Source organism: Frondihabitans sp. Leaf304 (assembly GCF_001423105.1).
Lineage (GTDB): Bacteria > Actinomycetota > Actinomycetes > Actinomycetales > Microbacteriaceae > Frondihabitans.
The window spans coordinates 1527450-1583278 of sequence record NZ_LMNV01000002.1 but is presented as its reverse complement, the minus strand read 5'-3'; the positions used below and the strand labels follow the sequence as shown (position 1 = coordinate 1583278).

Below are 55829 nucleotides of genomic sequence, written 5' to 3'. Positions count from 1 at the left end.
ACGCTGTGCCGGCCACCTCCGGCCTCCACGGTCGTACGAAGATCACGTCGCGCGCTGTGCGTCGGGTCGTGTCGGCCGTCACCGCGGACGCCCTCAGCGTCAGTGCGTCCGACGTCTCGGTGGAACTCACCGACGACAACGGCTCGCTCACCGTGATCGCCAAGACACCCATCCACATCAGCCCCCTCGGCGTCGTCGGGCGTCGCTCGAACGGAACACTGCTCGAGCGTCTGACCGCGGCCCAGACCACCATCCGCAACCGATGCCTGGAGCTCACCGGCTCCTCCGTCGGGCGGGTCGACCTCCGAATCACGGGTGTCGAACTCCGAGAACGAAAGAGGGTCTCATGACCAGCCCGGCGATCTACCGGCGAGTTGTTCGCCGTGAGACCCATTCCTCCCGATCGGGCATCGCCATCGCACTGGCCGTCCTTCTGATCGTGGTGTTCGCCTGGTTCGGCGTGGAATCCGTGTTGGCCGCTCTGGGCCAGCCGGCACTCCTCGTCTCGCCGAAAGACGCCGTGGTCGCTGCGCTCGGCGCCGTGAGTGGCCCGGTCGGCCTCCTCACCGCCGGAGGCGCCGTCGTCGCCGTGATCGGGCTCGTTCTCATCGTCGTCTCGCTCGCCCCCGGGCGAAAAGGGCGTCGAGGTTCGGTCTCCGAGCGCACTGCATCGGTGGTCGACGATCGGGTCATCGCGCAGAGCGTGGCCCAGACCGGCGCCTACGCCGGAGACATCGATCCCGACCAGGTGAAGGTCACCGTCGGCAAGCGCACCGTCGACGTCGACGTCACACCGACGTCGGGCCGTGCGGCGGACGTCCGCAGCATCGAGGAGGCCGTGAACGACGAGCTGAAGTCGTACGACTACAGCCCGAGCCTCCGCTCTCGGGTTCGCGTCTCTGAGAAAGGAACCCTGAGCTGATGACCAACACGAATCGCTTCCTCAACCGCGCCCTCGTCTTCGTGATCGGGCTCGTCCTCCTCCTCGCCGGCGGCGCAGTCGCCGTCGGTGCCCTCCTGCCCGACGTGCAGAAGCCGGTGTCGCAGGGTGCCGACGACGCCACGGGGCCGACGTCCGATGCCCTCTCGGGTGGCCAGCCCTGGATCCTCTGGGTCGTGGCGGCCGCAGCCCTCGTGCTGATCGTGCTGCTCCTCTGGTTCATCTTTCGTCAGGGGCATGGCCGCACGAACACGCTCCTCACCGTCGACAGCGGCGAGGGTCGCGACAAGACGACCGGCGGCAGCCTGAGCGTCGACGCCAAGGTGGCCGAGCAGGTTCTCGAAGAGAGCCTGACCCGCGATCCCGGAATCATCTCGGTCGACGTCACTGCATTCGAGGTCAAGAAGCAGAGTGTGCTTCGCGTCACCGTGCAGACCCGCCGCGGCGTCTCGCCCGTCGACATCGGCGCCACCGTCGACAAGGCGGTTGCCGAGTGGGATGCCCTCCTCGGCACTCAGACGCCGATCGTCGTGCAGATCGTCGGCGGTCTCCGTGCCCAGATGAGCGGAACCGCTCGCGTCGTCTGATCTCGAGTCTCCGTCGAGAGGGGCTCGGGTACTCCGGGCCCCTCTCTCAACTCACCACGTGAACAAAGGTTTTTCATGAGCACAGGCAAGCGCCCTGTCAGCCGGTCCACCGCCGAACAGCGCGGTCAGAAGGCACAGACTTACCCCGCCACCTCCCGGCTCCTTGCCGAGGTCTTCGGCACATTCCTGCTGGTCTTCGGCGGCGTCGGCACGGCCCTGTACGCCTCCGCGTTCCCCACCAGCGCCAACACGCTCGGTGTGGGTTTCGTCGGCGTCGCCCTGGCCTTCGGGCTGACGGTCATGGCCGGCATCTACGCCGTCGGTCACATCTCGGGCGGGCATTTCAACCCCGCCGTCACGGTCGGTCTGGCCATCGCCGGTCGCACCGAGTGGCGTCACGTGCCCGGATACGTCGTCGCCCAGATCGTCGGCGGTGCGCTGGCTTCCAGCGCGCTCGCCGTCATCGCCGCGGGCGGCCCCGGAGACTACTTCGCCGCGGCCCGCGACAGTGGATTCGCGTCGAACGGGTTCGGAGACGCCTCACCCGGAGGCTTCGGGCTCGGAGCGGTCTTCCTCACCGAGGTCATCCTCACGGGCGTCTTCGTGGCATTGATCCTCTCGATCACCGCCAAGCCCGAATACAAGGCTGTCGCTCCGCTCGGAATCGGCCTGACGCTCACCCTGATCCACCTGATCAGCATTCCCATCAGCAACACGTCTGTAAACCCGGCCCGTTCCATCGCCGCCGCACTGTACGGCGGGCCCACCGCGCTCTCGCAGCTCTGGGTCTTCCTCGTCGCTCCGCTCGTCGGCGCCGCGATCGCCGGGATCCTCCACCGCCAGCTGTCGCGAACCCGCGCCCTGGCCCTCACCGACTAGGCCCTCACCCGCCGAGTCCCATCCTGCTATTCCGCTTCACCGAAGGAGAACCGAATGTCCGACACCGTCACGGGAGACGCCACCCGTCCGCAGCCCTCCCCAGTCGACCTCACCGGAATCGACGCCACCCACGGTGCCGACGAGAGCCCGGCCCAGCTGCTCAGCACGACGGTGGCCGAGACCGCCTCCGGAGTGACCGGCGTGCACCACCTGGGTGGCCTCGCCGCCCGAACCCTCGACCGAGCCAGCCGGCAGATCCGCGGCACGTCGAGTGCACCGGGCGTCACGGTGTCCGAAGAGGACGGCGTCACCACGGTCGACCTCGACCTCGTCGTCGAGTACCCCCACCCCGTCGACAAGGTCGTCGAGACCACGCGCGACCAGGTGAGCCGGGCGGCGACGCAGCTCGTCTCCGGCAGCGTCGTGGTCAACATCACTGTGACCGACATTCACGGGCCGTACGACAAGGATCCTGCGGTTCTGGACGCCATCGACCGTGCCGGTGAGAAGGCGGGCGAGCTGAAAGACAAGGCTGGCGATCTCGCCGAGCAGGCCGGCGACAAGGCGGGCGAGTTGAAAGACAAGGCCGGCGATCTCGCCGAGCAGGCCGGCGACAAGGCGGGCGAGCTGAGAGACAAGGCCAGTGACAAGGCGGGCGAGCTGCAGGCGCAGGCTGGCGATCTCAAGGCCGATGCCGACGCCAAGGTCGACGACCTCCGGGCGCAGGCCGACACGAAGATCGGCGAGATGCGGAACGGAGCCGCCGACCTCGTCGAGCAGGCCGGCGCGAAAGCCAGCGAGCTCAAGGCGCAGGCTGACGACAAGGTCGCCGACTTCTCCGCAAAGGCCGACGAGCGCGTAGCCGACTTCCAGGCCAAGGCGGAAGCCACGGCCGACGAGGTGGCGGCGGCTGCGGACGACCGCTCCGGTGCTGATGCCGTCTCGACCCCGAGCGCTGTCTCGACCCCGGAGGCCGTCTCAACCCTCGACGAGCTCGAGGCGAAGGCGGACGAGAAGCTCGACGAACTCGACGAGAAAGCCGACGAGAAGCTCGACGAACTCGATGCCAAGGCGGACGAGAAGCTCGCCGAGATCGATGCTCAGGCCGACGCGCCCCGAGTGCAGCTCGACGCGAAGGCGACTTCCGCCAGTGACGAGACGCGGGCGTGAAGACCCGCTCGTTCAGCGCGGGGCAGCGACGCCGGCCCCGCGCGGTCTGGGCAGCACTGATCACCGGCGTGATCGTGTCTGTGGTGATCGTGGCCGGGATCCTTCTTCCCGTTCTCGGTCTGATCGGCGCGGCTGACGCCACCACGTTCGGAGCCCTGCGCGTTCCCGTCGGGGCGATCACCGCTGCGATCGTGATCAGCTACCTCGTCGGGCTCGGATTCCTCGTGCTGACATTCGTCGCCCGCATCGGGGCGCTGGCCTGGATCACCGCTGTCGCAGCCATCATCGCGACTCTCGTCGGTTCGCTCTGGCCCCTGGTCGCCACGGCCTTCGCCAGCGTCGACCAGGTGCAGGATGTCATTCCGTTCATCCAGCAGCTCATCGGTCAGTTCACCGGCAACAATTAGCCGATCCCTCCTCAGAAAGCAGGCACTCCGTGCGCAAGATCCTTCTCATCGTCCTTTGTTTCTTCTTCCCGTTCATCGCGGTGCTCCTGGTCGACGGCCCCAGTATCAAGGTGCTTTGGGCGTTCCTGCTGCAGCTTCTCGGTCACGTGCCCGGCGTCATCTACGGCATCTACCGCGTCACTCGTAACTGAGCTGCGGGCCTGCGCCTGACGGTCTCGCCGAGATCGCACTTGTGGTCGTCCTGAACCGACCGCAATTGCGATCTCGGCGCGCGCTTTCGCTCTCGAGCGGTGCGAGATGGCCGAATCTCCGGCTGCGGGCCCTGTTCGACGTAATTAGGGCCATCTCGCCGCGCGCCGCCCAGCGCCACGCCGTTCCGGCGCGGGAACAGGCCACGGCCTAGCCGACTACCGTTGTCTCAGAGGTCGGAGGCACCGACCCGCCACAAGGAGGCACCTGTGTTCGAACCGGAGAACCTGCGCGATTGGATCGGCCTGCCGGTCGTCGACCAGAGCGGCGACAAAGTCGGCACGCTCGAGAGCCTGTACTTCGACACCTCCACCGACCAGCCGGCATTCGCCACGGTCGAAACTGGTGTGCTCGGCGGCAAGAAGCTCGTCTTCGTCCCGCTTCAGGGCGCCACCGTTGCGCCGAAGCACCTCAAGGTGGAATTCGGCAAGAAGAAGATCAAAGACGCACCGTTCATCGCGACCGACGGCGAGCTGCAGGCAGCCGACGAGCCCGCGATCTACACGTACTACGAGGTGCCGTACCAGACGGGTTCCGGCGGCGAGCGTCGCCTCGGCCGCCGCTAGAACGACTCACAGCGCAGGATGCGAGCCGGACGGCTTGGATTCTGCGCTGTGTTCGTTAAGCGCGGGGCGGCCCGAGGGCCGCGTCGCACCCAAGAAATTCAGCCGGTGTTCTGAAGGCCGGCGGCGATGCCATTGACGGTCAGCAGCAACAGGCGGTGGTCGGCGTCAGCCGGATCCTTCTCCACCGATCGACGGATGCCGCGCAACGCACGAAGCTGCAACAGCGACAGGGCATCGACGTAGGGGCTGCGGAGGCGCACAGCGCGGCTGAGCACAGGGCGACCGCCGAGCACATCCGTCGATCCACTGATCTTGATGACCCAGTCACGGGTCAGTGTCATCTCGTCCATCACGGCGTCCGTGAGGTCGGCACGGTCGGCGAGAGCCAGATACTGGCGCGCAATCGTCTCGTCGGTCTTCGCGAGCGACATCTCGACGTTCTTGATCATGGCGGCGAACAGCGGCCAGTTGGCGAACGCGTCGCGGAGCACATCGACGTCGCCGATCGACTCGAGCGCCGACCCGAGGCCGTACCAGCCGGCCAGGTTGATCCGGGCTTGCGACCACGAGAACACCCACGGGATCGCCCGGAGGTCTTCGAGCGATTCGACCGACAGGCCGCGGCGGGCCGGGCGGGAGCCGAGCGCGAGCAGGCCGATCTCTTCCATCGGGGTGACGGCCGCGAACCACTTCGCGAATCCGTCGGCCTTGATGAGGGCGAAGAAGCGCTCGCGCGATGCCGCGTCCATCTGCTCGGCGAGCGACCCGTAGCGGGCGGCCGCGTCGGCGTTGAGCTTCTCGTTCGACGGGCTCGACGCCATCAGCGTCGCGGCCGCCATCTGCTCGATATGGCGCGCGGCGATCGTCTTGTCGCCGTACTGGGCGAAGATGACCTCGCCCTGCTCGGTGATCTTGAAGCGACCGTCGACCGATCCGGGAGGCTGAGCCATGACGGCCTCGTTCGCTGGCCCGCCGCCTCGGCCCATTGCGCCGCCGCGTCCGTGGAACAGCGTCAGCTCGATGTCGTTCGACTCGGCCCAGTCGGCGATCCGCGCCTGCGCGTCGTAGAGGGCGAAGGTCGCCGACACGGGCCCGACGTCTTTCGACGAGTCGGAGTAGCCGAGCATGACCTCGACCTTGCGGCCCGTGGCTTCGAGGCGTGCCTGGTACGGCTCGCTTGCGAGAGCCTCGCTCAGGATCCGAGTGCTCGCCGACAGGTCGGCGAACGTCTCGAACAGCGGAATCACGTCGAGCACGGGTGCGGCTTCGCCGGATCCTGAAGCGATCTCCGCCAGCGCGAACACGTTCTCGATGTCGGCGGACGACTGCGTGAACGACACGATGTACCGAGCGGCCGCGCGATGCCCGTAGCGCTTCTGCAGCGAGGCGATGGTGCGGAAGACCTCGAGCACCTCGACGGTCATTGGGCTGAGCTCGCCGCCCGCCCGCACCTCGGCGAGGGCGTTGCGGTGCACCTGCGAGTGCTGGCGCACCTCGAGTTCGGCGAGGTGGAAGCCGAACGTCTCGACCTGCCAGATCAGCCCCTGCAGCTCGCCGTAGGCGGCGCGGTGGGCCCCGGCGTCGCGGAGAGACAACTGGATGGTGCGCAGCTCGTCGAGCAGCACGTCGGGGGAGGAGTAGCCGAGGGCGTCGCCGCGGCGGGTGGCCTCGATGCGCGCCGAGATGAAGAGGAGCGCGCGGCGGTGGGTCTCTTGCGGCGAGCGGAGCCCGATGCGTCCGGCGAGGTCGGGGTCGAGGGCGTACTGCGCGTCGGAGAGAGCAGTGAGGCCTGCGCTGGGCGGGGTGTCGTCCTCGTCGAGCGTGAGAGTGCCGCCGATGCGCGACGCGGCGCGGTAGAGGCCGAGGAGCACGTGCTCGGCAGCGATCTCGGCGGCCTGGCGCGTCACGTCGGCGGTCACGTGCGGGTTGCCGTCGCGGTCGCCGCCGATCCAGCTCGAGAGGCGGAGGAACGCGGGGGCGACGGGCGGCTTAGCCCCGGCGTCAGGCCCCTGCAGACGGTCGTCGAGCAGGCGGTAGACGCGCGGCACGACCTCGAACAGGGTCTGGTCGAAGATGTTCATCGCCGTGCGGACCTCGTCGAGAGGGGTCGGCCGGGTCGTCCGGATCGGCGAGGTGCGCCACAGAGTGTCGATCTCTTCGAGCAGCCGGCGCTCGACGGCAGCGGTCTCGACGTCGTTCTCGCTCCGGTCGCGCGCCTCGAGCAGGTCGCTGATGCGGCGGATGCCCGAAGCGACGGCGCGGCGGCGGGCCTCGGTCGGGTGAGCGGTCAGCACGGGCTGGAAGCGGAGATTCTGCAGGCGCTCGGCGGCCTGCTCGGCTCCGACCTCGTCGGTCAGCAGATCGAGGGTCGCGGTGAGCGAGTCGGAGGCCGACCCGGCGGTCGACCCGCGGCGGCGCAGAACGCGCACGCGGTGGTGCTCCTCGGCGAGGTTCGACAGGTGGAAGTAACAGGTGAACGCGCGAGCGACCTCTTCGGCGCGCTCCTGATCGAGGCTGTCGATGTGCTGCTGCGCGGCCTCGACCGAGGCATCGGCGTCGCCCTCGTAGGCGGCGATCACGGAGCGGCGGACGCGCTCGACGTCGGCGAGCAGATCGGCGCCACCCGACTCGGTGAGCACGCGGCCGAGCAGGTTGCCGAGGTAGCTGACGTCTTCGCGCAGAGACGCGTCGACCGCGCCCCGCACGTCTTCGCGGCTGTGGCCGTCGCCGCGTCGGGCGCCTTCGAATACGGTCATGGCAGATTCCTTCGGAGGCGTCGGGTCGTCACCCCTAATAGTTACCACGAGTCGGCGGGACGTTACGTCGCTCGCTCTTCCGGCTCCATTTGCAAATTGGAAGGAGATCCGCGACGTCGACCCCGCCCGATCCGCATGACTTCGTCGCCGGCCGCGCGTTTCTCCTTCAAATTCGGAAGCAGGCCCGGCGGAGTCAGCGCAGCCGCCCCAGCACGCCGCGCACGAACGCGTCCTTGCCCCGCGTGAACGGCGGGTACGCGATGCGCAGAGTGTCGGGGTGCAGCGGCTTCGACAGCACGGCTTTCTCGTGGCTGAACGTCAGCAGTCCGCGCTCGCCGTGATAGGCGCCCATGCCGCTGGTGCCGACGCCGCCGAACGGCAGACCGGCGACCGACAGGTGCGCCGAGGGAGCGCCGAACGAGACGGCTCCTGACGACGTGTCTTCCAGGATCCTGCGCCTCGCCTCTTCCGACTCGGTGAACGCGTAGAGGGCGAGCGGCTTCGGACGCGACCGGATGACGCGAATCGCCTCGTCGAGGTCGCGCACCTCGACGATCGGCAGGATCGGCCCGAAGATCTCGTTCTGCATGATCTCGTCGTCGAGGCTCACGCCCGAGAGGATGGTCGGTTCGAGGTACCGGGTGGCGCGATGGTGCCGGCCGCCGAGCACCGCACCGCCTGTCGGCTCTCCGTCGGGGCCGCTCTCCGGGAGCAGAGCGACGAGCCTGTCGAACTGCGCGTCCGAGACGATGCGACCGTAGCTGTGGCTGACGGCCGGATCGTCCCCGTAGAAACCGTGGATCGCCTGCGCGACAGCCTCGATGAGGCTGGGCGCGAGCGCGGGAGTGGTCAGGATGTAGTCGGGCGCGACGCAGGTCTGCCCCGCGTTCATGAACTTGCCCCAGGCGATGCGTTTCGCGGCGACGTGCAGGTCGACCGTGTCGTCGATCCACACCGGCGACTTGCCCCCGAGTTCGAGCGTGACCGGTGTCAGCTGCTCGGCCGCGGCCCTGGCGACGATCCGCCCGACGCGCTCGCCCCCGGTGAAGAAGATGTGGTCGAACCGCTGTTCGAGCAGCTCCGTCGTCGCGTCGGCACCGCCCTCGATCACGGCAACGGCTTCAGGATCCAAGTGCTCACCGACAAGACGGGCGAGAGTCGCCGAGGTGGCCGGCGCCAACTCGCTCGGCTTCAGCACGACCGAGTTTCCGGCCGCGAGTGCCCCCACCAGCGGGTCGAGGAGGAGCTGCACCGGGTAGTTCCACGGCGCGATGATCAGGACGACCCCGAGCGGCTCGCGGACGATCCGCGCGGTCGCCGGCGCGATGAGAAGCGGCACCGGGCTGCGCTTCGGCAGCAGCCACTCGCGCAGATGAGCCAGCGCATGGTCGATCTCGGCCACGACGATGTCGATCTCGGTGAGGCGCGCCTCGTCGGCGTTCTTGTGCAGGTCGTCGAACAGCGCCTGCTCGAGGTCGGCGGAGTGGTCGACGAGCAACGCGCGCAGGGCCGTCAGCTGAGCCGTGCGCCAGGCGAGCGGCTTGGTGCGGCCCGCGTCGAACGCGTCTCGCAGGCGGGTGACGGTGAGAGCGGCGTCGGTCATGCCTCATCCTCGCGCGTGCGGGTGCGAATTCGGCCGCGGCGCCGCGAATTTGCGAGCGATTCGGTGGGTGAGCCAGGCAGCGGCGCCGAAAAATGGGGCGGGGCACCGGGATCGCTCTCAAATTGGCGCCGGAGCCGCCGTGCCGCCGGGGCCGCCGGGGCTGCCCAGGCCGCGCGCCCGTCAGCGCTCCCGAGCCCTCAGCGCGGCGCGTTCAGCCAGGGCCTCAGCAGCCGCGTCGCCAGCGGCAGCACCCAGTACGCCATGATCGGCGTCAGCGTCAGCGTCGTGATCAGCACCTTCGGCAGGATCGGCAGCGACGTCCAGCCCGGGATCAGCAGCGTGGTCAGGTAGGTGAAGAGCAGGTTGACCGGGAAGAAGCCGACCCAGATGCTCGTCGCCTGCTTCCAGCGCGGCGGCGGCACCGCGCTGGCATCCGAACCCGACCCGGCGCCCCGGGCTCCGTTCTCGTGGGAGTCGAACCACCCCTCGATGCCTGTCCGCTTCTCGACACGCGACTCGACGACGAGGTCGCGGCCCTCGGCGAGCCAGGCAGTCCGCTCGGGCGAGGATTCCCATCGGTCGAGGAGGTCGGGATCCGCGAAGCGATACAGCATGTGCCACTCGTCGCTGGTGCCGTGCGAACGCACCCACCCCGATCCGAGGAATCCCGGATAGCGATTGGCGAGATTCACCCCGGCCTGCACCCAGCCGGTGGCTTCGGGAATCCGATCCGACTGGACGATACGGGTGATAGACACGGTGACGGGAGTGGCCGGGGGCGCTTGTGGCGCAGTGGCGGTCCGCGTCTCTTCTGGAGACATGCTGACGATTCTCGCCGACGCGTGTTTCGGGCTCATTACCTCCCTTGCTGGGCGGCTTCCGAGTAAGCACTGAGTAGTCTCGGAGCCATGTCATCCGAACGCAGTGACGAGGTCGATCTCCTGATCGATGCGTGGGCCGGTCAGCTTCCCGAGACCGACTTCTCGCCCCTCGATGTGATGTCGCGCCTCCGCCGTGTGGCGCTGAACCTCAACACCGTTCGAGCCGCCGCCTTCAAGAGCGCCGGCCTCGCAATCTGGGAGTTCGACGTGCTCGCCGCCCTGCGACGTGCCGGCGAGCCCTTTCAGCTCAGCCCCGCCCAGCTCGTCCGCATCACGATGGTCACGAGCGGCACGCTCACCAATCGGCTCGACCTACTCGAAGAGCGTGGGCTCGTCGAGCGCCGCAAGAACCCCGACGACGGTCGCGGCGTACTCGTGCACATGACCGATCCCGGTCGCGAGATGGTCGACCAGGCAATGCTGCAGCTCGTCGCCGAAGAAGAGGTGAAGCTCGCGCCGCTGACCCGCCAGGATCGCGCGCAGCTCATCGAGTTGCTTCGGCGGCTCGGCACCGACTCGAATCCGGCCGACCCGGCCTAGCTGGGCCCGCTACCGCGACGGGCGCACGGCGACGTCGCGCGAATCGGCCAAGGTCGCGCGCCGCGGCGCTGTGACACTGGCCGATTCACGCGACCTCGGCGGAGACACCCCCGCGAGCACACACCCTCACACCAGCCGGGCGGCCTCCAGCAGCGTCGCCCGCAGGATCTGCTCCATCTCGTCGAACTCGGCCTGACCGGCTATGAGGGGCGGCGCGAGCTGGATCACCGGGTTCGCGCGGTCGTCGGGCCGGCAGTAGAGGCCGTTCTCCATCAGCGCGCCGGGCAAGAACTGCTTGATGAGGAGCTCGCGTTCGGCCGCATCGAACGTCGTCTTGGATCCTTTGTCTTTGACCAGTTCGATGGCCCAGAAGTAGCCGTCACCGCGCACATCGCCGACGATGTCGAGGTCGAGCAGCTTCGACAGCGTCGCCCCGAAGGCACCCTCGTTGTCGAGCACGCGCTGGTTGAGGCCCTCTCGCTCGAAGAGGTCGAGGTTGGCCAGCGAGACGGCCGCCGAGACCGGGTGCCCGCCAAAGGTGTAGCCGTGCGGGAAGAAGTCGGTTCCGTGCAAGAAGGGCTCCATCACGCGCTCGTTGGCGATCATCGCGCCGATCGGTCCGTAGCCCGACGACATGCCCTTCGCGCAGGTGATGATGTCGGGCTCGTAGCCAAACTTCTCGCAGGCGAACATGGTGCCGTGGCGTCCGAACGCGCAGATGACCTCGTCGGAGACCAGCAGGACGTCGTACTTGTCGCAGATCTCGCGGACTCGAGCGAAGTATCCGGGCGGCGGCGTGTAGCAGCCTCCCGAGTTCTGCACCGGCTCGAGCACGACGGCCGCCACCGTGTCGGCGCCTTCGAACAGGATTGCCTCCTCGATTCGGTTGGCCGCCCAGAGTCCGAAGGCTCGTTCGTCGCCGTTCCACTCATCTGTGGCTCGGTAGAAGTCGGTGTTCGGCACGCGGAATCCGCCCGGAGTCAACGGCTCGAACGCCTGCTTCATCGCGGGGAGGCCGGTGATCGCCAGCGCTCCCTGCGTGGTGCCGTGGTACGCGGCCATCCGCGAGATGACCTTGTGCTTCTGCGGCTTGCCGGTCAGCTTGAAGTACTGCTTCGCGACCTTCCACGCGCTCTCGACGGCTTCGCCGCCGCCCGACGTGAAGAAGACCCGATTCAAGGATCCCGGTGCGTACGTCGCGAGACGCTCCGCCAGTTCGATCACGGGCCGGTTCGCATGGCCCCACACCGGAAAGTAGGCGAGCTTCTTGGCCTGCTCGGCGGCGGCATCGGCGAGTTCGTGGCGGCCGTGGCCGGCCTGGACGACGAAGAGGCCGGCAAGACCGTCGAGGATCCGCTGGCCGCGATCGTCCCACAGGTACATTCCTTCGGCGTGGTCGATCACCCGCATCGGCTTCGACTGGAACGGCGCCATCCGGGAGAAATGCATCCACAGGTGATCGCGACCGGCGGCCTCGAGCGGGGTGAAGTCGCTGTCGGTGCGGAGGAGCGCGTCGTTCGTCGTCGTCATCGGGCCATGGTGCCGGGCCCCTGCGCCGGCGGGAATCGACGTTCTGTCGCGCGGGGTGCGTCGCTCTGCCGTTCTGGCCGCGAGTGCCGCCTTTTGTCGCGCCACGATCGCGCCGCGCGGCATTTGGCGGCACTCGGCATGTGGCACCCGCCCCGCGGTGCCTCCCCTCGGCCTCAGAGCAGCGCGCGACCCCGAGTGCCGCGTATTGCCGCACCACGGCCGCGCGCCGCGGCATTTGGCGGCACTCGGTGCCCGGCCTGCCGGTGCGGAGGCGCGACCGAGTGACGCAGGGCCGCGAGTGCCGCCTAATGCCGTGGCAAGACGGCGGGCCGCGACAAATGGCGGCACTCGGTACCCGGCACGCGGCACTCGGCAACCGGCATTCGGCGGCAATCGGCCCCGCGGCCGCAGGCATGTTAGCGTAAACATTGCCCCCGATCGAAGGAGATCCACCGATGAGCAGCACCCCCGACTACGTCACCGCCATCACGCCCGGCACCGGTCGCCGAGCTGCGGCACGGTCGTGGCTGCACACCGACGCGCCGAGTCTCGATCTGTCGGGTGAGTGGGCATTCCGGCTCCTTCCGCACGCCGCCGGAGACACGGCCTTCGTCGATCCCGCCACGAGCGTCGACGATTGGGAGTCGATGGCCGTGCCGTCGCACTGGGTGCTCGGGCACGACGGCCGCTACGGTTCGCCGATCTACACGAACGTGCAGTTCCCGTTTCCGGTCGACCCTCCGTTCGTGCCCGACGCGAACCCCACCGGCGACTACCGCCGCGACTTCGAGATCCCCGGCGGACAGCCCGAGGGAGCTGCCGGCGGCAGTGCTGACGGCGCCGATGCCTGGACCGCCGCCGCCACGCACCTCCTTCGTTTCGACGGCGTCGAGTCCACCTACAAGGTGTGGCTGAACGGTGTCGAGATCGGCACGGGCGCGGGCAGTCGCCTGGCGCAGGAGTTCGACGTGACCGGCGTGCTGCGGCCGGGCCGGAACACGCTCGCCGTGCGGGTGCATCAGTGGTCGGCCGCGAGCTACGTCGAGGATCAGGATCAGTGGTGGCTGCCGGGCATCTTCCGCGAAGTCACGGTGGTGGCGCGGCCGGTGGGCGGGCTGGACGACGTGTGGCTGCGCACCGGATGGTCGGAGCGCGACGGCGGGTCGCTGGATCCTGAGATCCGTGCCGACGAGTCGGCATTCCCGGTGCGGCTCACGATCGCCGAGCTGGGAGTCGACGTGACCTGGGCGAGCCCGGCCGAGGTCGTCCCGCTGAGCGTGGAGGGCGCCGAGCCCTGGTCGGCCGAGTCGCCGCGCCTGTACGAGACGACCGTGACGAGCGTCGGCGAGACGGTGACCCAGCGTGTCGGCTTCCGCACGGTCCGCATCGACGGCGATCTGCTGCTGGTCAACGACCGTCGCCTCGTGTTCCACGGCATGAACCGGCACGAGTCGCACCCCGACCGTGGGCGCGTGTTCGACGAGCAGCACGCCCGCGACGATTTGGCGCGGATGAAGCGCTTCAACGTCAACGCGATCCGCACCAGCCACTACCCGCCGCACCCGCGCCTGCTCGACCTGTGTGACGAGCTCGGCCTCTGGGTCGTGCTCGAGTGCGATCTCGAGACGCACGGATTCGAGCGCGGAGCGTCGCAGAACGGGCTCGAGGGCTGGTGGGATCGTCCGGCCGACGCCTGGGTCGACAACCCGAGCGACGACCCGCGCTGGCGCGACGTCTACGTCGACCGCATGGAGCGCACCGTCGAGCGCGACAAGAACCACGCGAGCATCGTCATCTGGTCGCTCGGCAATGAGGCGGGCACCGGCACGAACCTCGCCGCCATGAGCGCCTGGGTGCACGACCGCGACCCCGAGCGTCCGGTGCACTACGAGGGTGACCGCACCGGCTCGTACACCGACGTCTACTCGCGCATGTACTCGTCGATTCCCGAGACGGAGTCGATCGGCAGCGACACCACCGAGCTCATCCAGGGGGCGACCGCGGCCGAGTCGGCTCGTCTCCGCCAGCGCCCGTTCCTCCTCTGCGAGTACGTGCACGCGATGGGAAACGGGCCCGGAGCGATCGACCAGTACGAAGACCTCGTCGACCGGTACCCGCGCCTGCACGGCGGCTTCGTCTGGGAGTGGCGCGACCACGGCATCCGCACCCGCACGGCCGATGGCACCGATTTCTTCGGCTACGGCGGCGACTTCGGCGAGGTGGTGCACGACGGCAACTTCGTGATGGACGGCATGATCCTCTCCGACGAGACGCCGACCCCGGGTCTCCACGAGTACGCGGCGGTCGTCGCGCCGTTCCGCTTCGCGTTCTCGGTCGAGAGCGAAGGATCCGGCCTCACCATCTCGAACCACCGCCACTCGCGCCCCTCCGACGATGTCCGCTTCGTCTGGCACGCCGAGGTCGACGGGGTCGAGGTCGCTTCGGGCGCCCTCGAGGTGCCGAGCATTGCAGCCGGCTCGTCGGTTGCCGTGCCGCTGCCGACGGTCGACGTGGGCGCCGACGGCGAGACCTGGCTGACCGTCGAGGCCGTCACGTCGGCCGACGCCGCGTGGGCTCCCGCCGGGCACGTCGTCGCGGCCGGGCAGCACGATCTGACGCCGCTTCGGTCGGCCAGGCCGCTGCGGTCGACGTTCGGCAGCCGTCCCGCTCGCTCGCTGCAGGCTCTTCCCGCGGGCGTGCACCGCCTCGGCCCCGCCGTCTTCGAGGGTGGCGAGCTCGTCGAGCTCGCCGGTCGGCCGGTCGCCGATCCGACCCTCGCGCTGTTCCGCGCACCCACCGACAACGACTCTCTTTCGCACGCCGGGCAGTACGACTCTGCCGGGGTGACGCCGAACTTCGGCACCGGCGAGCCCGGGTTCGCGCTGGGGCTCCTGTGGGAGGCGGCCGGTCTCGATCGGATGACCCGGCGGATCCTGCGTTCTGAATCGGACGGCACTTCGGTGCGGCAGCTAGCGCGCTACGCCGCAGCGGCGTCGCGCCATTCGGTCAGCGTCGAGACGACGTGGGAGGCCTCCGGCGACGACGTGCTGCTGAGCGTGGCGATCGCGTTCTCGTCGCGGTGGGATCTGATCCTGCCCCGCATCGGCATGCGCCTCGATCTTCCTGGAGCGGTCGACGAAGCGTCGTGGTTCGGCACCGGTCCGGGAGAGTCGTACCCGGACAGCATGCGTGCCGCCCGGGTGGGCCGGTTCGCCGCCGGGATCGACGAGCTGTCCGCCCAGTACGCGCGCCCCCAAGAGACCGGTCACCGCTCGGCGTTCCGATCGCTCGACCTTGCCGCAGAAGGCTCGCCCTGGCTGCGGGTCGCGGCGCTCGCCGACGAGGCCGGGCGCCGGCCGGGCTTCACGCTCTCACGGCACACCGCCGAGGAGATCGCGGGCGCCGCTCACCCGCACGAGCTCCCGACGTCGACCGGCACGCACCTGTACGTGGATGCGGCGCAGAACGGCCTCGGCTCCCGGGCGTGCGGCGTCGACGTGTGGCCCGAGTTCGCGCTGCGTCCTGAAGCGCGTGCGCTGAGGCTGGTGCTTTCGGCGCTGTAGCTGCGTGCCCGTGCAAATTTGAAGGAGAAACCGCCGCTCGGCAACCACTTCATGCGGATCGGGGGCCGCCCGCCCGTGTTTCTCCTTCAAATTCGGGCGGGCCCCAGTTGCGGTGCGGCGGCGCGACTTCTACTGTGAGCGGCATGCAACGGCCTCCGGGCGAGGCGGGCGGCACACGAGCTGTGCCGCCCTCTCCGGGGCTACCCCGGGGGACGAAGATCGACGAGAACACGACACCGCGAGAGGCCGAGCGCGCTTCGCGCGCCCTGCCTCCCGCACCGGCGGATGAGTCGTTCGGAGGCCGTTCGCAGCACGACGCCAACGCAGACATCGCGCACGAGCCGCCCGGCGCCACGCTCGCCGAGGTCGCCCGCGCGCTGGCCGATGCATTCCACGCGGCGCCGGAGTGGTCGGCGCCGAGCCTGCTGGCGGCCGGGTCGAGCGTCGTCGGGTCGCGCCGGGCGTTCGTTCGGGTGGCGGTGGGCGGGATCCTCGAGTCCTTGCCTCGCTCGCTGCCCGATTCGCCCCGCCTGCTCGCTCGCCTGATCCTCGACCTGCCGGGTTTCGTGGCGTCGTTCCGGCGAGGCACACGGCGAACGCCGGTCAGGATCCGCAGCCGCGCCATCGCTCCCACCCGCGCGGTGGGGCCGGGCCCGCGCGTCGACACCGTCGTCGACCTCGCGCGTCTGCTCGGCGTGACCGTGGGGCGCCTCGAGTGGTTCGCCGACACCCAGGGCTGGAACCGTCTCGCCGAAGAGGGACCGCTGCACCACTACCGCTACAAGTGGCGTGTTCGCCCGGGGCGGGTGCCTCGTCTGCTCGAGGTTCCGCTCGACCGGCTGCGGACGATGCAACGGATCATCCTCGACGAGCTGCTCACGCCGATGCCGCTGCACGACGCGGCGCACGGCTTCGTCGCGGGCCGCAGCGCGATCACCGGAGCGGCCGAGCACACCGGCCGCGACGTCGTGATCGGGCTCGACCTCGTCTCGTTCTTCGCATCGGTCACCGCGAAGCAGATCTACGGACTCTTCCGGCGGGCCGGCCTTCCCGAGACGGTCGCCCACCTGCTCACCGGAGTCTGCACGCACTCGGTTCCGCCGAGGGTGCTGCGCGCCATGCCCGCGGGCGGCTCGGCCTCGGCGCGGTTCGCCCTGCGTCAGGCGCTGTCGACGCCGCACCTGCCGCAGGGTGCGCCCTCGTCGCCGGCCCTCGCCAACCTGAGCCTGCAGCGCCTCGACTCGCGGCTCGCCGGCTGGGCCGACGCCTTCGGCGCCACCTACACGCGCTACGCCGATGACCTCGCGTTCTCGGGCGACGCCTCACTGGCCTCGATGGTGCGGGAGTTCGTCCGCGGGGCCACGGCGATCGTCGTCGACTCGGGTCACACGATCAATGCCCCGAAGACGAGGATCCGACGGGCGGGCACCCGGCAGACCGTCACCGGCATCGTGGTCAACGCCACCACTGCTCCCGGGCGTCGCGAGTATGACCGACTCCGGGCAGTCGTCCACAACTGCGTCACCCACGGGCCGGAGGGGCAGAACCGCGAGGGCCATCCGGCGTTCCGGCAGCAGCTGCTCGGCCGGATCGCGTGGGTGTCGCAGCTGCATCCGGAGCGTGGCGCCCGGCTGCGCCGCGAGTTCGAGCTCATCCGCTGGTGACTCGCGCGGCGAGATCGCGCTAGTGGTCGGGTGGATTCGACCACTACTGCGATCTCAGCGCCCGAAGGCCCGTCCAGCCCAGACGGGGGACTAGCGTAGAACGCCTCGTCCCCTAATCTGGGGGGATGACTTCGCCCGGATCTTCTGCGCCCGCGCTGCCCGATGCCCGCGCGACCATCGATGAGGCCGCGCGCACGATCGCCCTGTCGTCGGGCCTGACAGCGATCACGCTGCGCCGAATGGCGTCCGTCTCGAGCCTGTCGCCCGGGGTCATCGCCGCAGAAGAACCCTCGATGCACGCACTCGCCGCTCGCACCTTCTCCGACCTCGCGCTGAGCGAGCTGGGGCGAATCCGGGAGGTAGCAGCCGCGGCGTCGACCCCGCTGGAGGCGCTGCGGATCCTCGTGTCCGCCCTGCTCGCCACCGACCACAGCCTGTCGAAGACGATTTGGGCCGACGCCTGGAGCATCGGCCGCCACAACGACTTCGTGGCCGTGGCCGCCCGCGAGTGCATGACCACGTGGCAGGAGTTGGCGGTCTCGATCCTCGACGCCGGCAACGCCAGCGGCGACTTCCACGTGACGAATGCGCCTCTTGCCGCTCGTCAGTTCTTCGCTCTCATCGACAGCACGACGGTCTACGGGCTCGTCGGCTACCTGACCGAGGAGGAGCGCAGCCAGCTCGTCACCCGCTCGGTCGAGGTGAGTGTCGGACTCGCCGAGGGCACTCTCGCCGGGGGTAGCGTCGAGGGCTGACCGTGTCGCGGATCGCGGCGCGGGCGATCGAGAGGAGACGAGCACCATGGTCTACACCGCCCCGAGCGGCTTCACGACGAGGCCCGATCTCAAGGGCACCTTCGGCATGACGTCGTCGACGCACTGGCTTGCCACGGCTTCGGCCCAGGCCGTCCTCGAGCGGGGCGGGAACGCCTTCGATGCCGCCGTCGCGGGTGCGTTTGTGCTCCATGTGGTGGAGCCGCACCTCAACGGGCCGGGTGGCGACCTGGTCGCGCTGTTCGCGACTGCAGCCGACCCCTCGACTCCTGTCGTGCTCATGGGGCAGGGCCCCGCGCCCGCCGGTGCGACTGTCGAGCACTACCGATCGGAGGGCCTGGAGCTCGTCCCCGGGTCGGGGGCACTCGCCGCCACCGTCCCTGCCGCCGTCGACGCCTGGCTGCTGCTGCTGCAGGAGCACGGCACCTGGGAGCTCAGCGACGTGCTCTCGTACGCGATCGGCTATGCCCGCGACGGCCACCCGCTCACCGCCCGCGTTGCCACGACGATCGCCACCGTTGCCGATCTCTTCCGCGAGCACTGGCCGACCTCCGCCGACCGCTGGATGCCCGGGGGCCGCCTCCCGGCACCGGGCGAGCTGATTGTCAACGACGCCTACGCGGCCGTCTTGGAGAACCTCATCAGCGCAGGATCCGAGGGCGTCACCCGGGAGGACCGCATCGCGCTGGCCCGCACCGAGTGGGCCGAGGGTCAGGTGGCGCAGGCCATCGACCGCTTCGTGCGGACACCGCACCGCCACTCGACGGGAACAGATCACGCGGGCGTCATCCGCGCGTCCGATCTGGCCGCGTTCCGCGCGTCGTTCGAGGAGGCCGCGACCCTCTCGTTCCGCGGCGTGACGATCGCGAAGACCAAAGCCTGGGGTCAGGGGCCGGCCCTTCTGCAGGTGCTGGCCATGCTCGAGCCGCTCGCCGACGACCTGCTCGATCCGCAGACGGCAGCCGGGGCCCACACGATCATCGAGGCGCTGAAACTAGCCATGGCCGATCGCGAGGCCTACTACGGCGATCACGACGTCCCCCTCGATGCTCTGCTGTCAGAGGAGTACGCGACAGCCAGAAGGCAGCTCATCGGCGAGACGGCATCCCTCGAGGTGCGCCCCGGCCGGGTCGGTGGCGGAGGCTCCGAGATGCCTCCGATCCGCACCGGCTACCAGCCTCCCGCCGTCGCCGACGGTTCGGGATTCGCCGGTGTGGGGTTCGCTGGCGTCGGCGAGCCGACATTCGGCGACCTCGCTACAGCCCCGACGGGCGACACCCGTGGCGACACCTGCCACATCGACGTCGTCGACCGCTGGGGCAACATGGTCTCGGCGACTCCGTCGGGCGGCTGGTTGCAGTCGTCGCCGACGATTCCGGAGCTCGGCTTCTGTCTCGGCAGCCGCCTGCAGATGACCTGGCTGGAGGAGGGCACCGCATCGACGCTGACGCCGGGCCGCCGTCCGCGCACCACCCTGACGCCGACGCTGGTCTTCCACGACGGCCAGCCGATCGTCGCGCTCGGCTCACCGGGCGGCGACCAGCAAGACCAGTGGCAGTTGCTCTACCTGCTGCGGACCATCGTCGGCGGCTACTCGCCGCAGCAGGCGACCGATGCGCCGGCCCTCCACACGACGGCCTTCCCCGGCTCGTTCTGGCCGCGCACCTGGGAGCCCGGGGGCGTCGTGGTCGAAGACGCTCTGGGAGACGACGTGATCGACGGGCTCACTGCGCGGGGCCACGTCGTCACCCGGGCCGGCGACTGGAAGCTCGGCCGCCTCTCCAGCGTCAGTCGCGACCCGGAGACCGGCGTCGTCGGTGCTGCCGCGAACCCTCGGGGCGCGCAGGCGTACGCCGCGGGCCGCTGACGCTTTCTCCCGCGAGTGGGCGGGTGTCGCCCGCGAGTGGGCGGGTGTCGCCCGCGAGTCGGCGGGCGTTCTCAGGTGTCGGCGGGTGCTCCAGCGCCCGCCGACTCTCAAGAACACCCGCCGACTCGCCAGCGGGCGTGCAACGCTTGGCGCATGGATCTCGAGGTATCGCCCGCGCTCACGATTCCCGCCGGGGAACTCGTGTGGCGCTTCTCGCGGTCGTCGGGGCCGGGCGGCCAGCACGTCAATACGTCTGACAGCCGGGTGCAGCTCTCGTGGAGCCCCGCCGAGTCGGCCGTGCTGAGCGAGCAGCAGAAGTCGCTGTTGCGTGCGCGGCTCAGCCGTCGTCTCGTCGGGGGAGCGCTGACCGTCTCGGCGTCCGAGCAGCGATCGCAGCTGCGCAACCGCGAGAGCGCCCTTCTCAAGCTCGCCGAGCTCGTAGCTGCCGGCCTCGCGCCCGAGGGGCCGAGCCGACGTGCGACGAAGCGCACCCGAGGCTCGGATCGCCGTCGGTTGGCCGCGAAGGGCGCGCGGTCGGAGACGAAGCAGCAGCGTCGGCGGCCGTCGGCCGAGTAGCTCGCAGGCCGGCGCAGCATTCCGGCGGCGAACGTGCCGAAACGTCGAACGAGTGCGACCCGACCCCGGCGCTACTGTCGGCGCATGACGACACCGCTCCAGAACTTCATCGACGGCGACTACGTCGAGGCGACCGGCGAGACCACCTTCGACCTGATCGACCCGGCGACGGAAGAGGTCTACGGGTCGTCGCCCGTCTCGGATCCTGAATCCGTCGATCGCGCCTACCAGGCGGCGGCGCGGGCATTCGAGACCTGGGGTGAGACGACTCCCGCCGAGCGTCAGCTGGCGCTGTTCCGGATCGCCGACGCCATCGAGGCGCGCGCCGATGAGTTCGCCGACCTCGAGTCGCGCGACACCGGCAAGCCGCGCGCCACTCTCGTCGACGACGAGATCCTGATGTCGGTCGACCAGATTCGGTTCTTCGCGGGCGAGGCGCGCCACCTCTCGGGCATGAGCGCCGGCGAGTATCTCAAAGACCACACGTCGTTCATCCGCCGCGAGCCGATCGGCGTCGTCGGCCAGGTAACACCCTGGAACTACCCGCTCAACATGGCCGTCTGGAAGTTCGCGCCCGCGCTCGCCGCGGGCAACACCACGGTGCTCAAGCCGAGCGACACCACCCCGCTCTCGACGCTTCTGCTCGCCGAGGTCGCCGCCGAGTTCCTGCCGCCGGGGGTGCTCAACGTCATCACGGGCGATCGGTCGACCGGAGCGGCGATGATCGACCACAGGATCCCGCAGCTCGTCTCCATCACCGGCTCTGTGCGGGCGGGCATGGCCGTTGCCGAAGCAGCCGCCAAGGATCTCAAGCGGGTGCACCTCGAGCTCGGCGGCAAGGCCCCGGTGATCGTGTTCGACGACGCCGACATCCCCGCAGCGGTGGAGGGCATCGTCGCGGCGGGGTTCTTCAACGCCGGCCAGGACTGCACGGCGGCGACGAGGGTGCTCGTTCAGGCAGGCATCCACGACGAGTTCGTGAAGGCGCTGGCCGAGCGCGCGCGTGACCATGCCCGCGTGGGTGCGCCGTCGGATCCTTCGGCCTTCTTCGGCCCGGTCAACAACCGGGCGCAGCTCGAGCAGGTGCAGGGGTTCCTCGAGCGTCTGCCCGAGACGGCCGTCATCGAGACCGGAGGATCCCGCGTCGGCTCGATCGGCTACCTGCACGAGGCGACCGTCGTCTCGGGCCTCACCCAGCGCGATGAGGCCGTGCAGAACGAGATCTTCGGCCCCGTGGTCACCGTGCAGAAGTTCGCCGACGAGGCAGAAGCGTTGCGCTTCGCCAACGACGTGCAGTACGGCCTGGCGTCGAGCGTCTGGACCACAGACCACGCCACCGCCATGCGCTGCGCCAAGCGGCTCGACTTCGGCTGCGTGTGGATCAACACGCACATACCGATCGTCGCCGAGATGCCGCACGGCGGCTTCAAGCACTCCGGCTACGGCAAGGATCTCTCGTCGTACGGCTTCGAGGATTACACCCGTGTGAAGCACGTGATGTCGTACCTCGGCTGACCCGTCGAGCGGCTACCTCTCGAGGACTATTTCCCGACGAATCCATGTGCCCTCTTCGCTATCCGGGCGTGAGCCGTTTACCGTTAGGGCGTGACCCGATCATCTGCACCCCGCGTCGTCGGCGCCCTCTTGGGCTTCGTCGGCCTCTCCACCGTGGCCGGACTCCTGGCCGCCCTGCTCGTCGTGCCGTCCATCGCGGTCGCCGGCGAGGGGGTCGTGACCGCGGCCGACACGTTCAACGCGCTGCCGAGCTTCCTCAAGATCACGCAGCCCGCGCAGTCGTCGTCGATCTACGCGAAGAAGAACGGCAAGAACGTCAAGCTCGCGACGTTCTACGTGCAGAACCGCACCGACGTCTCGCTCGCCGAGATGTCGCCGTGGGTGGCCCGATCGGCCATCGCCACCGAAGACCCGCGGTTCTTCGAAGAGGGAGCGATCGACCTCCAGGGCACGATTCGCGGAGCCCTTTCGACCAGCATCGGCCACTCGGTGCAGGGTGGCTCGTCGATCACTCAGCAGTACGTCAAGAACGTCCTCGTGCAGCGATGCGCCCAGGAGAACGACGGCACGTCGAAGAAGGCTGTCGCGGCAGCGACCAAGTGCTACGAGGAGGTCACGGCGACGACGCCGGCCCGCAAGCTCCGCGAGATGCGGTACGCCATCGGTGTGCAGAAGCGGTACTCGAAGCACGACATCCTCAACAGCTACCTCAACATCGTCGGCTTCGGCGGCACCGTTTACGGCATCCAGGCCGCGGCCGAGTACTACTTCGGCGTTCCGGCGAAGAACCTCAGCCTCGTGCAGGCGGCGACTCTCACCGCGATCATCAACAACCCGTCGAACCTCCGCATCGACCACCCGTCGAACAAAGACAACGGCTCGGCGAACCACTACGCCAAGACCAAAGACCGCCGCGACTACGTGCTCACGCGCATGCAGAAAGAGGGCAAGATCACCGTCGCCCAGCGCGATAAGGCGATCGCCACGGCGGTCAGGCCGAAGATCACCCCGCAGGCCAACGGCTGCGCCACCGCGGTCAAGTACGACGCCGGCTACTTCTGCAAGTACGTCGAGCTGTCGATGATCAACGACAAGGCGTTCGGCAAGACCTCCGCGGAGCGCATCGAGAAGCTCACCGAAGGTGGCCTCAAGGTCTACACGACGCTCAACCTCGACCTGCAGGCGAAGGCGCAGGCCGCGGTCAGCGCGTCGATGCCCGCCAGCGTGCCGGGGCTCAACGTGGGTGCCTCGAACGTCGCGGTCGAGCCCGGAACAGGCCGCATCGTCACCATGGTGCAGAACACCAAGTTCGACGAAACTGCTTCGGCGTCGGCCGGCACGACCAGCGTCAACTACAACACCGACCACAATCGGGGCGGCTCTCAGGGGTTCCAGACCGGTTCGTCGTTCAAAGCCTTCACGCTGGCGGCCTGGCTGGAGGCCGGGCACACGCTGAACGAGTCGGTCAACACGACCGAGCACGCTCTCCCCTTCTCGGAGTTCACGAACTCCTGCTACGGGCTCGGCAACGAAGTCTGGAACGTCGCGAACGCCGAGGCGGCACCCGCCTCGATGACGGTGCTTCTCGCCACCGAGGAGTCGATCAACACCGCCTACGCCGCGATGGGTCGCAAGCTCGACCTCTGCAACATCCAGAAGACCGCCTTCAACATGGGCATCCACGCGGCCGACCCCGACGCCAACCCGTTCACCTCACCGCCGTCGATGATCCTGGGCACCAACTACATCGCCCCGCTGACTATGGCCACGGCCTACGCCGGCATCGCCAACCACGGCGTCGTCTGCACCCCGGTTTCGATCACCCGCATCGACGGCGCCGACGGCAAGAGGATCGCCCCGACCGCGACGAAGTGCACGCAGGGCATGTCGACAGACGTGGCCGATGGCGTGGCGTACGCCCTGCAGACGGTTCTCAAGCCGGGCGGAACGGCGGCCAGCGCCAACCCAGGCGATGGCGTTCCGATCATCGCGAAGACCGGCACCACCGACGGCGCCGTGCAGAACTGGCTCGTCACGTCGACCTCGAAGATCGCCCAGGCCACCTGGGTGGGCAACATCTCCGGGAGCGCGGGCTTCTACAAGACCTACATCAACGGCCAGTACGGCTACGGGCTCAAGTTCACGATGGACAAGACGATCATCGCCGACCTCAATGCCGCCTATCCCGGTGCGGCGCAGTTCCCCGCGCCTCCCCAGTCGGAGATCGGCGTGGTGGCCAAGCCGAAGCCCGCCGCGACCAACGACTCGAAAGACGGCGCGGCCGGCACCGACAAGAAGACGAACGACACCGGCAACGCCGGCCAAGGTAACCCCGGCAAGGGCAACCCGGATAAGGGCAAGGGCAAGAACTAAGCCGCCGCGGCACGCACTTCGACTAGGCGACGAAGGCGGGATCGCTCAGGCTGCGGCCCGCGTGGCCTGCTGATCGCACGGCGGTCCAGGCATCGGCGAGGCGGGTGAGACCCTCCGTCAGGGTGGCCTGGTCGGCGGTGATGGGGATCCTGACCCGCCGTTCGAAGGCACCGTCGATGCCGAAGCGCGAGCCCGCAGTGACAGTCACGCCGCGCGCGCGCCCGGCCTGCACGAGCGCACTGCTGAGCGGTGCCCCGAGGTGCACCCAGAGCGCCAGGCCACCGTCGATCGCCGGCACGTGCCACTCGGGCACCAGCGACCGCAACAGCGCGGTGGCGTGGTCTCGTCCGTGCCGGAGCTCGTCGCGACGAGACTCGAGGATCCGAGGAAGGTCGCCAATCGCCTCCTGAGCCACCAGCTGCTCGATGACGGCGTTGCCCATGTCACCCGCCGGGCGCGCGAGCGCGAGCCGCTCGATCAGGTGCCGATCGGCGCGGATCCAGCCGATGCGAAGCCCGCTCCACACGGTCTTGCTGAGCGACCCGACGGTGATCACGGTGGCGCCGTGGTGCGGAACCGCGGCGAACGGGGTTGCGACGAACGGCCGGTCGATGTCGAGGTCGGCGGTCGTCTCATCGATGAGCAGCGGGGTGCCGGTCTGGGCTGCTGCGCGCAGGATTCGGAGGCGTTCGTCGTCGTCGAGCGACGCGCCCGTCGGGTTCTGGAAGTCGGGCATCAGGTAGGCGAGCGCGGGTCGTGCGCCGCGCAGGGTGTCGACCAGTTGGTCGGTGTCGTAGGTCGAGGCGCCGTTCTCGAGCGATGCTTCGGCCCGGCTGTCGAGGGGGCTCGCGATGAGGCGCGCCCCCGCCGCGAGGAAGGCGTCGAGCGCGTGCGGGTAGCTCGGCGATTCGACGACCACTCGATCGCCGCGGCCGAGGAGGGTGCGGGCGACGAGGGCGATGGCGTGCTGGGCGCCCAGCGTCACGAGGATGTTCTCGGGGGAGGTCGGGGCCCCGCGCTCGGTGTATCGGCGGGCGATCGCGGCACGGAGGTCGGGCAGCCCGAAGAAGTCGATTCCGGCGTGGTTGAGGTGGTGCGGGAGACGCTGCAACGCTCGCGCCGAGAGGTCGGGCAACTCGTGCCAGGCACGGGGCACGGCTTTGCTGAGGTCGAGGTCGAGAGGCGCCGGGTCACGACGTCGCGGCACCGACGGGAGCTCGAGCACGCTGCCCGAGCCTTGAATGCTTCGTAGGATGCCCTTCTCTCGGAGCACGCGGTAGGCCGACACGATGGTGGTGCGGCTGACCCCCAACGCCTTCGCCATCTCGCGCTCGGCGGGCAGACGGGTGCCCGACGCGACTCGCCCGTCGAGGAGGAGAACTTCGAGCTTCGCGGCCAGGTCTGCGTGCGCGTGGCCGCCCACTCGCCACTCGCCGAGGAGTCCGGTCAGGGCGGTTGTTCCGATCAGCATGGTGCCACTGTAGCCGTATTGGACCTTGGCGCGGCGGCTCGATCACGATTGGATCGCATCATGAATCAATTGGACTGCGCGACTCTCGCCATCTTCATGTTTGCCGGGCTCGGGATCCTTGCCGCCCTTGTCGCGATCGTCGCCGCCGCTCGCGACGGGTACGGCAGGGTGGCCGAGCGAAAACCGAGTGATCGCGAGTCGCGCTGGGGGTAGCGACTGCTGGTCTCCGTACCGACCTCGGGCGGTCAGCGGCGAAGCGTCACGGCCGGGTACTCCGCGAACCGCTGCACGTAGGCCGACGAGAAGCGGCCGGAGTGGGCGAAGCCCCAGCGCTGCGCGATTGCGCCCACCGTCGCGTCGGTCGGCGAGGCGGCGAGCAGCTCGGCGCGGACGAGATCGAGCCTGACCCCGCGCAGGTAGTCGGTGGGTGTGGTGCCGAGCTGGTGATTGAAGGCGTGCTGCAGCCCGCGCAGGCTCAGGCCCGCCGCCTGGGCGATCGACGAGGTGGTGATGGCCTCGGCGGCGTGGTGGTGAATGTATTCGAGTGCCGTGACGAGGCGCGCGTTACCCGGTGGCAGGGCGATGGCAGCGACCTGTGGCCCCTGATGCGGGAACGTGTCGAGAAGCGTTGAAGCTGCGAGTCGCTTGGCCTCGGCACGCAGCAGAGGGTCGGGCTCGCTGCCGAGCATGGTCCGCGCCACCGACGAGACGACGTCGTGCCACCGCTTCAGTGCGGCGGGATCGAGCTGGGCCGTGTGGTCGAAATGCAGCTTTTGCGGTTCTCCTCCGGTGCGCTCGGCGGCGAGTCGCTCGAGGTAGCCCGCGTCGAAGTGGATGAGATTCTGTCTGACGTCGCTGAAGTGGAAGGCGTAGCGCTTGCCTGTCGGAAACATCGCCGGCCGTCCGGTCGACATCTGAACCTCGTCGCCGCCGATGTCCATGACTGCCCTGCCGGCGGTGATCCACGAGACCACGTATTCGTCTTGGGGCTCGATGGTGCCCCGCATCGAGGCGGTGAACGACGACGTGCGGAGCGTCATCTCGTCGTCGCCCACGACCGTGTAGCGGAAAGAGAAGGGCCCGTCTGTCGGTTCGGCGTAGAACCCGGACCCGTTGTAGCCGCCCGAGTAGAGGTTGATGGCCTCGTCGGGTTCGTGGCCCCCGTAGGCGGCCCGCTGCATCGCGTCGTCGGATGGCGAAGCGGCGTCGTTCTGGCTCATCGAGGTGGATTCTCGCACGTAATCTGATCGCCGGTAAATCCCCTTTCGCAGTTTCTGCGCCAGTGATAGGGGCACGTTTCTCGGCAGCTGTCGGAGAGACTTCAGGGTCTCGGGCCAGAGTGGGTGATTCACACCCCTGCAAGGAGACCCCGATGACCGACCCCACCCCCACCGGGCCCGCACGAGGCCCCAGCGACGACACCCCCACCGAGCGTCCCGCCGTTCCGCAGTACGGTGAATACGCCGCCCCCGGAACGCAGCCCGTCGTTCCCCCGCAGCAGCCCCAGGCCGAGTCCACCGGATCGGCGGCTGAATCCGCCGGCGGCGTCGGAGCCTTCGTCGGTGGCGCCTATCCGCAGGTGGTCGCCACCTTCACGAAGTACGAAGACGCCCAGCGCGCCGTCGACTACCTGAGCGACGAGGGCTTCCCGGTGCAGAACGTCTCGATCGTGGGTCACGACATCCGCACGGTCGAGAACGTCTCCGGTCGTCTGACCAAGGGCAAGGCCGCGAGCCGCGGCGGTCTGAGCGGCCTCTGGTTCGGCCTCTTCCTCGGCCTGCTGTTCGCGGTCTTCGTGCCGGGAGTGCAGATCGTTCCGGCGCTCCTGACTGCCGTCGTGGTCGGTGCCCTCTGGGGTGCCCTCTTCGGCTTCGTCGGTCACGCCATGACTCGCGGCCAGCGCGACTTCTCGTCGGTCAAGACGATGGAGGCGGGCCGCTACGAGGTCCTCGTCCGCGGTGAGTTCGCGACGAAGGCGCAGCAGATGCTGACCGACAACGTCTACAAGTAGGCATCCGGTCTCGAGACGATCAGCCCCCGCGACCCTGCGTCGCGGGGGCTCCGTGCATCCTGGGCCGACTACAGTGCAGGGCATGAGTACCGCCCCGACAGCCCTCCCGTCCGTCTTCGTCGTCGGAGAGGCGCTGATCGACATCGTCGTCGACGGCGACTCGACCACCGAGCACCCGGGCGGTAGCCCGATGAATGTCGCCTTCGGGCTCGCCCGACTCGGTGTGCCGACGTCGTTCCGCACCTCGCTCGGGCGTGACGAACGCGGAAATGCCCTTCGCCAACACCTCGACTCGGCGGGTGTGCAGCTCGATTCCGCGTCGGTCACCGACGAGCCGACATCGACGGCAGAGGCAAGGATCCAGCCCGACCGTTCGGCGAAGTACGACTTCGACATCTCGTGGAACCCGGGGTCCCTCTCCGTCCCGTCCGGGGTCTCCGTCGTGCACACGGGCTCCATCGCCACCGTGCTCCACCCCGGGGCGGACGCCGTCGCCGAGCTCTTCACCGCGGCGCACAACTCGGTGCTCCTCTCCTTCGACCCGAACGCGCGCCCCAGCGTCACGCCCGACCGAGACGCGGCGGTGCTCGACGTCGACCGTATCGCCGAGGTCTCGCACGTCGTCAAGCTGAGCGACGAAGACGCCGCCTGGCTGCACCCCGGCGCAACGCTCGACGAGGTGCTCGACCGCTATCTCGGCCTCGGTGCGGGGCTCGTCGCGATCACCTGCGGTGGTGAGGGCTGCATCGCGGCCTCGCCGAACGCCCGGATCGCCGTCGCCGCACCGCCCGTCGACGTCGTCGACACGATCGGCGCTGGCGACGCGTTCATGTCGGGCCTGCTGTTCGGCATCCTGTCGAACGACCTGGTCGACACGGTGCGCTCCGGCGGTCTCGCGCAGGAGGGGCTCGAGGCCATCGTCGGCACGGCCCTCGTGAGCGCGCAGATCACAGTGTCGAGGGCGGGCGCGAACCCGCCTACCCCCGACGAGCTGTACGGGCCGTCCGAGGCGTAGACACCAGGGCCTAAGCGGCAGGGCCCATGCGGCTGGGCTCAAGCGGGAGGGCCTAGCCGGCAGGGCCTAGGGGCGCAGGGCGTCGACGGCGGGTTCGGCGGAACTGGGCTCGGAGAGCGGCGCTGCTGCGGGGTCGGCCGGGCCTGGATCCTCGGTTCTGCCGCCCCGACCGAGCGTCAGCAGAACGACAGCGCCGACCAGGGCGAACGCCGCCGCGATCGTGAAGTCGAGACCGTACCCCGACGACGACACCGCGATGCCGCCGAGCACTGATCCGGCAGCGATCGACAGCTGGATTGTCGTGACGAAAAGCGCAAGGCTGCCCTCGGAGCCGCCCGGGGTGGCAGTCGCCATCCAGGTCTGCATGCCGAGCGGCATCGCACCCCAGACGAAGCCCCACAGGGCGAGCAGCACGAAGACGCCCGGCACCGACCAGGCGAGGATCGGCAGCAGCACGATGGCCACGGCGAGAAGCACCTTGCCGACGGTGAGCGTTGCGACCATGTTCCGCGACAGGGTGGCCCCGGCGACGAAGTTGCCCGCGATTCCGGCGACGCCGAACAGGAGCAGGGCGAGCGTGATTGTGCCCGCGGTGACCTTGACGAGATCCTCGAGGTAGGGGGCGACGTAGGTGTAGGCGGCAAACTGGGCGAGGAACACGAAGACCGTCGTGATCAGGCCGATGCGAGCGCGCGGCACCCGCAGCAGACCGCCGAGGGTGGCGAAGCGCACACGCTGCACCGCCGGAATCGACGGCAGGAGCACGAGTTGGCCGACCAGTGCCAGGGCGGCGAGGGCGGCGCTGATCAGGAATGCGACGCGCCAGCTGGCGAAGCTCGAGACGAACGCGCCGAGCGGGAGGCTGGCGACGGTGGCGACCGAGATGCCGGCCGTGATGATCGAGGTGGCCTTGATCACCGACCGGGCTTCGACGAGTCGGGCGCCCATGCCTGCACCGATGGCCCAGAAGCCGCCGAGGGCGACGCCCAGCAGCATGCGGGCGACGATCAGCAGCCCGAACGTGGGGGCGAAGGCGCCGACGAGGTTGGCGACCACCAGCAGGACCGTGAGCGACCAGAGAACGGTGCGCCGGTCGACCCGCGAGGTCAGCACGGTCACGACGGGCGAGCTGATCGCCGCCGTTAGCCCGGTCGCCACGACGACGAGGCCCGCGGTGCCGATTCCGATGTGGAGGTCGTCGGCGATCGCGGGCAGAAGCCCGATCGGAAGGAATTCGGAGAGCACCAGCACGAACGACCCGAGCGCTACCGAGAGCACTCCGAGCCAGCCGCGCCGATCAGGCGTCTGAGTCATGCTCACCCCAAGCGGTGCTCCGAGCGATCCATTCCCGCGTACCGTGAGATCGTGCCGCACGAGACGACCGAGCCGAGGATCCCGGTGCTCGGCATTCCGACGCCGGTCACCATCGAGGCTCTGCTCGCGTCACCTCGTCACCGCTACGCCGGTCGGCCCGGCGACGGTGCCCTGCCCGCGACCGAGCTCGGACTCGCTCCGGGGGAAAGCGAGTCGCGCACCTCGGTGACCGTCCGCGGCGGTCTCGGAATCGTCGGCGACCGCTATTTCGGCAAGCCCGCGCATCGGGCGGCCTCGGTGACGCTGTTCGACCTGGACGCCCTCGACGAGTCGGCCCGGGAACTCGGCCTCGACGCGCTCGATCCCCTCGCGACCCGGCGCAACGTGCTGCTGCGCGGCGTCGCTGTCGACCAATTGCGGGGTGCCGTTTTCACACTCGACTCAGGATCCGGGCCGGTCGCCTTCCGCGCTGGCCGCCCCGCGAATCCGTGCGCGTGGATGGACCACGAGCTCGCACCCGGTGCGTTCGCGGCCCTCCGGGGGAGGGGCGGCATGCGGTGCGAGCCCCTTGCCGATGGCGTATTGCACGTTGGCAAAGCCACCTTTGTGCTGCTCTCGTCTCCCGTGCCTCCGGCGAGGCGACAGCGCTGATCCTCGGCTGGTCGGGCGCTTGCGGGGTCGACCCGTCGACGGCGTGGTTTTGCCGACAATTGTTTGATACTTTTGACGCACCCACGGTAAGGATCAGGATCGTGGGGCAGATGGCATTCGTGCCGTCGCGAGGCCGGTCGTTTGGGTCGGCCGGCCTCGCTTCTTGACTTCTCTGTCTTTTCGACTTCTCTGTCTTTTCGCCTTTTCTGTCTCTCTTGCCGCTTGCGGTGCTTTGTCGCGAGGCATCCGTTGTCGGAGGGCTACGGTGTCAGCGTGGATCCCCGAGCCCGTCGTAGTCGTGACCGCCTTTTCGCGGCCGTCCTCGAGCTCGCGGCCTCGGGCCGGGTCGACGATGTCAGCGTCTCGGAGGTCGCGCGAACGGCTGGCGTTACCCGCGACACCTTCTATCGGCATTCCGGCTCGGTCTCGGAGCTGTTGACGATGGCACTTGCGGAACGCCTACTCGACTACCTTGCGGGCCATGTCGGCGAGGAGTATCCGACACCCTCCGAACTGGTCGACGTGTTGGCGAGCGCCGAGCTGGCTCTTCTCCGCCACATCGCCGAACTCGGATCCGTCTATCGAGCAGCCCTCGGCGGATCGAGTGCCGCTCCCGTGCGTCGAGCGCTCACGTCGTTTCTTCAGGAGAACATCGAGGTCGCGCTGCGCCTCTACCCCGAGATCGCGCCGCTCCCCGAGAACGAAATGGACGACCTCTCGCGGGCAATGATCGCCGCGTACGCCGCCTCTGGCACGGTGGGCGCCATCGAAGTGTGGCTCCACTCCGGTGACCTCGACGACCCGGCCGGCGCGAGTCTCATCATCGCCGCCGGAGCACCGACCTGGTGGCGGAAGGCTACGGGAAAGAACGTCTGACTGCTTCTTCGGGGGTCTGGAGAATCCCGGGTGCGGCTCGTAGACTTCTCACTGGAAGCACCGAGGGTTCCGGCCGAGACGCCCTCAGTGCTCGACCCGTACCGCTCTCCTTCGATCACTCTCTTTTGTGCGACGTTCGCGCACCCTGTTCTGAGCCGGAAGGGCTGTATGCACGACCTCACCATCGAATTCGTCGTCCGCGATCACTCGGGAGCCATCGCCGCCCTCGTGACACCGGACGGCGTCATCGACGCCGAGGCGGCCTCCGATCAGATCGCCCGAGGCGAAGCGCACTACTTCGCCGGCCCCGACTCCTACGCGCGCACCCGGGTTCGATCGATCCCCGCTCTCGGAGGCCCGTACCTTTACGCCAACTGGGACGGCACGCGGCGCAATAACCTCCACGACCTCGCCCGGGGTCTCGCGCGTATCGACCGACGCACCGCCGCTCGCCTCGTCGCCGCGCGCGGCCCGTGGTTCCGGCGCCTCTTCGGCCAGGCCAAGGCCTACCTCGCGGCGTGAGCTATGGGCCGTCTGACCACCGGGCCGCGGCGGCCCCTCACGCCCTGCGATAAACTCCGACCATGTCGGTCTTCGCAGTCTTCCTCGCCATCGTGGCGGGTCTCATGGCCATCGCCCTCGTCGCGCTCTTCGTGACCCTCGTCGTCCTGGCGGTGCGCGCCCGCGGCAAGCGCCGTTCGGTGCAGTATCGCCCCGGCGCCGAGCGCTAACTATCGAGTCGGCCTGTGCTTGAGGCATCTACGGTTCACGGATGTTGCCTCCAGGCAGGAGGACAACTCGCAGGCGACGTCTATGTAGCGGGCCTTGCCGGCGGTGACCGCTTCGCTCATTGCGCCAGGGATGAGCGTGCACGAGATGCGCGAGTACGCCGCCGCGTACCGGGCGGGGGCTCACGATGCCGAACGGCTTGCACTTCTTGAACAGCACCATGCGGCCGTCCTCGAACGACAGGCCGAGGTCCAGCGGCATCTTGCTGCGCTGGAACGGAAGATCGCCGCATACCGCCAGGCCATCGCTGCGTCGAGAGCGGCCGAGCAGCCCCCGGCCTAACCGCGCTGTCCGTTAGGCCATCGCTGACCGGATAAGTCTGCAATAATCTGCGCATGGATGCGGATAACAGATGCGGTCGTCACGTCGACAGTGGCTACGTCGAGCTCGCGGTTGAGGTCTTCAGCATGCTGGCCGATGCGACACGGGTGCGGATCGTCCTGGCACTTTCCGACGGAGAGCTGCCCGTCAACGATCTCGCCGAGCAAGTCGGGAAGTCACCGGCCGCGGTTTCTCAGCACCTGGCCAAGTTGCGCCTAGCGCGCGTGGTCGCGACCCGGCAGGAGGGCACGCGCGTCTTCTACCGACTGACGAACGAGCACGCCCGCCAGCTCGTGTCGGACGCAATCTTCCAGGCCGAGCACCAGCTCGGCGGCACCCCCGCCCACCACCACGACGGAGCGTCTCGTGCTCACCGCTCTTCGTAGCCGCGGCGTCCAGGCCGCCCTAATGTCAGCAGTGCTCTTCGGGGCAGGGACGCCAGCGGCGAAGCTACTGCTCGACTCGGTCAGCCCCTTCATGCTCGCCGGCCTGCTCTACGTCGGCTCCGGCCTCGGACTCGGACTCATCCGCCTAGTCCGCCGCTCCCCACGCGTGCACCTGGCTCGAGACGAGCGACTGCCTCTCGCTGGCGCGATCCTGTTCGGCGGCATCCTGGGGCCGGTGCTGCTGCTGGTCGGACTCGTCAACATGCCCGCCTCGGGAGCCTCGCTGCTGCTGAACGCCGAGGGCGTCGCGACGGCGCTGCTGGCTTGGTTCGTGTTCCGGGAGAACTTCGACCGTCGCATCGCGCTCGGGATGGCCGCCATCGTCGTCGGCGCCGTCGTACTGACCGTTCCTCAGGGGATCGAGTTCGGCAGCGCGTGGCCCTCGCTGGCGATCGTCGGCGCCTGCCTGGCATGGGGCATCGACAATAACCTCACCAGGAAGGTCGCGATCCACGACGCCTCCTGGCTCGCCGCCGTCAAGGGCGGCGTCGCCGGTCCCGTCAACCTCGCCCTGGCTCTCCTCCTGGGCGCTCATCTGCCGGCCGCCGGGAACGTCGCCGCCGCGATGGTGGTGGGCTTCTTTGCCTACGGCGTGAGCCTCGTGCTCTTCATCGTGGCGCTGCGCCATGTCGGCACCGCCCGCGCCGGGGCCTACTACTCGGTCGCACCGTTCTTCGGCGCAGTGCTCGCAATCGTGCTCGGCGAACCCGTGACGGTGCCCCTCGTCGTCGCGGGCGTGCTGATGGCCGTCGGGATCTGGTTGCACCTCACCGAGCGACACGAGCACGAGCACACCCACGAAGAGGTCACCCACGACCACTGGCACCACCACGACGAGCACCACCAGCACGCCCACGACCACCCCGTCACGGCGGGCACCTGGCACCGCCACGTCCACACGCACGAGCCGATCACCCACACCCACGAGCACTACCCCGACAGCCACCACCGCCACACGCACTGAGGCGTCTCGATAGCCGATCGACGATCGAGACGGGCAACGAGTGGTCAGGCGGTGGCCGATCCGGACGGGACGAGCACCGACGGGATCGCCGGGCCGAGGGTGGTGACGACGCGGTCGTGGTCGGCTGCGACGAGCGTGGGATCACGAAGTGCCTCGGGTGCCTTGGAAGCGCCTGGTGCGCTGCCGGGCTCGGGCGGGCGAAGCCCGAGATTGCTCGGAGCGGAAAGGATCGCGATCACATACTCAGCGTGGCAGAGCCCGCAACATGAGGGTTGCCGTCCTGAACGGGGATCGCCGCATGGGACGTCGTCAACGGCTTTGGCGAAGGAACAGGGTAACCGTCGCGACGATTAGGGCGCGACGATCAGAATCCGAATCCCGACGAGGTGAGAGCCGGCGGTACCGGGGTACGGCGCCTAGTTAGCTCCGATCCAGCCCTCGGGCGTCAGGCCCCGTGAAGTCAGTGAGGACGAGGTTTTGACGGCCATCGATGAGCTCGCGTGCAATGTCGAGGTGGCCGGCATGCGCGGCCGTCTCCGTGATGACGTGCAGTACCGTCGCCAACAGACTCCGCCGGGGGGCCCATGGGTAGGCGGACAGTGCTTGCGTCGAAGGGAGTGCGTCGAGCGGCGTGGCACGGATGATGTCATCGGAACGTGCGGCCGCTGCTTGGTACTCGTTGACGACGAGTTGTCGGGCGGGCCACGGTGTCGGGTGCCACACATCGTCGTCCGTGGGCAGGTCGAGTGCTTCACCGGCGACGACCCCCTGGAACCAGAAGTGCTCGACGTCGATGGTCAGATGACGGATCACACCAAGTGGTGCCCAACCCGAGGGAATCATCGATCCTGTCGTTGCTTCGTCGGGTAGTCCATCGAGTGTCTGCAGGACACGACGGCGCTGCTCATCCAGGGTTGACAGCAGGCTGTTAAGCAGGTCGGTCATCGCCCCAGACTCTGCGGATTGCTCGTAAATCGCAATCCGCAAACCACCGCTGTTCCAAACAAAATCAGACGGGGCCTAGTGGCGAGCACGCCGGGATGGTGCCGGCGAGCCCGCGCGGAAGCGTGTTTTAGCGCCCGGTAGCGGATCCCCGACCGAGATTCATTCCGGACTGACCCGACCTAACGAGACGTCCCTACTCGCGCAGCTACGGGGATGGGCTCGACGCACACGATCGTTCGAACCGGACGCAAGTGCAAGACGCGTGCGCGTGGTCATAAGTGGGTTAGGTGGACCGTGCCGTTGATCAAGAACGGGGGGACGATGTGATGTTGGACGAGTTGTATCGCGACGACCGCTTGCACGATTGTGAAGAACCAGACCGCTGCGACGTAGAGCCACATCCACCCGATCAGACGATCAGTGCTCAGCCGAGCGATGCCAGGGGTGTGATGTAGCGATCGATGAGCTTGAGACTTTCGGAGGACAACCCACGCGGCTGCCCCTAGGGCAAGGATGACCAATTCCCCCCACCCCGTGGCAGCACCGGTGAGCTGTACTGCGGTGATCGGTCTCCCGTCGGATGCGGTTTCGATGGTGCTCGCCCAAGACCAGCTACCGGTCATTCCGTAAAGGGCCGAGGCCACAATGGTCGAGCCCACTATTGTTGCCATCGTGGCCGAGCGTTGGACGCACGGGCGTCGCTTGCCGTGTCTGACGGTGTCGACTTGTTCGGCCGTGGTCATTGCGAAGGCCTTTCTAGTGGCCGATCTGTGGCAGTTGGTAGGCCCTGATCCGACCTGCGTGTCGCCGGATGCCTGTTGAAGAATGAGTGTCCACTGGAACTGTATCGCCGCTCATGAGGTGGCACATTCCCATGCGAGCAGTTCTCATGCGGGCACCGCGATCGGAGTAATCCTGCCGAGGATGTGCGATCAGTGCGACTCGGCATTGCCGACTTGGACTCACTGATCGCTAGCGGGGACATTGTCGACCCGGCTTTCATCGTGGCGCGTGCCGCCGCAGCCACCGCCGGGATCCTTCCCCCGCTCGCTCCAGCTCTTGCCCCGTAGTCAATTGACTGGCGGCGCATGCTCCCATCTATGCTGACCAGAACAAGACCGCCCAGCCGGGACCTAGCATCAGTGAATGGACGACGCGGCGGGGTCACAAATCGGCGGCCGGCGACGCCAGGCCGAGGTGATCGCGTTCTGGTCGCTTACGGTGCTGGGTACGGCGATCATGTGCGGGGCGTGGATGTGGCTGGGCCTAGCTTCCACAGAGCAGGTGACGGAGTCGGCCAAGGCGCCTCCGGGTGACACCTCGACCGATGGAATATTTGTGATCTTCGGCGTAGTGCCGCTCGTGATCACACACCTGCTCGGACTCGTCATCCTGCGGCGGGCCGCACCGCACGAACGAGGCAAGCGCGGTACGCGCTGGGCCATGGCCGCCATTGCGGTTCTTGTCACGTCTGCGATTGGCCTTGCCGTGGCGATACAAGTCAACGGTGGGGCCCTCCTTACCCCCGATGACGGCGGCTAGGCCCCGTAAAGGCATTAAGAGTTAGGCAGAATGCAGTGCCCGATAACCAATAGGTTCCTCGACACGTGCGCGACCTCTATAAAGAGCTACTAGCCCTGCGGTGATTGGGATCGGATAGGCGGCAGTGGGGTGAGATGCCGACAAGTTGCGTTCTGTTCCTCGGTGGGGTTCATCGCGGCTCCATCAGTGCGGTTCATCCGCCGCTGAGTCGGTGCGACTCGGCGGACCAGCTGCTAGCAAATGATTGTAGGAATGCAACACTTCTGTCCGATCCGGCCATGTATTGGGTGTAGGTCACGACTGGAGGAATCATGAACGACACCGAGCTTGACGAACTGCTCTGGCACGCGAGGCCAAAGGTGCCACTCGGCGACGAGATCGACGAAGCCACCACGGGACTTGTGTACAGCAGCAAGGCACATGTCGGCGTGGGCCCGGGAAAGCCCACACGCCATCGCCGCCCCCTCCTCATTGCCGCGGTTGCCGCGGGCGCGATCGTGCTTACCGCAGGGGCTAGCGTCACGGCGGCCCAGCTGGGCATACCACCCTTTCAGGGCATCGAGGCCGGAACGCAGAGGCTCGCGACGGCCGCGCCCATCGACTACGTCGAGACGGACGGAACATCGGTAACGTGCAAGGCCTTCCTTGAATTTCGCAACCTGAACAGTTCGGAGCAGGCGACGGTCGAGTCGGCCGTCGCGTCATATGACTGGTCGCGGGTGGGACAGACGGCATACGACCGTGCGCATGACGCTGCGACGACAGCTGAGGATCGATCGATACTCTTCGGCGACCGCATCGCTGCCGAGCTCTACAAAGTGGGAGCCTCGGCACTGCCCGGACTCACCCGTACTTCGGCCGACCCCCGCGGCCACGAAGTGCTCTACAACGGTTACGGCATGTCGTGCACGCCGCAGAACACATGGTGAGCGTCGAGACCGCGGAGCCGTCGACCCTCGACCTCGAGCAACTGCTGCGCCGCGAATCGCCCCTCCTGCTGGCCTACTTCGTGCGCCGCGTCGACCCGATCGAAGACGCTTCCGATCTGCTCAGCCAGACGATGGTTGTCGCATGGCGGCGGCGGTCCAGCATCCCCGTCGACGAGACCCAAGCGCGCATGTGGCTATTCGGCGTCGCTCACAAGACTCTCGCGACCCATCGGCGAGGAGTGCAACGGCAGGCGGCCCTCGGGACTAAATTGCGTGAGCAACTTCTAGTTAAAGGCCACGGTGCCGGATTGAGCGGGCATCCATACCGCCCAGATCTGGACCAGCGTACCGATGCCCTGCTCGCTGCGCTGGCACGGCTAAAACCCGCCGATCGTGAGCTCGTCACCCTGGTGCACTGGGACGGCTTCACGCTTGCCGAGTGCTCAGCCCTCCTCGATCAGCGCCCCGCCACCACTCGGAGCCGCTACAGCCGTGCCCGCGCCCGACTCCGCGCACTGCTGCTCACCGGCTGATACGCGAAGCAATCGGAAGGGTCAAGAACGGTTTCAAGAACGCGTGTCCCCGCCGCGATGATCCGAGCAACTAGCAAGCGGGCATTCCGTGGCGCTGCCCGGCCAGCGATCGGCTATCGAGACGGGCAGTGTCGGCACGGCCAGTTATTCGAGGTCTGCATTTCGGGGAGGAGCAGCCGTGGGCGGTGCTGACTACCCTGAAGCAGTGCGGCACACCCCTTCAGGGACGATCCTCGGTGTTGCACGTGACGCACTGTATTTCGGCGGCAGACGGGTCAGGAAGCCTCAGTAGGTCTTCTTCGCGGTGCAGGTCTCTTGGGACGCGTTCTGGCCGGTAGCCGTACCGGGGAGGACCGCTGTCGCCTGTGAGGGCGTTGGCGTCTTCGGATTGCTGGCACTGGGCCTGGCCGAGGGTTTTGCGGTGGGGCTTGCAGCAGGACTTGCCGCGGGAGTGGTGTTGAGGGTGGCCGATTGCCCGAGACTGTCTGGGGACAGTTGGATGGCTTGATTGCTAGCAAGGGCCGCTTTCAGCGCAGAGACCCCGTTGGAGTCCGGAATGAGCCGATTTGGGTTGGTTGGGTCGTCAAGGCTGGGGTACTGCAGAAACACGATGTTGTCGAGCCCGATGCTTTTCACTGCCGTGGCGATCTTCACAAGAGTGCCGGTGTCGAGGCTCGATGATTTTTGGACGTTCTGCAGAGCAGCGGTTGCCAAGCTGTAGAGCTTGACAGGGTTGCTGAGGGTGCCGCCGTTGACGATTTTGCGCATCAGTGCCGACATGAAGACTTGCTGGTTGCTGATCCGTGCGGTGTCCCCGCCGAAGCCGACGCCGTGGCGGGTTCGGAGAAACGCGCCGGCTTCTGCTCCCACGAAGGTGTGATTGCCGGCCTTGGTGATGTTCAATGGCGGGTCGGTATTGGGATCGATCAACGGCGTCGCGAGGCACACGGTGACACCGCCGACGGCTGTCGTCATCTTGACCACGCCGTCGAATTTTACGGACGCGGCGTAGTTGATCTGGACCCCGGTAAGGCCAGCAACAGTTGCGGCGACACATTGAAGGCCGAGCTTCTCACCTCCACGCCCCAAGGCGGTGTTCAGCATATCCTGGGGACTGGCTGGTGTAGTTCCGCCTTCGTCGTTCTGACAGGCCGGTATGGGGACTTCGAGATCGCGGGGCAGGCTGATGACGGCCATGCTTGTGTGCGATTGGTTAATGTGGATGAGCAGGTTGGTGTCGTTTTGGCCAACACCGGAGCTGGCTGCTTGATTGGCAGCATCGTCAAACCCGGCTCCCTGTCCCGTCCTGGTGTCTGATGCGACGACAAGCATGTTCACCTCCCCTTCATAGGCTGTGAGGGGTGGGGTAGTCGCGGCTACTTTGCCCGACGGTGCGGCTGCCGTGAACGGTATGGAAGGTGCTGCCTCATCGAAGGCTTTCCAGGTCGCAATGGCAGCAACGGACGAAGTGCTGGCTAAGGCCACAGCGGCGACGACAGCTATTCCTTTGGCAGCGGATGCCAACGGGTGAACTCGATGGAGCTGCCCATGACGCGGTCCGCCAGAAATCTCGTTCTCCTGGCTCAGGCCGTCTCGGCGCTTCATGACCTTCAAGATCTTCTCCCCCAGATAGTTCCGAACAGCAGGTAAACCCTCAACTTGCGCTTTCGTAGTCCAATACGGATAGAAAACTACCCGGGGTTTGGCTTAGGGGAGAAGGATCGCTTCGTGATGTCCGCTCCTCGAATGAGCGGGACGGGGTAATTGCTCCACCCACCGGAAGGCGTCCCATCTGCTGTTCGAGTTATCTCGATAGACCATCGCCCTCCGGCCATAGGAGGCACCCTCATTCGCCGCCGCGGTTGTTGAGCTCGCTGAGCAAGACGTCCTCCACCGGCTCGATTCGTAGCGGGCCGTCCCTACGGAGAGCGACCCGGTGGACGACGGGATCGGTGCCCCAAAGCGTCATGAAGTCGTCCAAACGCGGGGTGCGTTCGTTATCCACAAGCCAGACGTGTTCTCCAGCTCGCTCCACCCACGCCCGGTTAGTCTCCGAATGCGTCGTGCACCTCCCACTTGAGTGCGTCGCCTACAGCGATGCTCGATCCGTTCCGGATGTGCTCATCCCGAAGCCCGTTCTGTTGGCCGGGCACGGTACGGCCGCGGCGCATGAATTTCTCAAACCAATTCTCCCCATGAGTCATGGTCCGAGCCTATGTCGCGTCTCGCTAGCCGATCTGCTGCTGCGGCCGAGGGCACTAGTAGCTCTTGTTGTTGGTTGGACGAGGTTTGATGATTTGTTCATGCGTAATGCGGGCAAAGATCAGGATCCAATGGGTCAGCTGTTCAGCGCCAAAAACGGTGAGGTGGTTGCCCCCAAGAAACAGCGATCAGCCTTTCTCCTTCTCGGATTCCTGCTCCTCTTTGCGCTGATCTGTGCAGCGTTAGGCGCGATCATCATTGCGGGACTATGGCAAGGGCTCAACGACCTCTTCTACGGCTTCCTTAGGTCGATCTCGGACAGCATCCGTGAGGCTAACGGCGGCTAGCCTGCAAACCCGACTCATCAGCCGATCGGCTACCGGGCGCCCCTCAGATCCCGACGGGCTTGCTGAACAGGTTGACGACGTTTCCGTCGGGGTCGCGGACCAGCGCGGAGCGGTTGCCCCACGGCATCGTTGTCGGTTCAAGGACTACGTCCTCGGCCTTGAGCTGGAGGGCGGCGAAGTCGACGTCGACGTCCGCAACTTCGAACTCGATGAACACGGATCGGTTCGTCGCAGGGGTCAGTGCTCCGTCGAGCATCGCGACGGTGGCGGCACCGGCAATCGCGAGGTTCGCACCCGGGCCGCTGAACTGCGCGAACACGGGTGCGGGACGCTCCGCCCGTTGTCCGGTGACTCTCTCGTAGAAAGCAACGAGGTCGTCGACGTTGTCGGTGATGATGCGGATGGATGCGAACGGCATAAGTTCCTTCAGGGGTGTTGATGAGGTGAAGGCTTCAGCTTTATCGGTCTTCGCGACATCGTCCTGTCGGTGTTTCCGAACGTCTTGCGCCTCGGGTCAGTCGTCCACGACGGGCCGTAGCCGTCCGTAAGCTATCGAAAGGTCCTCGGATCGAAGGGTGCGCCGCGGGGGCCGCTCGTCGGTCACCTCGATCGAGAGCATCCGGTCTCCCCGAAACGCTCGCACGCCCTCGCGAAGTCGGCACCAGGCAATCAAGTACCACTGCCCGTCCTTTTCGATCGCCCCCAACGGTTCAACGCTTCGGGTGGAATCCGCACCGCTGGCGGCCTGGTATCGAAGCCTCACAACACGGTCGCTGCGAAGGGCCGCCGCAAACTCAGCCGGCACAACCGCGTCGTTCTCGCTCTCCAGGAAATGCACCCGTGAAGCGAGTCTTCTGGCACGTGACGCGTCCTCTTTCGGCATGACCGCCAGCATTTTTCGGGCAGCAGTGTGAGCAGCTTGCCGAAACGGACTGTGACCGAGCGTCGCGAGTCCGACCAGCACCGCAAGGGCCTCGTCCAACGTGAACCCGGCGGGGCCGAGCGTCGCTGACGCGTCGATGACGAACCCACCAGTCCGGCCAGGCTCGGCCCAGATCGGCAGACCCGATTGCTGCAGCGCGGAGAGGTCTCGCTCAATAGTGCGGACCGATACCTCGAACCGTTCCGCAAGGCGACGCGCGCTTCGCGGCCGCGGTGAGAACGCCCGCAACTCCTCCACGATGCCGTACAGACGATCAGTCCGATTCATTGACCCATCATCCGACAGATCTCTTTCTCTCCCACGTCGAATGGCTCCGCGCGTAGGCGGGCGGCTCTCTCGATCAGTAGCGCGCGACACTGTCCGCTTCAGGCTCGGTGGCCGTGACCGTGTTTCTTCGCGTTGGCGTTGATCAGGCGAAGTACCTTGCCGTGGCGTTCCAGCACGGGCTTGTACCCGGCGGGCAGGCCGGTGACGCGGACTGTGCGGAAGCTCGTTCCCTTCGCGATCCGGTCGGCCGCGATCAAGACGATGTCGTTCGCTACGGCCTTGCCCTTAGTGACATGCACCACCAGTTTCCCCCCGAGCGAGGCGGTGCCGGCAACGCGCAGGGCTGGCTTCGGCCCGTCGACGCCCAGCGAGAGTGTGGCGTGAGAGCGCTGCGTGAGGTTGCCGCCGATGTGAATCGTCTTCGTGCTTGCGTCGGCGAGGGTGCCGGAGACGGTCGTCACCGAACCTTTGCCGAGCGAGTCAGCGGCGTCCGCAGCCAAGGTTCCACCGCGGACGGTCGTGCCACCGGTGTAGCGGTTCGTGCCCGTGAGTGCGAGGGTGCCGGTGCCCCGCTTGGTCAGCGACCCGGTTCCGCCGATGTTGTTGCGCCAGGTATCGGCGGCGTCGAGGCCCTTTTCGGCGGCGTCCATCGAAACCGTTACCGCGCCGTCGAATGCGCCGTAGCCGGAAGCTGCCGAGAAGAGGTCGAGTCGTCCCCACCCTTCCGCGTCGTCGAGGAGCGGGTAGCCCGACGGCAGTGCGGTCGTTCGGAGCACTTCCCGAATCTGCTTGTCGCTGAGGTACGGCAGGCGGGTGCGCAGCAGCGCCTCAGCGCCCTTCGGGACTGTGGCGGGGATCGTCTTCCTGTCGGAGCGCTTGAACCCGTACGTCAAACGTTTGCGGTAGTCCGCCTTGTCCGCTGCGTAGTCGGCGTACTGATCGACCGCGGTCGGAGTGGCGGTCGCGAGCACCTTCTCCGCCTGCTGGTGTCCCTGTTGCTCGAGATCCATATTGGCCGGGTCGTTCAGGATCGCAGCCGCCAGCGCTGTCGACAGGACTCGTCCTCCCATGACGTCGAGCGGCGAGTGCATCCCTGCGACGATACGACTGTTACCGATCTCCGAGCCGTTGGTGAGGAGCTCGGTGTACTTCTCCGGGTACGCGTACGCGAACGCCAGCGTCGCCAGGTAGCCGGCGTTGGTGTGCCCGCTCGGGAACCCTCCGTCGGTCGCGGGTGTCGGGGATTCTTCGGGCACGAGCTCGGGGAGCACCTTTACATCGGAGCTCTGCCGATACGGCCGCGGGTACTGGTAGTACTTTTTCGCGTTGCTCGCAGAGGAGTAGTCACCCCGCAGTGTGTTCACCAGCTGCACGACGTCACCGAGCTCCGAGTCGACGTCAGCCCACGAGCCGTTGGCATTGCCCTGGTCGACGTACTGCTTAATCGTTGCGTCCGCCGGGATCTCGTCGGGGATTGTGGTGCCCGCGTTCGTCGCGGTCCTTACCGCGCCAGACAGGTCACCGAAGCCGGCGATGGCCGAGTAGCTCTGGTTGCGTCGGTCGATGAGGTACGCCTCGCGCCCCTGTGCATCCTTGCGGGTCTGTGTGATCTTTGCTGCCTGCGCGATGTTCGAGTCCAGGATCCGTTGCCCGGCGGCGTCGACAGCGACCCCGCTGTCCCATGTGGCCCCCGGACGCCATAGGTTCCCGAAGGGCGACAGCACCCCGATCGCGGCATTCGTCTCCGGTGTGGTGGCGGCAGGGGTGTTCGTCTTGTAGGTGTCGACGAAGTACCCGTAGGCGCCTGGACGCGGCGCGGTCCGCGGTGTCGCCGCGGAGGCTCCCACGGGAGCGATCAAGGAGGCGGTGCACGCCACTGCCAGGACGCCCAGCATCGTTCGGGCTCGACGTCTGGGAACAGCGATCGGGAACGGGCGCATGGCTTTCTCTCCATTCGAAGCGCGGTCACCCGGTGCGGCGACACGCAGAGAAATCGTGGCCGAGGCTCGTGAACCGGAAGTGGCACACGCGTGAACCGCTGTCGCCCTGTCCACTACCGAGACAGCCGCTACGTTGACGTCATGACAGACATTGACTGGAACTCCGGCACCTGGACGAACTCGCCCGCACGCGTCGTCGTCGCGGACGACGGGATGCACGTCACCGCTATCGAAGAGAGCGACGCCTGGCGCATCACTTCGTACGGCTTCGTGCACGACACCGAGCACGCCCTCCTGGAGCCGTTCGCCCCGGGCACCGCGATGGAGGTGTCGTTCCGTCTCGATTTCTCGGCGCAGTTCGACCAGGCCGGCATCTTCGTCAAGGTCGACGACAGCACCTGGATCAAAGCGGGCGTGGAACGAAGCGACGGCGAAGACAGCCTCGGCGCCGTGGTAACGCGCGGCGTCTCGGATTGGTCGCTCTCGCCCGTCCCCGGCTGGCACGGTCGCCTCGTCACCATTCGCGCCAGCCGCTCCGGAGACGCAGTGACCATCCGTGCCCGGGTCGACGACGAGCACTGGCGCCTCGTGCGGGTCGCACCCCTCGACCCCGACGCTTCGGTCACGGCAGGTCCGATGTGCTGCGCCCCGTCGCGGGATGACCTCACCGTCCACTTCACGTCCTGGCGGACCGGGCCCGCCGACACGAGCCTGCACCCGGCCGACTGACCGGCGGAAGCTCGCTGGGGGCTGCCCCTTTGGATTGCCGCGGCGGCAAACCAGGCAAGCCCCGTCGTACCACCCGCTAGCCGAGCGTCTCCGGCGACGAGGTCAGCGGCTTCGATGGCGATTTCGCTTCTACTCGCGCTTTCCAAGAGAGAATTTGTGCGCAACGGCCCGGGTCGCGTCGTTCGCAGCGTACTCATGCACGATCTCGGAGACGCGCCCAGCCACGGCGCTGTCGCAGGCTGCGAGGATCGCACGGTAACTGCGCAGCGACTCCAGTGACCGCGGAGATCCGTCGATCGCAAGCCAGGCACACATGATCGGGTAGTGCACGCCGCCCTCGGGCCACTGTGGCAGGCGGCCAGGGCGTTCGATGGACAGCTGGATGGCTTCCAAGAGGGCTGCATCAACCACGTGCCTGCTCACAATGTCGGATAACCGCTTGAGAGCACCGGGAACGCTGGTGTACCGGGCGATGTCGTTGTAGATCGAGCTAGCTTCAACAACGCGGTGACGGCGAAGCGCTTCGCGAAGAAAATACGGGGTCCAGGCGAGGTTATCTTCGCGGTCTAACCCGTCTAAGAGCGGCGTGTGCGCGACGGGTAGGTCTTTCTTACGAAAGATCTCTGGGATCACGAAGGGCCGGTCTCGTGCGACCAGGTGCAGTACCTCGTCGAGGTGATCGCGGCTGAGGCGCGCTCCCGCTTTATGGAGCGCAGAGGCGAGCTCTCTGTCGTAGAAGGGGTCGACCTTGTTGGGCTCAGGGTTCAGACGGAAATGGTCGAGCGTTACGAGAGGATCCACACGACCATTGTGCGGCGTCGCCAGGTTAAGACAGTGGCTGTCTGACACAATCTGGGCGGTCGCGTGAGCCGACTGTTAGTGCTCCCTCGCGCGAAGCGAAGCTGACGCGTGCCGAAGCGTGATGACGGGGTGGCACGGACCCGAACCGGTGCCACCCCGTCGTGAGTTGCCCTGAAGGGGTACAACCCGCTCCAGGAGGGGTACTCGACTGGAGTGGCGATAAATGTAGACCGGCCCGGGTTTCCTTGCCCGCATGTGTGTTGATTCCGAAGGAATTTCAGATCGAAGAGATGAGCGCCGACAGGGACAGAATGCGCAGTCATGCTCCTGACCGCCTTCGAGGAGCAACCATGGGCGTGCTGGTTGGTAACCGGCGAAGGTCACGGCTCGGGAGATTCCACTGATCCGGTTTCTTCTCGGGGATGGCCGCGGGTCTCCTCGCCCGGGCGAGGAGACCCGCACTCACATCCGCGCCAGCAGAGCTGCGGTGAGCGCGGCAAGTCAAAAAGCGCAGTCTCCCCGGGGCTTTTTGGGGGTTGTCGGAGGGTGGCCCAATAATGCTCACTAGGCGCCAATTCACGGTGGCGCCAGGGCCCTGATTCACGGCAGAGCCCACGAGTAAATGTTCCCTCAGGTGGTGCAGGCCGCCGGAATCGAGATGAACGATGTCATGTCTCCATGCCCTTGGCCACAGGGGGCGCACGCACGCACGAGTTTCCTTCGCCGTCTCGATGGTCGGCACCGCCGGCTCATCGAGGGCGGGTAACCGAACCGCGCGGGCTGTCTCGCTATGAGTCTCTATCTCGCTCATCCTGGAGCTACGCCGATTCGAATTGCGGCCTACCCCAAACGTCGCCGCCACTCCCTAGACACGACTGCCCCGGCAAGCCTCGACGCCCCTCTCGGTGCGCATTCTGTCTCGTCGCCTCAAGCGGACTTCACCTATACCGATTTTCTCGCGCTGCCGGCGCGTGACATCGGTGTCGCCTGAACGAAGCCCGGAGAGGAAGAGGGGCACGGGTGCGGATTGCTCCGCTCCCGTGCCCCTCTAGAGATGCCGATGTTGTTGCACAAAGCTTCACGGGCAGGGATGCAAGCAACACCGGCCAATGAAGACGTCGATTAACGCCTTCGACTCGATCGACGCTACTCGCCAAAGCGGAATCGCGACCGGGCTGCCGTGAACGGTGGCTCGATCGCGATTCCGCGGATCCTTGATGGTGCTCGGGGTTAGCGAGTGGCCTTGGCCAGGTTGTCGATGAGCTCCAGCTTGGTCTGAGCGATCACGTAGGCGGGCTGGTCGCGCTCGACACGCCAGCTGTCTTTCAGCGGGCCGACGTTGACGGTGTCGAAGCCGATCTCGTCGTAGAGCTTCTCGACCAGGGCGCTCGCGTCGTCGAAGTCGCTCGACGTGGCGAGTGCTCGGCGGTCGGGCGTGCCGGCGGGCTTGCCATCGGTCGTGATGTCGTCGGCCTTGATGTGGTTGAAGCCCTTGGCGACGCGGCTGGTCGGAAGGTGGCGCTGCAGCATCTCGCTGACGGTGTCTTTGCCCTCGTCCAGAGCTGCGATGTGACCGTCGCGCTCGAAGTAGTAGTTGTTTGTGTCGATGACGATTTTTCCGGCCAGCTCCTCGACGGGAACGGCCTCGTAGGCCTTAAGAGGAACGGTGACGACGACGAAGTCGCCAGCTGCACCGGCCTCCTTCGAGGTGGCGGCGGTGGCCTTCGGGCCGAGCTCTGCGACGAGGTCGCTGAGGGTCTCCGGTCCGCGAGAATTGCTGATCACGACGTCATACCCCGCAGTGATCGCCGCTCGTGCGACCTGGCTGCCGATAAAACCTGCTCCGATGATTCCGATTGTTGTCATGCGCAACCTAACCGCCTCCCGGCGCGCTTTAGTCCTTCCGGATATGGGAATTTGCTGAGACTGTCGACCCAGGGGATTCCCAGCGCCTCGGCTTGCTCCCCGCGACCCGGACGCCTAGGTTGGCTCGAGTCGTCCCGGAGCGGACGACGACTCCGGCCGATTATCGGCTCGGAGAGCATGCACGGCGCTGCACTACGCCACTCGGGCTGCCCAGCCTGCAGCCGCCGCCACCTGACCTCTATCGGCAGGGATGGGCAGTCGACCCCGATCCATGACGGACGGGGGCTCGGATCCTTCGGGGATCCCTCTGGCGTTCCCACGGAGCATTCAACGCAATGAGCAAAATTACTCGTCCCCGCACCCTCCTCGGCACCGCTGCGCTGATCGCGCTGACCGCTGGAGGCGTCGGGATCGCCGCAGCACCCGCAAACGCGGCCTCCACCTCGACCTGGGACGCCCTCGCCTCCTGCGAGTCGGGCGGAAACTGGGCTATCAACACCGGCAACGGCTACTCGGGCGGCCTGCAGTTCTCGCAGAGCACCTGGGCTGCCAACGGTGGAACCGGTTCGCCGGCCGCCGCTAGCAAGGCCACGCAGATCCAGGTCGCCGAACGCATCCTGGCCTCGCAGGGCTGGGGCGCCTGGCCGGCCTGCTCGGCGAAGCTGGGGCTCTCGGGCGCCTCCTCCGCTGCGGCTGCACCGGCTCCGGCCGCCACTGCAGCACCCGCGGCTCCTGCCGCGCCTGCAGCGCCGTCGACCCAGGCTGCACCCACCACCACCACACCGAGCACCAGCGGCTCGAGCTCGAGCACGTCAACCGCTGTCGCCGCACCCGCAACGCCGTCGATCCCGGCGGTCAAGGCCAGCAAGCGCGTCTACACCGTGAAGTCGGGCGACTCGCTGGCGAAGATCGCCAAGAAGCTCGACGTCAAGGGCGGCTGGATCAAGCTCGCCGGCGCGAACAAAGCGACCCGGTCGAACCCCGACCTGATCGTGCCCGGGCAGAAGCTGCACACGCCCAAGAAGTAGGTCTCGCCGACCTCGCTTCACGAGGTGGCCCGAACAACCGGAACCCCACAAGGATCCGGGCGTTCGGGCCATCTCGCGTTGCAGCGAGACTTTCAGCCCGTGCGGCTAGTGCCTGTGCTTCCAGAGATACGGCAGGAAGAAGCCGAGATTGGCACTCCCTCCCATCGACGACCGGATCATCACCTCGGTCTCGCGGTCGAAGGTCTCGGCCCCGCTGTCTTCAGCTGTTGTGGGCCCGTCGGGGGTGATGTACGAGCACTGCTCGATCAGCAGTCGTGTCTCGCGCTTCGCTTCGCGGACGAACCGCTTTGTGTCTCGATCCATGGGACTTCGTCGCCTCTCTGCGCCGTGTACCTGTAGGGCCTAGGCCCCCATCGCCGACTTCACTGTCGGCGATGTTTTATCGTACGTCTGCCGCGGCGGCAGGGGACGGACGCCGCGGTTTCATGCTCCGATGACCTCGAGCCCTCGGGTGCGGGCCTCGCGAGCCAGGGCCGTGTCAAAGGTGGCGAGCGTGGCCTGGTTCGTCAACGCGGTCAAGAGCACAAGGGAGTCGGGGAACTTGAGACGTGATTTCCAACGGAGTTCCGCGAGTGGGAGAGCTGATTCTTCTCCAACGGAGATGACGCGTACTCCTAAGCCGCGCAAAATTGAGGACGCCTCGTCGGCTCGTCCGCTTTGTGAGGGCCAGACCAGCGTTTCGGCGAGCGTTATCGAGCTGATCGACAGCTCGCCGAACTTCGCAGCATCGAATACTTCAACTGCGTCGGTGTGGTGGATGTCATCAGGATTGAGAAAAGCGATCACGACGCAGGCATCGAGGACGATCATTCTGGCCACTCCTCCTTGAGGAGCTGGGCGGCGTTTGGAGGGAAGACTCCGGTCATGGAGCCAGCCCCCGCGCGAATGAGTGCCCGCCGCTTCTCGATCGCGTCGACACGGTGCTTCTGCAGCTCGTCCGAGCCGAACTCGACGATGCGGCGTAGCAATGCCGCCCGGTCGTTCTGGATCTCGGGCCAGGTCGTCGCAGCGATGTCGATGGCCTGGGCGATGGCGGGGGTTTCGGTGATGGTGAACCGGTGCAGTGTCGTCGGCATGGCGGGAGTGTAGCACCGGATCCTTCGGTGTCGCACCGGGTTGTGAGCCGTCCTGAATGTCAGTCGGGGAGAGCATCATGGGGTCATGACTTTCACCGTGTTCTTAGAAATGACCGTCCGCCCCGACGCAGACGATGCCGCCGAGATCGCCCGCGAGGTGCTGTCGCAGACCGGCGCTCGTGAGGGCATCGAGAGCCTCGAGGTTCTCGTCGACGACGCCGATCCGCTGAAGTGGGTCGTCATCGAGAAGTGGGCAAGCGTCGAGGCGCGGAACGCCTATGTGGCTTGGCGCGCGTCTCCCGAGGGGGCTAACCGACTCGGCGACATCATGGCCACCCCGCCGGTCTTCCGTACCTTCGAGAGCACGGTGCCGCTCACCTGAGGGGCAGGCGGGGTGGCCCCCGCACTGGGTGGGGCTTAATGCGGACGAGACAATTAGTCTGGTCCGAACCACGCACTCATCATCGACGCGGTCGTCAACGGATCAGGGCGGCATAACCAGACGCGGCGACGGTGAGCCGAACCCACCACTCGGAGTCGCACATGTCTGTCTTTTCTCGACCCCTTCGCATTCAGCGCTACCGAATGTTAAGTTCTTCACCGGCCGTCTGCCGGCCCCGTGACGCCCCGCAGGGCCACGCGCACGGCGCCGATCCCGATCGGATCCTGCTCTTCGGCAACGGAGTCGCGACCGGCCGCGGCGTCGCGAGTCACGAGCTGGCGGTTCCTGGCCAGCTCGCCCGCGCGGTCAGCGCCCGCACGGGTCGTGGCGCCGACGTCGACGTGATCGCCGACGATCGACTCGACATCGAATCGGCGGCCGATGCTCTTGCCGGTCGCGACCTCGGGGGCTATGACGCGGTCGTGGTCACCGTCGGATTCAGCGACGCCTTCCGGCTGCTGCCCGCGCGGCGCTGGGAGGCAGGTGTTCGGGGCCTGCTCGAGATCCTCGACCGCGAGCTCTCGGTGGGTACCGATGTGGTCGTCATGGGGATCACGCCGCCCTCGGCGGTTCCGGAGTTCCGGGAGCGCCTCGGCGGCCCCGGCGACGATCGTGCCGCTCGCCTGAACACGCTGACCGCCGAAATCTGCGCCGAGAAGTCGACCGTGCACTTCGTCGAGGCTCCGGTCATGCGGGAGGAGCTCCTCGAGCACTCCGATCCGCTGACACTCGGGCTCGTTTCGCCGCTAGAAGCACAGGTCTCGCAGCATGGCGGGCACGCCCGGCGAACGTCGGCGTGGTTCCACGAATGGGCCGCAGCCCCCGCCGACGTCCTCGCCCCGCTGCTCGATGCGCAGAGTGCCTTCGACAATCCGGCGAGGCGATTCCGCAACCAGCCGCAGGCGGCGGCGCGTCGCCGGGCCGTCCTCTGGGAGATGCGCCTACTCGACTCTCCCGCCGAGAGTCGATTCGACGACATCGTGCGGCATGCGCAGTCCCTGTTCGGGGCGGCCGGTGCAGCCTTCAGCGTCATCGACGACTCTCGGCAGTGGAACAAGGCCGTCGCCGGTGCAGGAACCCGCGAGGTGCCGATCGAAGAATCGTTCTGCCGAGCCACGATCGGATCGTCGACCGCGCTCGTCGTCGCTGATGCCTGGAACGACGAGCGGGTTCCCGGCACCGATGCCATGATGCGCTTCTACGCGGGCTACCCGGTCGAAGCGGCCGACGGCACCCGCATCGGAGCCCTGTGCGTCTTCGATGAGCAGCCCCGATCTGCCGACAGTGTCGACGTCGCGCTCCTTCGCGACCTCGCGCTGGCGATCCAGCGCGAGTTGGAGCCGGTGCGCGCCTGAATCGGGGCGGTGTCGGCCTGGGTGGCCGGGCTGCCCGCGCGGTGAGCTTCACGCCTGCGATCCCCGCCTGCGCCGGGTCCGCGCCTGTTGTGGCCCGTCGGCGCGGCCCGCTTGCAAATTCGAAGGAGAAACCCGCGACGGCGGCCCCCGATCGGCATGTTTCCGTCAGCGCTGCGAGGTTTCTCCTTCAAATTTGCAAGGGCGGGGCCTCACACGGCGAAGTAGGCGCCCGCGGCGATGTCGTCGAGCAGCGTCGGGCCGGTCGGGGTCCAGCCGAGCAGCTCCTGCGTCAGCGTGCTCGACGACGCCATGTTCATTCCGAAGAACGTGCCGATGAATCCGAAGTGCGCCTGCGCGTCGGCCGGATCGATCGAGGTCACCGGCAGTCCGAGCCCGGCGCCGATGGCTTCGGCGATGGCCTTCGTCGAGACGCTCCCTTCGCCGACGGCGTGCAACAAGGATCCGGCCGGAGCCTTTTCAAGTCCCAGCCGAATCATGCGGGCCGCATCCCCGCGATGCACTGCGGCCCACCCGTTCGAGCCGTCGCCGACGTAGCCCGACACGCCCTTCTCGCGAGCCGCCGCCACGATGTACGAGATGAAGCCGTGGTCGTCCATGCCGTGCACGGTCGGCGAGAAGCGGAGGCTCATCGACTTCACGCCCATGTCGACGTAGTCGAGCGCGAGGTTCTCGGTCCCGCCGCGAGGGGCGTCGGGGCCGCTGAAGGGCGACGGGTCGAGCTCGGTGGAGGGGCGGTCCTGGGCCAGGCCCGCGACACCGGAGGCAACGAGGAACGGTGTGCCGGATCCTGCGAGGGTATCTCCAAGAGTCTCGACCGCGGCGCGCTCGGCCCGGTTGGATTCGGCCGGGTTGGACCAGTCGTGCTTGTTGGCGAGGTGCAGCACGGCATCGGCTTCGCTTGCTCCGCGGCGGAGGGAGTCGAGGTCGTCGAGGTCGCCGCGGAGGGCGGTCGCGCCCTTGGCACTCAGCGATTCGGCCGAGGCGTCGGAGCGGGCGAGGCCGACGACCTCGTAGTCGTGGGCGAGGAGCTCGTCGACGGCAGCGGAGCCGATCCAGCCGGAGGCGCCGGTGATGAATACGCGCATGGGATGACCTTTCGTATGAGTTGTGTCGGCGACTTGATGTCAGCGACAGACATCACCATACGCCTGATGTCGGTGACTGTCATCACCCTGTCGAATCCCGTATCATCGACCCATGGGCAGATGGGAGCCGGGCGGCAGCAGTCGTCTGCGCGAGGCGGCGTTGGAGCTGTTCCTCGAGCAGGGATTCGACGAAACGACCGCTGGCGAGATCGCGCAGCGGGTCGGGCTCAGCGAGCGCACGTTCTTCCGGCACTTCGGCGACAAGAAAGAAGTGCTCTTTGGCGGCTCGGAAGAGTTCCAGCGCGAGATGATCGCGGCCGTCGCCGACGCCCCCGGGGGCCCGTCGCCCCTCGGCGTCGTCGCGAGCGGCCTCGCCAAGGCGGCGCGGTTCTTTCCCGACGAAGCCCGCGACTACTCGCGGAAGCGCTGGCGGATCCTTGGCGAGAACCCGGCCCTGCAGGAGCGCGAGCTACTGAAGATGGCGGCCATCGCCTCGGGGATCGGCGCCGTGCTGCGCGACCGCGGTGTACCCGAGCCGGCCGCGACGCTCGCGGCCGAGTCGGGGATCACGGTGTTCCGGCTGGCGTTCGAGCGCTGGCTGGCGCCGGATGAGCACCGCCCGCTGGCCGAGATCGAGCGCGCCATGTTCGTCGAGCTCGGGGCCGTGGTCGCCGGATCCTGAGTTCCGGTCTCCTAGATCTCAGGTGCTGTGCGTGACTGCTGCCGAATTTGAAGGAGAAACCGCCGCTCGACCCCGCCCGATCGCGATAAATGCGTCGGGCGAGGCGGGTTTCTCCTTCAAATTCGGGAGAGCAGAAGAAGAACAGCTAGATGCTCGACACCTCGGCCTCGACCTCGCCGCGATCCACCGAGACGGTCGGGATCGACGCCGTGACGACAGACCCGTCGGGGCGCAGCATGCCGCGGAGGTCGCTCGTGGTCGGCGGCGGGGTCTCGATGCGCGGCCCCTGGTTCGGCAGCGCGACCGTGACCGGCGACCCGTTCACCACGTCGACGCGCTCGTGGTGAACGTGCACCGTGACCTCGGTGCCCTCCTCGATGGTGAAGGTGATGTCGGCCTGGCGCACGTCGACGCGGAGGCGTGAGCCGCGCACCGTCATGCGGAAGGTCAGGTGCTCCCAGTCGGCGGGGAGGCGCGGGTTGAATGTCAGGCGGCCGCTGTGGTCGCGCATGCCGCCGAAGCCGAACGCCATGGCGCTCCAGATGCCGCCGGCGGATGCCACGTGCACGCCGTCGGAGGTGTTGTGGTGCAGGTCGGCGAGGTCGACGAACAGGGCCGAGAGGAAGTAGCTGTGGGCCAGCTTGTGGTGGCCCACCTCCGCGGCGATGATCGACTGCACGACGGCCGACAGGGTCGAATCGCCCGTCGTCAGCGCGTCGTAGTACTCGAAGTTGCGGCGTTTCTCGGCGGGGGTGAACTCGTCGCCCTGGAGGAACAGCGCGAGCACGACGTCGGCCTGCTTGAGCACCTGGAAGCGGTAGATGACCAGGGGGTGGTAGTGCAGCAGTAGGGGGCGCTTCGATGCCGGTGTCGAGTCGAGATCCCAGAGCTCTTTGTCGAGGAACTGCGCGTCTTGCGGGTGGATTCCGCGGTGCGGATCGAAGGGGATCTCCATCGCGTCGGCGGCGGCGCGCCAACCGCGGATCTCGTGCTCTTCGAGACCGACGCGGCGCACCATGCGTTCGTAGGCGACCGGGTCGTTCGCCATCAGCTCTTCGCAGATGCGGACGGCCGACCAGAGGTTAGCCCGCGCCATGACGTTCGTGTAGAGGTTGTCGTCGACGACGGTCGTGTATTCGTCGGGCCCGGTGACGCCGTCGATGTGGAACTTCTCGTCGCCGTTGGAGCGCCAGAAGCCGAGGTCAGACCAGAGGCGGGCCGTCTCGACGAGGATGTCGATGGCGCCGCGGGCGAAGAAGTCGTCGTCGCCGGTGGCCGCGACGTACTGCATGAGCGCATGCACGATGTCGGCGTCGATGTGATACTGCGCGGTGCCGGCGGCATAGTAGGCGCTCGACTCGAGGCCGTTGATGGTGCGCCACGGGAACAGGGCGCCGCGCTGGTTGAGCTCGGTCGCGCGGTCGCGGGCGGCGTCGAGCATGCCCTGCCTGAACCGGATCACGTTGCGGGCCACGTTCGGCGCCGTGTACGAGAGGAACGGCATCACGTAGATCTCGGTGTCCCAGAAGTAGTGGCCGCCGTAGCCCGAGCCCGAGACGCCCTTGGCGGCGACACCCTGGCCGTCGGTGCGGGCGGTGGCCTGGGCTAGCTGGAAGATGTTCCAGCGGATGGCCTGCTGCAGGATCGGGTGGCCCGGCAGCTCAACGTCGCTGCGGATCCAGAAGTCGGTGAGCCAGTCACGCTGATCGGTGAAGAACTCGTCGACGGGCGTCTCGCGCGCGCGGTCGAGCGTGCGGTCACAGCGGTCGGCCAGCTCGCGCGGGGGCACGCCGCGCGACGAGTGGTAGACGATGGTCTTGGTCATGCGCACCGACCGGCCCGCCTTGGCCTTGATGCGGTAGACGTGCTTGGCGATGTCGTCGTCGATCTGCGACGACTGCGACCACTCGTTCTCGGTCTCGAGCGCGTGCTCGGCGCCGACGGCCACCGTCATGCCCGAGTTGGTGGTCTGGTAGCCGAGCACGTATCGCGTGTCGACGTTGCGCTTCCACTTCGGCTGCAGCACGCGGTCGGCGAAGCTCTCGGCCTTGCGCGGGTCGAAGCCGGCTGACGCGCGCATGCCCGTGTGGTACTCGTCGCCGAGGTCTTGGCGGTTGAGGATCTGGCTCGACAGCAGCAGCGACGCGTCGGCGTCGAGCATCGTGACCTCGTAGTCGATCACGACGAGGTGGCGGTCGGTGAACGACACCAGACGTCGGCTCGTGACGAGCACGCGCTTGCCCGACGGGGTGCGCCACTCGATCTCGCGCACCAGCACGCCGTCGTGGAAGTCGAGGCGACGGGTGTACTTCAGGATGTCGGATTCGGCGAGCACGAACGGCTCGTCGTCGACATACAGCCGCACGACCTTGGCGTCGGGCACGTTGACGATCGTCTGGCCGACGCGGGCGAAACCGAAGGCCTCTTCGGCGTGCCGGATGGGCCAGGTCTCGTGGAACCCGTTGATGAACGTGCCATACGAGTGCCCACCACGCCCCTCGTCCATGTTGCCGCGAAGCCCCAGGTAGCCGTTGCCGACGTTGAACATCGTCTCGGCGACACCCTGGTCGTCGGGCGCGAACTCGGTTTCGACGAGAGCCCACTCGTCGACGGGAAAGCGGTTGCGGTCGAGGGGGTCTTCGGTGATCGTCGTCATGCGTCGGTGACTTTCGTGTCGCGCTCCTCCGGAGCGGAGGGAGCGGACGGAGCAGCAGCAGGAGCGGAGGCAGCAGCAGGAGAAGAGACGGCGTCGACGAGCTCGGCCAGATCGCCGACCAC

The 55829-nt window shown here is 67.5% G+C and carries 56 protein-coding genes (2 of these 56 cut by a window edge); 35 read left to right on the top strand and 21 right to left on the bottom strand.

What is annotated here, in order from left to right; all coding sequences use genetic code 11:
- From ASF54_RS07050 to ASF54_RS07020, 8 genes are all read left to right on the top strand, one after another.
- Positions 1-350 carry the 3' portion of a hypothetical protein gene (locus ASF54_RS07050; RefSeq protein ID WP_055960354.1) on the top strand. 22 nt of this gene lie to the left of the window's left edge, so the window shows 350 of its 372 coding nt (coding positions 23-372); the start codon falls outside the window, past its left edge; its stop codon occupies positions 348-350.
- On the top strand, positions 347-922 hold the full coding sequence (locus ASF54_RS07045) for a DUF6286 domain-containing protein (protein WP_055960351.1): 576 nt from the start codon (positions 347-349) through the stop codon (positions 920-922). The genes ASF54_RS07050 and ASF54_RS07045 overlap by 4 nt, the downstream gene beginning before the upstream one ends.
- Positions 922-1527 carry a hypothetical protein gene (locus ASF54_RS07040; protein WP_055960348.1) on the top strand — a complete coding sequence of 202 codons (606 nt, stop codon included), beginning with the start codon at positions 922-924 and terminating at the stop codon, positions 1525-1527. Before ASF54_RS07045 ends, ASF54_RS07040 begins: the two co-directional genes overlap by 1 nt.
- 75 nt (positions 1528-1602) lie before the next feature.
- Entirely contained in the window at positions 1603-2406 is an 804-nt protein-coding gene (gene aqpZ / locus ASF54_RS07035) for an aquaporin Z (RefSeq protein ID WP_084816007.1), read from the top strand.
- A 54-nt stretch (positions 2407-2460) separates the two neighbouring features.
- Positions 2461-3576, top strand: coding sequence for an Asp23/Gls24 family envelope stress response protein (locus ASF54_RS16755; RefSeq protein ID WP_055960345.1), 1116 nt, complete (start codon positions 2461-2463; stop codon positions 3574-3576).
- Positions 3573-3983: a hypothetical protein gene (locus tag ASF54_RS07025; RefSeq protein WP_055960342.1), complete on the top strand. Its 411-nt coding sequence runs from the start codon at positions 3573-3575 to the stop codon at positions 3981-3983. Before ASF54_RS16755 ends, ASF54_RS07025 begins: the two co-directional genes overlap by 4 nt.
- 29 nt (positions 3984-4012) lie before the next feature.
- Entirely contained in the window at positions 4013-4174 is a 162-nt protein-coding gene (locus tag ASF54_RS16355; protein WP_194601749.1) for a YqaE/Pmp3 family membrane protein, read from the top strand.
- 267 nt (positions 4175-4441) lie between these two features.
- Entirely contained in the window at positions 4442-4798 is a 357-nt protein-coding gene (locus ASF54_RS07020; RefSeq protein ID WP_055960339.1) for a PRC-barrel domain-containing protein, read from the top strand.
- 98 nt (positions 4799-4896) lie between these two features.
- Here the strand turns inward: ASF54_RS07020 and ASF54_RS07015 are convergent, their stop codons facing one another.
- The 3 genes from ASF54_RS07015 to ASF54_RS07005 all read right to left on the bottom strand — a co-directional run bounded on the left by ASF54_RS07015 (position 4897) and on the right by ASF54_RS07005 (position 9978).
- A complete protein-coding gene (locus ASF54_RS07015) occupies positions 4897-7554 on the bottom strand; it encodes a phosphoenolpyruvate carboxylase (RefSeq protein ID WP_055960336.1) in 2658 nt (885 codons plus the stop codon).
- 193 nt (positions 7555-7747) lie between these two features.
- A complete protein-coding gene (locus ASF54_RS07010) occupies positions 7748-9157 on the bottom strand; it encodes an aldehyde dehydrogenase family protein (protein WP_055960333.1) in 1410 nt (469 codons plus the stop codon).
- Between the two features lie 197 nt (positions 9158-9354).
- A complete protein-coding gene (locus ASF54_RS07005) occupies positions 9355-9978 on the bottom strand; it encodes a hypothetical protein (protein WP_055962225.1) in 624 nt (207 codons plus the stop codon).
- An 87-nt stretch (positions 9979-10065) separates the two neighbouring features.
- On the opposite strand from ASF54_RS07005, the gene ASF54_RS07000 reads away from it, so the two are divergent.
- The gene (locus ASF54_RS07000) at positions 10066-10578 is read left to right on the top strand and encodes a MarR family winged helix-turn-helix transcriptional regulator (protein WP_055960330.1); all 513 of its coding nucleotides are present in this window, start codon (positions 10066-10068) and stop codon (positions 10576-10578) included.
- A 126-nt stretch (positions 10579-10704) separates the two neighbouring features.
- Here ASF54_RS07000 and ASF54_RS06995 read toward each other — a convergent pair whose 3' ends face one another.
- Complete coding sequence (locus ASF54_RS06995) at positions 10705-12108, bottom strand: aspartate aminotransferase family protein (protein WP_055960326.1); 1404 nt, start codon at positions 12106-12108, stop codon at positions 10705-10707.
- A 455-nt stretch (positions 12109-12563) separates the two neighbouring features.
- On the opposite strand from ASF54_RS06995, the gene ASF54_RS06990 reads away from it, so the two are divergent.
- The 7 genes from ASF54_RS06990 (at position 12564) to ASF54_RS06960 (ending at position 24439) form a co-directional block, all read left to right on the top strand.
- On the top strand, positions 12564-15671 hold the full coding sequence (locus ASF54_RS06990; protein ID WP_055960323.1) for a glycoside hydrolase family 2 TIM barrel-domain containing protein: 3108 nt from the start codon (positions 12564-12566) through the stop codon (positions 15669-15671).
- 143 nt (positions 15672-15814) lie between these two features.
- Positions 15815-17335 (top strand): reverse transcriptase family protein, encoded by a 1521-nt coding sequence (locus ASF54_RS06985; RefSeq protein WP_157510062.1) that lies wholly within the window; start codon positions 15815-15817, stop codon positions 17333-17335.
- Positions 17336-17460: 125 nt separating this feature from the next.
- Entirely contained in the window at positions 17461-18090 is a 630-nt protein-coding gene (locus tag ASF54_RS06980; protein WP_055960318.1) for a TetR/AcrR family transcriptional regulator C-terminal domain-containing protein, read from the top strand.
- A gap of 46 nt (positions 18091-18136) precedes the next feature.
- Positions 18137-19975, top strand: coding sequence for a gamma-glutamyltransferase family protein (locus tag ASF54_RS06975; RefSeq protein ID WP_055960315.1), 1839 nt, complete (start codon positions 18137-18139; stop codon positions 19973-19975).
- Between the two features lie 153 nt (positions 19976-20128).
- Positions 20129-20551, top strand: a complete 423-nt coding sequence (arfB, locus tag ASF54_RS06970) for an alternative ribosome rescue aminoacyl-tRNA hydrolase ArfB (protein WP_055960311.1) — start codon at positions 20129-20131, stop codon at positions 20549-20551.
- An 84-nt stretch (positions 20552-20635) separates the two neighbouring features.
- Positions 20636-22066, top strand: coding sequence for a gamma-aminobutyraldehyde dehydrogenase (locus tag ASF54_RS06965; protein ID WP_055960308.1), 1431 nt, complete (start codon positions 20636-20638; stop codon positions 22064-22066).
- Between the two features lie 90 nt (positions 22067-22156).
- Positions 22157-24439 carry a transglycosylase domain-containing protein gene (locus ASF54_RS06960; protein WP_084816004.1) on the top strand — a complete coding sequence of 761 codons (2283 nt, stop codon included), beginning with the start codon at positions 22157-22159 and terminating at the stop codon, positions 24437-24439.
- Between the two features lie 22 nt (positions 24440-24461).
- On the opposite strand, the gene yczR is transcribed toward ASF54_RS06960, so the two are convergent.
- Entirely contained in the window at positions 24462-25910 is a 1449-nt protein-coding gene (gene yczR, locus ASF54_RS06955) for a MocR-like transcription factor YczR (protein ID WP_055960303.1), read from the bottom strand.
- Positions 25911-25970: 60 nt separating this feature from the next.
- Here yczR and ASF54_RS16350 point away from each other — a divergent pair, with 60 nt between their 5' ends.
- On the top strand, positions 25971-26123 hold the full coding sequence (locus tag ASF54_RS16350; RefSeq protein ID WP_157510061.1) for a hypothetical protein: 153 nt from the start codon (positions 25971-25973) through the stop codon (positions 26121-26123).
- A gap of 32 nt (positions 26124-26155) precedes the next feature.
- Here ASF54_RS16350 and ASF54_RS06950 read toward each other — a convergent pair whose 3' ends face one another.
- Positions 26156-27130 (bottom strand): AraC family transcriptional regulator, encoded by a 975-nt coding sequence (locus ASF54_RS06950; RefSeq protein ID WP_157510060.1) that lies wholly within the window; start codon positions 27128-27130, stop codon positions 26156-26158.
- 152 nt (positions 27131-27282) lie between these two features.
- Here ASF54_RS06950 and ASF54_RS06945 point away from each other — a divergent pair, with 152 nt between their 5' ends.
- Positions 27283-27921, top strand: coding sequence for a general stress protein (locus tag ASF54_RS06945; RefSeq protein WP_235480964.1), 639 nt, complete (start codon positions 27283-27285; stop codon positions 27919-27921).
- 82 nt (positions 27922-28003) lie between these two features.
- Positions 28004-28936 (top strand): carbohydrate kinase family protein, encoded by a 933-nt coding sequence (locus ASF54_RS06940; protein WP_055960297.1) that lies wholly within the window; start codon positions 28004-28006, stop codon positions 28934-28936.
- Between the two features lie 66 nt (positions 28937-29002).
- On the opposite strand, the gene ASF54_RS06935 is transcribed toward ASF54_RS06940, so the two are convergent.
- Positions 29003-30250 (bottom strand): MFS transporter, encoded by a 1248-nt coding sequence (locus ASF54_RS06935; protein WP_055960294.1) that lies wholly within the window; start codon positions 30248-30250, stop codon positions 29003-29005.
- A 51-nt stretch (positions 30251-30301) separates the two neighbouring features.
- Between ASF54_RS06935 and ASF54_RS06930 the strand changes: the two genes are divergently transcribed.
- The 7 genes from ASF54_RS06930 to ASF54_RS06905 all read left to right on the top strand — a co-directional run bounded on the left by ASF54_RS06930 (position 30302) and on the right by ASF54_RS06905 (position 34297).
- Positions 30302-30901 (top strand): molybdenum cofactor biosysynthesis protein, encoded by a 600-nt coding sequence (locus ASF54_RS06930; RefSeq protein ID WP_370275161.1) that lies wholly within the window; start codon positions 30302-30304, stop codon positions 30899-30901.
- A 273-nt stretch (positions 30902-31174) separates the two neighbouring features.
- Positions 31175-31777, top strand: a complete 603-nt coding sequence (locus ASF54_RS06925) for a TetR/AcrR family transcriptional regulator (RefSeq protein ID WP_055960290.1) — start codon at positions 31175-31177, stop codon at positions 31775-31777.
- A gap of 168 nt (positions 31778-31945) precedes the next feature.
- Entirely contained in the window at positions 31946-32299 is a 354-nt protein-coding gene (locus ASF54_RS06920; protein ID WP_055960287.1) for a hypothetical protein, read from the top strand.
- A gap of 62 nt (positions 32300-32361) precedes the next feature.
- A complete protein-coding gene (locus ASF54_RS16345) occupies positions 32362-32508 on the top strand; it encodes a hypothetical protein (RefSeq protein ID WP_157510058.1) in 147 nt (48 codons plus the stop codon).
- 145 nt (positions 32509-32653) lie between these two features.
- On the top strand, positions 32654-32848 hold the full coding sequence (locus ASF54_RS06915) for a hypothetical protein (protein WP_235480963.1): 195 nt from the start codon (positions 32654-32656) through the stop codon (positions 32846-32848).
- A gap of 53 nt (positions 32849-32901) precedes the next feature.
- Complete coding sequence (locus ASF54_RS06910) at positions 32902-33273, top strand: ArsR/SmtB family transcription factor (protein ID WP_055960281.1); 372 nt, start codon at positions 32902-32904, stop codon at positions 33271-33273.
- Entirely contained in the window at positions 33254-34297 is a 1044-nt protein-coding gene (locus tag ASF54_RS06905; RefSeq protein WP_235480962.1) for a DMT family transporter, read from the top strand. Before ASF54_RS06910 ends, ASF54_RS06905 begins: the two co-directional genes overlap by 20 nt.
- Before the next feature lie 44 nt (positions 34298-34341).
- On the opposite strand, the gene ASF54_RS16850 is transcribed toward ASF54_RS06905, so the two are convergent.
- The gene (locus ASF54_RS16850; protein ID WP_055960275.1) at positions 34342-34536 is read right to left on the bottom strand and encodes a hypothetical protein; all 195 of its coding nucleotides are present in this window, start codon (positions 34534-34536) and stop codon (positions 34342-34344) included.
- A gap of 181 nt (positions 34537-34717) precedes the next feature.
- The gene (locus ASF54_RS06895) at positions 34718-35242 is read right to left on the bottom strand and encodes a mycothiol transferase (RefSeq protein WP_084816003.1); all 525 of its coding nucleotides are present in this window, start codon (positions 35240-35242) and stop codon (positions 34718-34720) included.
- A 1146-nt stretch (positions 35243-36388) separates the two neighbouring features.
- On the opposite strand from ASF54_RS06895, the gene ASF54_RS06885 reads away from it, so the two are divergent.
- The 3 genes from ASF54_RS06885 (at position 36389) to ASF54_RS06875 (ending at position 38246) form a co-directional block, all read left to right on the top strand.
- The gene (locus ASF54_RS06885) at positions 36389-36784 is read left to right on the top strand and encodes a hypothetical protein (protein ID WP_055960267.1); all 396 of its coding nucleotides are present in this window, start codon (positions 36389-36391) and stop codon (positions 36782-36784) included.
- Positions 36785-37095: 311 nt separating this feature from the next.
- A complete protein-coding gene (locus ASF54_RS06880) occupies positions 37096-37713 on the top strand; it encodes a hypothetical protein (RefSeq protein ID WP_055960264.1) in 618 nt (205 codons plus the stop codon).
- On the top strand, positions 37689-38246 hold the full coding sequence (locus ASF54_RS06875; protein ID WP_055960261.1) for an RNA polymerase sigma factor: 558 nt from the start codon (positions 37689-37691) through the stop codon (positions 38244-38246). Before ASF54_RS06880 ends, ASF54_RS06875 begins: the two co-directional genes overlap by 25 nt.
- 285 nt (positions 38247-38531) lie before the next feature.
- Here ASF54_RS06875 and ASF54_RS16060 read toward each other — a convergent pair whose 3' ends face one another.
- Positions 38532-39851, bottom strand: a complete 1320-nt coding sequence (locus tag ASF54_RS16060; protein WP_084816002.1) for an LCP family protein — start codon at positions 39849-39851, stop codon at positions 38532-38534.
- A 458-nt stretch (positions 39852-40309) separates the two neighbouring features.
- Here ASF54_RS16060 and ASF54_RS16335 point away from each other — a divergent pair, with 458 nt between their 5' ends.
- Positions 40310-40795 carry a hypothetical protein gene (locus ASF54_RS16335; protein ID WP_157510055.1) on the top strand — a complete coding sequence of 162 codons (486 nt, stop codon included), beginning with the start codon at positions 40310-40312 and terminating at the stop codon, positions 40793-40795.
- A 43-nt stretch (positions 40796-40838) separates the two neighbouring features.
- On the opposite strand, the gene ASF54_RS06860 is transcribed toward ASF54_RS16335, so the two are convergent.
- From ASF54_RS06860 to ASF54_RS16990, 3 genes are all read right to left on the bottom strand, one after another.
- Positions 40839-41213, bottom strand: a complete 375-nt coding sequence (locus tag ASF54_RS06860; protein WP_055960252.1) for a VOC family protein — start codon at positions 41211-41213, stop codon at positions 40839-40841.
- Between the two features lie 96 nt (positions 41214-41309).
- Positions 41310-42005 carry a helix-turn-helix transcriptional regulator gene (locus tag ASF54_RS06855; RefSeq protein ID WP_055960248.1) on the bottom strand — a complete coding sequence of 232 codons (696 nt, stop codon included), beginning with the start codon at positions 42003-42005 and terminating at the stop codon, positions 41310-41312.
- A 98-nt stretch (positions 42006-42103) separates the two neighbouring features.
- The gene (locus ASF54_RS16990; protein WP_326934328.1) at positions 42104-43945 is read right to left on the bottom strand and encodes an acid phosphatase; all 1842 of its coding nucleotides are present in this window, start codon (positions 43943-43945) and stop codon (positions 42104-42106) included.
- Positions 43946-44086: 141 nt separating this feature from the next.
- On the opposite strand from ASF54_RS16990, the gene ASF54_RS06845 reads away from it, so the two are divergent.
- Complete coding sequence (locus ASF54_RS06845) at positions 44087-44674, top strand: DUF1349 domain-containing protein (RefSeq protein ID WP_055960245.1); 588 nt, start codon at positions 44087-44089, stop codon at positions 44672-44674.
- Between the two features lie 129 nt (positions 44675-44803).
- Here the strand turns inward: ASF54_RS06845 and ASF54_RS06840 are convergent, their stop codons facing one another.
- On the bottom strand, positions 44804-45475 hold the full coding sequence (locus tag ASF54_RS06840) for a hypothetical protein (RefSeq protein ID WP_157510054.1): 672 nt from the start codon (positions 45473-45475) through the stop codon (positions 44804-44806).
- Positions 45476-46705: 1230 nt separating this feature from the next.
- Positions 46706-47386: an NADPH-dependent F420 reductase gene (locus ASF54_RS06830; RefSeq protein WP_268760994.1), complete on the bottom strand. Its 681-nt coding sequence runs from the start codon at positions 47384-47386 to the stop codon at positions 46706-46708.
- 290 nt (positions 47387-47676) lie between these two features.
- Between ASF54_RS06830 and ASF54_RS06825 the strand changes: the two genes are divergently transcribed.
- Entirely contained in the window at positions 47677-48369 is a 693-nt protein-coding gene (locus ASF54_RS06825) for a transglycosylase family protein (protein WP_055960234.1), read from the top strand.
- A 105-nt stretch (positions 48370-48474) separates the two neighbouring features.
- Here ASF54_RS06825 and ASF54_RS06820 read toward each other — a convergent pair whose 3' ends face one another.
- From ASF54_RS06820 to ASF54_RS16645, 3 genes are all read right to left on the bottom strand, one after another.
- Complete coding sequence (locus ASF54_RS06820; RefSeq protein WP_055960231.1) at positions 48475-48693, bottom strand: hypothetical protein; 219 nt, start codon at positions 48691-48693, stop codon at positions 48475-48477.
- Positions 48694-48813: 120 nt separating this feature from the next.
- Positions 48814-49200 (bottom strand): type II toxin-antitoxin system VapC family toxin, encoded by a 387-nt coding sequence (locus ASF54_RS16650; protein ID WP_055960228.1) that lies wholly within the window; start codon positions 49198-49200, stop codon positions 48814-48816.
- Positions 49197-49466: a hypothetical protein gene (locus ASF54_RS16645; protein ID WP_055960226.1), complete on the bottom strand. Its 270-nt coding sequence runs from the start codon at positions 49464-49466 to the stop codon at positions 49197-49199. Before ASF54_RS16645 ends, ASF54_RS16650 begins: the two co-directional genes overlap by 4 nt.
- 85 nt (positions 49467-49551) lie before the next feature.
- Here ASF54_RS16645 and ASF54_RS06805 point away from each other — a divergent pair, with 85 nt between their 5' ends.
- Together ASF54_RS06805 and ASF54_RS06800 are read left to right on the top strand one after the other, a co-directional pair.
- Entirely contained in the window at positions 49552-49848 is a 297-nt protein-coding gene (locus ASF54_RS06805; protein ID WP_055960224.1) for a putative quinol monooxygenase, read from the top strand.
- A 203-nt stretch (positions 49849-50051) separates the two neighbouring features.
- On the top strand, positions 50052-51263 hold the full coding sequence (locus ASF54_RS06800; RefSeq protein WP_055960221.1) for a GAF domain-containing protein: 1212 nt from the start codon (positions 50052-50054) through the stop codon (positions 51261-51263).
- 209 nt (positions 51264-51472) lie between these two features.
- Here the strand turns inward: ASF54_RS06800 and ASF54_RS06795 are convergent, their stop codons facing one another.
- Complete coding sequence (locus tag ASF54_RS06795; protein WP_055960218.1) at positions 51473-52369, bottom strand: SDR family oxidoreductase; 897 nt, start codon at positions 52367-52369, stop codon at positions 51473-51475.
- Positions 52370-52481: 112 nt separating this feature from the next.
- Here ASF54_RS06795 and ASF54_RS06790 point away from each other — a divergent pair, with 112 nt between their 5' ends.
- Positions 52482-53051, top strand: a complete 570-nt coding sequence (locus ASF54_RS06790) for a TetR family transcriptional regulator (RefSeq protein ID WP_055960215.1) — start codon at positions 52482-52484, stop codon at positions 53049-53051.
- Positions 53052-53196: 145 nt separating this feature from the next.
- On the opposite strand, the gene ASF54_RS06785 is transcribed toward ASF54_RS06790, so the two are convergent.
- Positions 53197-55707, bottom strand: a complete 2511-nt coding sequence (locus ASF54_RS06785; RefSeq protein ID WP_055960212.1) for a glycoside hydrolase family 65 protein — start codon at positions 55705-55707, stop codon at positions 53197-53199.
- Positions 55704-55829 carry the 3' portion of an HAD family hydrolase gene (locus ASF54_RS06780; protein WP_084816000.1) on the bottom strand. Its footprint extends 711 nt past the window's final position, so the window shows 126 of its 837 coding nt (coding positions 712-837); its start codon lies off the right edge, out of view — the gene reads right to left on this strand; it ends in the stop codon at positions 55704-55706. The genes ASF54_RS06785 and ASF54_RS06780 overlap by 4 nt, the downstream gene beginning before the upstream one ends.

What these genes read in the sequence shown, in the direction of transcription:
- ASF54_RS07005 (WP_055962225.1), bottom strand. Translation starts at nt 9,978, where the DNA reads ATGTCTCCAGAAGAGACGCGGACCGCCACTGCGCCACAAGCGCCCCCG.
- ASF54_RS06820 (WP_055960231.1), bottom strand. Translation starts at nt 48,693, where the DNA reads ATGGATCGAGACACAAAGCGGTTCGTCCGCGAAGCGAAGCGCGAGACA.
- ASF54_RS06965 (WP_055960308.1), top strand. Translation starts at nt 20,636, where the DNA reads ATGACGACACCGCTCCAGAACTTCATCGACGGCGACTACGTCGAGGCG.
- ASF54_RS06950 (WP_157510060.1), bottom strand. Translation starts at nt 27,130, where the DNA reads ATGAGCCAGAACGACGCCGCTTCGCCATCCGACGACGCGATGCAGCGG.
- ASF54_RS16650 (WP_055960228.1), bottom strand. Translation starts at nt 49,200, where the DNA reads ATGATCGTCCTCGATGCCTGCGTCGTGATCGCTTTTCTCAATCCTGAT.
- ASF54_RS06805 (WP_055960224.1), top strand. Translation starts at nt 49,552, where the DNA reads ATGACTTTCACCGTGTTCTTAGAAATGACCGTCCGCCCCGACGCAGAC.
- ASF54_RS06935 (WP_055960294.1), bottom strand. Translation starts at nt 30,250, where the DNA reads ATGACTCAGACGCCTGATCGGCGCGGCTGGCTCGGAGTGCTCTCGGTA.
- ASF54_RS06880 (WP_055960264.1), top strand. Translation starts at nt 37,096, where the DNA reads ATGAACGACACCGAGCTTGACGAACTGCTCTGGCACGCGAGGCCAAAG.
- ASF54_RS06895 (WP_084816003.1), bottom strand. Translation starts at nt 35,242, where the DNA reads ATGACCGACCTGCTTAACAGCCTGCTGTCAACCCTGGATGAGCAGCGC.
- ASF54_RS06975 (WP_055960315.1), top strand. Translation starts at nt 18,137, where the DNA reads ATGGTCTACACCGCCCCGAGCGGCTTCACGACGAGGCCCGATCTCAAG.
- arfB (WP_055960311.1), top strand. Translation starts at nt 20,129, where the DNA reads ATGGATCTCGAGGTATCGCCCGCGCTCACGATTCCCGCCGGGGAACTC.
- ASF54_RS06985 (WP_157510062.1), top strand. Translation starts at nt 15,815, where the DNA reads ATGCAACGGCCTCCGGGCGAGGCGGGCGGCACACGAGCTGTGCCGCCC.
- ASF54_RS06915 (WP_235480963.1), top strand. Translation starts at nt 32,654, where the DNA reads ATGCGCGAGTACGCCGCCGCGTACCGGGCGGGGGCTCACGATGCCGAA.
- ASF54_RS06945 (WP_235480964.1), top strand. Translation starts at nt 27,283, where the DNA reads ATGACCGACCCCACCCCCACCGGGCCCGCACGAGGCCCCAGCGACGAC.
- ASF54_RS06795 (WP_055960218.1), bottom strand. Translation starts at nt 52,369, where the DNA reads ATGCGCGTATTCATCACCGGCGCCTCCGGCTGGATCGGCTCCGCTGCC.
- ASF54_RS16755 (WP_055960345.1), top strand. Translation starts at nt 2,461, where the DNA reads ATGTCCGACACCGTCACGGGAGACGCCACCCGTCCGCAGCCCTCCCCA.
- ASF54_RS06855 (WP_055960248.1), bottom strand. Translation starts at nt 42,005, where the DNA reads ATGAATCGGACTGATCGTCTGTACGGCATCGTGGAGGAGTTGCGGGCG.
- ASF54_RS16060 (WP_084816002.1), bottom strand. Translation starts at nt 39,851, where the DNA reads ATGAAGCGCCGAGACGGCCTGAGCCAGGAGAACGAGATTTCTGGCGGA.
- aqpZ (WP_084816007.1), top strand. Translation starts at nt 1,603, where the DNA reads ATGAGCACAGGCAAGCGCCCTGTCAGCCGGTCCACCGCCGAACAGCGC.
- ASF54_RS06800 (WP_055960221.1), top strand. Translation starts at nt 50,052, where the DNA reads ATGTTAAGTTCTTCACCGGCCGTCTGCCGGCCCCGTGACGCCCCGCAG.
- ASF54_RS06860 (WP_055960252.1), bottom strand. Translation starts at nt 41,213, where the DNA reads ATGCCGTTCGCATCCATCCGCATCATCACCGACAACGTCGACGACCTC.
- ASF54_RS07045 (WP_055960351.1), top strand. Translation starts at nt 347, where the DNA reads ATGACCAGCCCGGCGATCTACCGGCGAGTTGTTCGCCGTGAGACCCAT.
- ASF54_RS06920 (WP_055960287.1), top strand. Translation starts at nt 31,946, where the DNA reads ATGCACGACCTCACCATCGAATTCGTCGTCCGCGATCACTCGGGAGCC.
- ASF54_RS06910 (WP_055960281.1), top strand. Translation starts at nt 32,902, where the DNA reads ATGGATGCGGATAACAGATGCGGTCGTCACGTCGACAGTGGCTACGTC.
- ASF54_RS16990 (WP_326934328.1), bottom strand. Translation starts at nt 43,945, where the DNA reads ATGCGCCCGTTCCCGATCGCTGTTCCCAGACGTCGAGCCCGAACGATG.
- ASF54_RS06885 (WP_055960267.1), top strand. Translation starts at nt 36,389, where the DNA reads ATGGACGACGCGGCGGGGTCACAAATCGGCGGCCGGCGACGCCAGGCC.
- ASF54_RS06845 (WP_055960245.1), top strand. Translation starts at nt 44,087, where the DNA reads ATGACAGACATTGACTGGAACTCCGGCACCTGGACGAACTCGCCCGCA.
- ASF54_RS06980 (WP_055960318.1), top strand. Translation starts at nt 17,461, where the DNA reads ATGACTTCGCCCGGATCTTCTGCGCCCGCGCTGCCCGATGCCCGCGCG.
- ASF54_RS07000 (WP_055960330.1), top strand. Translation starts at nt 10,066, where the DNA reads ATGTCATCCGAACGCAGTGACGAGGTCGATCTCCTGATCGATGCGTGG.
- yczR (WP_055960303.1), bottom strand. Translation starts at nt 25,910, where the DNA reads ATGCTGATCGGAACAACCGCCCTGACCGGACTCCTCGGCGAGTGGCGA.
- ASF54_RS06990 (WP_055960323.1), top strand. Translation starts at nt 12,564, where the DNA reads ATGAGCAGCACCCCCGACTACGTCACCGCCATCACGCCCGGCACCGGT.
- ASF54_RS16345 (WP_157510058.1), top strand. Translation starts at nt 32,362, where the DNA reads ATGTCGGTCTTCGCAGTCTTCCTCGCCATCGTGGCGGGTCTCATGGCC.
- ASF54_RS06995 (WP_055960326.1), bottom strand. Translation starts at nt 12,108, where the DNA reads ATGACGACGACGAACGACGCGCTCCTCCGCACCGACAGCGACTTCACC.
- ASF54_RS07010 (WP_055960333.1), bottom strand. Translation starts at nt 9,157, where the DNA reads ATGACCGACGCCGCTCTCACCGTCACCCGCCTGCGAGACGCGTTCGAC.
- ASF54_RS06940 (WP_055960297.1), top strand. Translation starts at nt 28,004, where the DNA reads ATGAGTACCGCCCCGACAGCCCTCCCGTCCGTCTTCGTCGTCGGAGAG.
- ASF54_RS06825 (WP_055960234.1), top strand. Translation starts at nt 47,677, where the DNA reads ATGAGCAAAATTACTCGTCCCCGCACCCTCCTCGGCACCGCTGCGCTG.
- ASF54_RS07040 (WP_055960348.1), top strand. Translation starts at nt 922, where the DNA reads ATGACCAACACGAATCGCTTCCTCAACCGCGCCCTCGTCTTCGTGATC.
- ASF54_RS07015 (WP_055960336.1), bottom strand. Translation starts at nt 7,554, where the DNA reads ATGACCGTATTCGAAGGCGCCCGACGCGGCGACGGCCACAGCCGCGAA.
- ASF54_RS06785 (WP_055960212.1), bottom strand. Translation starts at nt 55,707, where the DNA reads ATGACGACGATCACCGAAGACCCCCTCGACCGCAACCGCTTTCCCGTC.
- ASF54_RS16645 (WP_055960226.1), bottom strand. Translation starts at nt 49,466, where the DNA reads ATGCCGACGACACTGCACCGGTTCACCATCACCGAAACCCCCGCCATC.
- ASF54_RS06790 (WP_055960215.1), top strand. Translation starts at nt 52,482, where the DNA reads ATGGGCAGATGGGAGCCGGGCGGCAGCAGTCGTCTGCGCGAGGCGGCG.
- ASF54_RS16350 (WP_157510061.1), top strand. Translation starts at nt 25,971, where the DNA reads ATGAATCAATTGGACTGCGCGACTCTCGCCATCTTCATGTTTGCCGGG.